The sequence below is a fragment of the Streptomyces sp. NPDC104106 genome (genome assembly GCF_055584345.1).
This window is the reverse complement of record NZ_JBVJMF010000004.1, coordinates 487058-544728: the sequence shown is the minus strand read 5'-3', so window position 1 is coordinate 544728 and position 57671 is coordinate 487058. Positions and strand designations below refer to the sequence as shown.

The following is a 57671-nucleotide window of genomic DNA, read 5'->3' as shown; positions in this document are numbered from 1 at the left end:
TGGCGTCGTTCGGCTCTCTCGTCATGAACCCGAAGTCTGCCAGGGCGCGTTGGTCAGCCGGCGAACGGCACCTGGGCCGCGGGGGCGCAGGCCCGCCCGTCGGGGTGGGTCCACAGTCCCTGGTCGGCGAGCCGCGGCAGGACGCCCTCGCCGAACCAGTACGCCTCCTCCAGGTGCGGGTAGCCGGACAGGACGAACTCGTCGATGCCGAGCGCGTGGTACTCCTTGATCCGCTCCGCGACCTCGTCGTGGCTGCCGACCAGGGCGGTGCCGGCGCCGCCGCGCACCAGGCCGATGCCGGCCCACAGGTTGGGGTGGATCTCCAGGCTCTCCCGGCTGCCGCCGTGCAGGGCGAGCATGCGCTGCTGCCCCTCGGACTCGCTGCGCGCGAGCCCCGCCTGTACGGCCGCGACGGTCTCCGGGTCGAAGCCGGCGAGCAGCCGGTCCGCCTCCGCCCATGCCTCGGCGGAGGTGTCCCGGGTGATGACGTGCAGCCGGATGCCGAAGCGCAGGGTGCGGCCGTGTCCGGCGGCCAGCCCGCGGATCCAGGCGATCTTCTCGGCGACCTGCGCGGGCGGCTCGCCCCAGGTGAGATACACGTCCGCGTACCGGGCCGCGACCTCGCCGGCGGCGGGCGAGGAGCCGCCGAAGTACACCTCGGGCACCGGGTCGGGCACCCGGCTGAGCCTCGCGTCCTCCACCCGCAGGTGCTCGCCCCGCAGGTCGACACTCTTGCCGTCCCACAACTGCCGCACGATGTGCAGGAATTCGCCGGTACGGCGGTAGCGGGCGTCCTTGTCGAGGAAGTCGCCGTAGGCCCGCTGCTCGTGGCTCTCGCCCCCGGTGACGACGTTGAGCAGCAGCCGGCCGCCGCTCTGCCGCTGGAAGGTGGACGCCATCTGCGCGGCGAGCGTCGGCGAGACGGCACCGGGGCGGAAGGCGACCAGGAACTTCAGCCGCTCGGAGTTCTGGCTGACCATGGCGGTGGTCAGCCACGCGTCCTCGCACCAGGCACCGGTCGGGGTGAGCGCGGCGGCGAAGCCGAGCTGCTCGGCGGCCCGGGCGATCTGGCTCAGGTAGGCGACCGTGGGCGGCCGGTCCCGGCCGGAGGCGGTCGCCGGGGTGCCGTGGCCGCCGCCGACGACATGACGGCTGTCGCCGTTGGTGGGCAGGAACCAGTGGAAGGTGAGGGACACGGGGTCTCCGTTCTCGAGTGTCCGTCGAAGCCGGGCCGGGGCCCGTCAGAGCAGGCCGTGCCGGGGCGGCCGGGTCCCGGTCAGCGCGTGGCGGCCGAGATGCTGGATCTTCCAGCGGGGCGGGTCGTGCAGGGTGTGGGTCCGGGCGTCGCGCCAGTACCGGTGCAGGTTGAGGGAGTTGAGCGCCGAGCGGGTGCCGGCGACCTCGAACAGGGCGCCCGCGACCCCGACGGCGGCCTCGCCCGCGCGCACCTTGGCGGCGGCGACCGCGAGGGACGCCTCGGCCGCTGAGTCGTCGGTGAGCCGGGCGCGTGCCGCGTCGACCGCGCGGGCGGCCTCCTTCAGCAGGGCCTCGGCCGTGCGGACCTGGAGGGCGAGTTCACCGAACCGCTGGACGAGGAGCGGGTCCTCGGCCGCCGTCTCCGCTCCGCTCTCGAACCAGGGCCGGCTCGTGGTGCGGACGAACTCCGCCGCCTCGGCGAGCGCGCCGCCCGCGATGCCGGTGTCGATGGCGGCGTGCAGCAACTGGGCTGTGGCTCCGTGGAGTTGGGGCCCTTGGAAGGTGAGGTGGTGGGGCAGTACCCGGTCGGCGGGCACGGGTACGGCGGTCAGGCGGACGGTGCCGCTGGCCGTCGTCCGCTGGCCCATGCCGTCCCAGTCGTCGAGCACCGTCAGGCCGGGGGCGTCCCGGGGGACGTAGGCGACGTGCAGCGTGTCGTCCTCGGCACGGGCGAGCACCGGGATCCAGTCGGCGAACAGCGCGCCGGTGGAGTAGTGCTTGACCCCGGTCAGCAGGTACGAGCCGTCGGGCCGCGGCCGCAGGCGGGTGCGGATGTCCTGCACGTGCCGGGTGCCGGCCTCCGACTGCGCGTTGCCGAACCGGCGGCCGGCCAGCAGCTCGGCGAAGAAGAACTTCCGCTGCTCCTCGGTTCCCTGACGGTGGATCACATTCACGTAGACGAAGTGGCTCTGCGGGATCTGGGCGAGGCTCGCGTCGGCGGAGCCGAGCAGCCGGAAGATCTCCGCGAGGGTGGCCGTGGTGACGTCGGCGCCGCCGTGGTCGGCGGGCACGGTGACGGCGAGCAGCCCGGAGCGGGACAGCCGGTCCAGCTCGGCGCGCGGCAGGCGCCGTTCGGCGTCCCGCTCGGCGGCCCCGGCGCGGAACTCGGCGGCCAGGGCCGCCGCGACGGCGAGTGCCTCGGTGTCGTCGGCGATGACGTGTGCGGTCATGGGACGCTCAGCCCGCCGCCAGGAGCGGGACGCGCCCGAGGGCGGCCGAGAACTGGTCCACGACCTGCCCGAGCACCTCCTCGGCGGCCGGGGCGATGCTCAGCGTGCCGTCCTCGCCCACGGTGATGTCCTGGTCGAGGGTGAACCAGCCCTGGACGATGTGGGCAGCGCCCATGGAGTTCAGCACCGGGCGCAGCGCGTAGTCGATGGCGAGGACATGGGCGGTGGAACCGCCGGTGGCGAGCGGCAGCACGGTCTTGCCGGTGAGCGCGTACTGCGGGAGCAGGTCGAGCAGCGCCTTTAGCACACCGGAGTACGACGCCTTGTAGATGGGGGTGCCGATCAGGACGCCGTCGGCGCGGGCGAACAGCTCGGCGGCGCGGGCGACGGCCGGGTGCCGTACGTCGGCGCCGAGCAGGGCCTCGGCCGGCAGCGTGCGGACGTCGAGCGGGATCACCTCGTGCCCGTGGGCGGTCAGCCGCTGGTCCAGGTGGCGCAGCAGGCGGCCGGTGCGGGAGGTGGCGGAGGGGCTGCCGGAGACGGACAGGACGGTGGCCATGGGTGCCTCGTTTCTGGGGGTGCGCCGAGCGCCGGGGGCGGGCCGGTGCGGCGCGGAGGGCCGGGGGGAGGGTCAGGCGTGGGCAGGGGCGGGCGGGGAGGTGGAGTCGGGCTGGTCGTCGGGGAGTCGGGCCTCCAGCTCCCGGACGAGGGGAAGCACCCGCGTGCCGAAGTACTCGACCTCCTCGTGGTAGTGCAGGAAGCCCAGCAGGAGGAGGTCGACACCGAGTTTCCGGTAGGCGACGATGCGTTCCGCCACCTGTTCGGGGGTGCCGATCAGGCCCGTGCGGAAGCCGTCGTTGTACTGGACCAGGTCCTCGAAGGTGGAGTCCTGCCACATGCCCTTGCCGTCGGCCGTGGACCGTCCGGCCTGCGTCACGGCGGCGCCGAAGCCCTCGACGGCCTCGGTGTCGGCCTTGGCGACGATCTCGCGCAGGGTCGCGCGGGCCTCGGCCTCGGTGTCACGGGCGATGAGGAAGCCGTTGAGGCCGAACCGGGGTGCCCTTCGGCCGGCTTCGGCGGCGGCGGCGCGGACGTCGGCGAGCTGCTCGACGACGCCGTCGTAGTCCTTGCCGTTGGAGAAGTACCAGTCGGAGACCCGGCCGGCCATGCGCCGGGCGGCGGTGGAGTTGCCGCCCTGGAAGATCTCCGGGTGGGCGCGGCCGGGGATGTCCAGTGGCTTGGGTTTCAGCGTGAAGTCCCGCAGCCGGTAGAAGTCGCCGGCGAGTTCGGCGTGGTCCTCGGTCCAGATCCTGCGCAGGGCGGTGATGAACTCCTCGGCGCGGCGGTAGCGTTCGTCGTGTTCCAGCCAGGGCTCGCCGAGCGCGGTGAACTCGCCCTTGAACCAGCCGGACACGACGTTCACGGCGAACCGCCCGCCGGACAGGTGGTCGGCGGTGGTGCCGAGCTTGGCGAGGACACCGGGGTGCCACAGGCCGGGGTGGACGGCGGCGATGACCTTCAGGCGCTCGGTGGCCAGCAGCAGGGCGAGGCTGAAGCTCGTCGACTCGTGCTGGTACTCGGCGCCGTAGCTGGCCATGTACCGGACCTGGCTGAGGGCGTAGTCGAAGCCGTTGTTCTCGGCGAGGACGGCGAGCCGGCGGTTGTACTCGTACCCCCAGTCCGTGCGCTGCTCGATGGTGCTGGTGACGAGTCCCCCGCTGACGTTGGGGACCCAGTAGGCGAATTGGAGGGGTGCTGCGGGCATGCGGAACTCCTGGTGCGGAATTGCTTTCGGACACGCCGAATTCCCAGGTGTGCGCGGTCACTTCACGGGACCCGGGAGCAGGGCGCGACTTGGTGTGGGCGCGATGAATTCAGGCGGGAAAAGGAGAAGGTGAAAAGGCGCGGCGGATCGCGGGGCGGGGGCTGATCAGGCCGCGGCGCAACAGGAGGCGCTGGCGACGCGCGCGAGGTCGACATGGCGTCGCCGCGTGAGGTCCAGTCGCATCGTCATGCCGTCGATCCTGGCAGCCGCCGAGGAGAGCAGTCAAGGAAAACCCGACCGGTTTCGTATCGCGGACCATTGAATTTCACGAAGGTGTGACAGGCAAACCCTTGAACCGAGGGCGGCGGCCTGTGCATTCTGCGGCGGTGCGGACCGAACAGCTGGAATACATCGCGGCCGTGACCCGGCTCGGCTCCCTGCGCCGGGCGGCCGAGGAACTGCGCCTTTCACAGCCCGCGTTGAGCGAGACGGTGCGGAATCTGGAGCGGGAGCTGGGCGTCGACCTGCTGGAGCGGAAACGGTCGGGGGCGACGATGAGCGCGGCGGGCCGGGAGTTGCTGCCGCACATCGTGAGCGTCCTGGAGGCGGTGGACCGGCTGCGGGCGGCGGCCGGTGAGCAGCACCGCATCAGCCGTATGGTGCGCGTCGGCACGGTCAACGCGGCGACGGTGCCGCTGCTGATCCCCGTGCTGCGGTCGTTCCGGGCCGCGCATCCGGTCACCCAGGTGGAGGTGGTGGGCGCACAGCAGACGGACATCCAACGCGGCCTGGCGGAGGGCGGGTTCGACCTCGGGCTGGTGAACCATCTGGACGGTGACGACATGCCCGCGGGCATGGAGTGCACCCCGTTGCTGCGCGGCCGGCCGGTGGTGTGCGTGCGTCCGGACAGCCCGCTCGCCGCGCTGGCGGTGGTCGGCGTCGAGGACCTGCTCGGCGTGCCGCTGATCGCGATGCGCGCCGGGTATGTGATGCACCGGTACGTCCACCGGCTGCTGTCCGGGCGGACCCCGGCGTTCTCGTACTCGACCGACGGCGCCGAGATGGGCAAGCTCATGGTCGCCGAAGGGCTCGGCGCGACGGTGCTTCCGGACTTCAGCGTCGCCGGGGATCCGCTGGAGCGCTCCGGCGCCCTCACGTACCGGCCGCTGGCCGACGACACCACCGCGGTGGTGCTGACACTCCAGCGCCGGCGCGCGGAGTCGGTCCCGCGGGCGGCCCGGGACCTGCACGCGGCCTTCGTCCAGCGGGCCCGTGAGCTGGCGGCGTCCTGACCTGCGCGGCACCGCCCGCGCCGCCGTGTCCGGAAGCGGGACCGGCGGCGACCGCACCGCGTACCCGACGGGGCCCGCCCGGAGCGAGGCCTACACATAAAGAGGAAATAAGGGCAAAATGGTGTGATGCGGTGCGTATCCCGCACCGCACCAGACGCGGTCTGGTCTGCGAAGCCAAAGGAGACGAGACATGGCCAACCTGCACAGGGGCGATCTGTCGACTCACCCTGATGTCTCCGAAATGCGGGAACGCTACGCCCGTATGCTCGGCGGTCGTGATGTCGCGCTCGTGGACGGTCCGGTGTTCCTGCTCGGCCTGTACTGCGCGGCGTCCCCCTGGATCGTGCACTACACGACGAGCCAGCCCGCGCTCATGACGCACAACCTGATCATGGGGATAGCGATCGGCCTGCTGGCTCTCGGCTTCACCAGGGCCCCCGAGCGGATGTACGGCCTGAGCTGGGCCATGTGCGCCCTGGGCGTCTGGCTGATCATCGCCCCGTGGATCGTGGGCACCGGACCCGACGCGGGCGTGATCATCAACAACGTCGTCATCGGCGCGCTGGCACTCGTCCTCGGACTGGTCTGCGCCGGTACGGCGGCGAGGAGCGCACCCAGGCCGTAGCCGCGGGCGCGAGCGGGAGGCGACACGCCAGAGCGACGGCACAGAGAACGACGACACGGAAGGGAGGAAGAGACGGGACAAGGAAGAACCGGCGACCGTGCGGGGCCGGTCCGCTCGGCGGACCGGCCTCTTCCGCGCCTGTTCGGCCGCCGGGCACCAGCCAGGGCTCCCACGCGTCCAGCGGCGACGCGAGGCCGGACGGCACGGCAGGCCCCCCTCCCTGGTCTCCGGGCCGGGCGCGTCCAGGTGCTGACCGGCCGGACGGGCGGACCGCCCTGCGGGAGCCGGGCTCTGCCGTCGGACTCGTCGCGGTGACCTCGGCAGCCGGTGGTCGGACCGGCGCCGGTGAGCGCCTCCCGGGCCCGGTGCGGTCAGCCGGTCACGGTGAACGAGATCCACACGTCCAAGGGCGCCTCCGGCCGGCCCGGCACCGGCCGCGGCTCGCGCTTCCAGGCGTCCCCGGCGAGGTCCCGGGCGACCTGCGGCCAGAACCGCAGTGCGGCGGGGTTGTTGTCCTGGTAGGCGATCTCCCAGTCGCCGGGATGCCGGCGCAGCACCTCCCGCACGGCCCGGGAGCCGATCCCGAGCCGCCGCGCCCCGCGCACCACGAAGAAGCTGTTCAGCACCCGCACCGGCGCGTCCAGCGCCCGCACGAAGGAGAAGCCGACCGGGTGCCCGTCGTGGACGAACAGGTACGGCGCCCATTCCGGCCGGGTGAAGGCGTACTCGACGCGCTCGGCCCGGAAGGCGCCGTCGGGGCCGGGCAGGGTGCCCCGGAACTCGGACAGGTCGTGGAAGAACATCAGCCACAGCCGTTCGACGGCGGGCCGGTCGTCGGGGGTCGCGGGGCGGACTGTCACGTCCGCCGGAAGTGTCTCGGTCATGAACGGCAGCATCCCCGACGGACGCGGTGTCCGATCGGGGATGCTCACGAAGACCCCGTAACTCTAGCTCTCCTCAAGGGCGTTGGGCTCCTCGGTGACCTCCTTGGCGCCGAACGGCCACGCCTTCTCCCGCCGGGCCCAGACCAGGAAGGCCGCGCAGCCTAGGGCCAGCCAGGCCAGGGACCATTCGATGGGGTGGCGGCCCGGGGAGTTCTCGTCGGCGTAGCCGTAGATCACGCACCAGCCCACGAACGCGAGGATGCCCGGCAGCGGGTAGAGCCACATCCGGTACGGGCGGGCCAGCCCCGGCTGCCGTCTGCGCAGCACGGTCAGCGCGATGATCTGGGCGAGCGCCTGGACGATCACCATGACCGTAGTGAGCAACTGGATCAGCGTGGCGAGGTCGGTGTGCCGGCCGAGCAGGAAGCCGGCCGCGGTGATCACCCCCATCGTCGCCAGTCCCAGCACGGGAAAGCGGTGCCGGGGGTGCAGCTTCCCGTACGGCCGGAAGAAGACGCGGTCGCGGGCCGCGTCGTACGGCACCCGGGAGCCGCCGAGCAGGCCGGTGAAGACGGAGGCGAACGCGGTGACGAGGATCAGTACGGTCACCACGTCGGCGGCACCCCTGCCCCAGGTCCGCTCCAGCACCGCCGAGGCCACCGAGGTGGAGGCGATGTCGTGCGGGTCGGTCATCCGGCGCCAGTCGATCACGCCGAGGGTGCCGACCTGGAGCAGCAGATAGATCGCCATGATGCCGAGGATGGAGAGGACGACCGAGCGCGGGAGGTTCCGGCCCGGGTCCTTGATCTCGGCGCCCATGTAGGCCGTCGTGTTGTAGCCGAGGTAGTCGTAGATGCCGATGGTCAGGCCCGCGGCGAAGCCGAGCCAGAAGTGGTTGTCCGTCAGGTCGAAGGCGCCCGCCGGGTAGGTGAAGGCCCGGTGCGGGCTGAAGTCGGTGGCCGCGGCGGCGATGACCAGCACCACCGAGGCGATCATCACGGTCCACATCACGGCGGTGATCCGGGCGATGTGCTCGATGCCGCGCCAGAGCAGGAGCACGACGAGCGCGATGACGCCGAGGCCGATCAGATCGCCCGCCGTCGGTCCGAGGCCGGGGGCGAGATAGCCCAGGTACTGCACGAAGCCGACCACACCGGTGGACATGATCAGCGGGATGAAGAGCATCGCCGTCCACACGAACAGGAACGGCATCAGCCGGCCGGTGCGGTACTGGAAGGCCTGGCGCAGATAGACGTAGCTGCCGCCGGAGCCGGGCATGGCGGCGCCCAGTTCGGCCCAGACCAGTCCGTCGGCGAGCGCGAGGACGGCGCCCGCGACGAAGCCGACGACCGCCTGCGGGCCGCCGAACGCGGCGACCATGAGCGGGATCGTCACGAACGGGCCGATGCCGCACATCTGGCTCATGTTGATGGCCGTGGCCTGGAACAGGCCGACACGGCGGACGAAACCACCCGTGGGCGGCGGGCTACCGGACATGGGGACTCCTGACGCGACGGGCGCGCGGCCCGCGTGATCACGCGACGACTCGCCCGGGCCGGACTGACTGGGCGATAAAGTTAAGGAGCCTTACTAGCTGCGTCAAGTAGGCGTCAGGAATGCGGGAGAATGGTGCGATGGCCGCGAGCGACGTCATAGAGCAGCAGGAACAGCCCTGGAACCGGCAGCGGCTGCGCAGCACCAACGAGCGGCTGCTGCTGGACCGGCTGCGCACCCGGGGCCCGGCCTCGCGCGCCCAACTCGCCCGCGAGACGGGCCTGTCGAAGCCGACGGTCTCCAGCGCGCTGGCCTCGCTCGCCGGGGCCGGCCTGGTGCGCGAGGTCGGCACCCACGCCCCGGAGCGCGGCCGCACCGCCGTGCTCTACGCGCCCGACCCCACCGCGGGGCACGCCCTCGGCGTCGACATCGGCCGGGGCTGGCTGCGCGTGGCCGTGTCCGACCTCGACGGCACGCTCGTCGCCCGCAGCGACGTGCGCAACCGGGCCCGCACCTCGGCCGCGCTGACGGACCTGGTCGTGGGCACCGCCCGCCAGGTGATCGCGGGCTCCGGGGTGGACCCGGCCGACGTGGTGCACGGGGTGATCGGCACGCCGGGCGTCTACGACGAGGAGCGGCGGCGGGTGCGGTACGCGATGCATCTGCCGGGCTGGGGGCGGGCGGGGCTGGTCGACCGGATGCGCGAGGAGCTGGGCGTGCCCCTGGAGGTGCACAACGACGCCAACCTGGCCGCGCTCGGCGAGTACACGTACGGCGTCGGCAGCGGCAGCCGGCTGTTCGCGTACATTCTCATCGGCACCGGCCTCGGCATGGGCGTGGTCAGCGAGGGGCGGCTGTTCACGGGGGCGCGCGGGCTGGCCGGCGAGATCGGGTTCCTGCCCTGGCCGGGGCTGCGCGAGCCGCGGCGACTGGAGGACGCGGTCTCCGGGGTGGCCGTGGTGGAGGCCGCCCGGCGGTTCGGCATGCGCGGGCAGCTCACGGCGAAGGCCGTCTTCGACGCGGCCCGGCAGGGGCGTGCGGCCGCCGTCAAGGCGGTGGAGCTGGAGGCCGAGCGGATCGCGCACACCGTGGCGGCGGCCGCCGCCGTCCTCGACCCGGACCTCGTGGTGCTCGGCGGCGGCGTCGGCCACAGTGTCGACCTCCTGCTGCGGCCGGTCCGGGAGCAGGTGCGGGCCCTCACCCCGCTGCGCCCGCGCATCGCCCCGAGCGGGCTCGGCGAGGACGCGGTGCTGCTGGGCGCGGTGGCCACGGCACTGGACACGGCCCGGGAGCTGGTGTTCGCACGCCGTGCGGGTGGCGCCCGCGAGGCGTCCGGACCGCCGAAATCCCGTGTCGGCCGGGGTCGTTGACATGCCCCGCGCGGCGCCCTAGCGTGTCCCAAATTAGTAAAGTTTCCTAACTTTACGAGGCTGGAGCCCGCCGTGTTCCCTCGCCCCGCCCCCGTGGCGCGCCGGTACGCCCTCACCGCGCTGGTCCTCGGCCTGCTCGGCTGCTCGCTGACGAACGGCGCCTGGGCCGGTGCCCGGCAGCGGCCGGCGCCGGTCCCGGTCACGCGCGTCGCCTCCGCGGCCGGCACCGCCACCCCGCTCGCCGGCTACGCCATCCAGTCCTCGGCGAAGGTGACCGACTCCGCCGCCGCCGTCTCCTCCCCCGGCTACCCGGCGCGGGGCTGGTATCCGGCGGGCCCGCGCTCCACGGTGCTGGCCGCGCTGCTCGCCGACGGCGTCTACCCCGACCCGTTCTTCTCCGTCAACCAGCGCAAGATCCCGCGGGCCGCCTTCCAGGTCCCCTGGTGGTACCGCTCCGACTTCACCGTCCAGGACACCGCCCGGCGCACCTTCCTCGACGTCAGCGGGGTCGTCCCGGCGGCCGACGTGTATGTCGACGGCCACCGGGTCGCGACCGCCGAGGACGTCTCCGGCGTCTACACGCGCCATGAACTGGACATCACCTCGCTGGTGCGGCCCGGCACCAACAGCGTCGCCTTCCGGGTGCGGCCCAACGACCCGGACAAGGACCTGAGCGTGGGCTGGCTCGACTGGCTCCAGCCGCCGCCCGACCGGAACACGGGAATCGTCCGGGACGTCCTGGTGCGCCGCGGCGGCCCGGTCGCGCTGCGCGACGCGCACGTGGTCACCCGGCTGGCCGTGCCGTCGCTCGCCACCGCCGAGCTGACGGTGCGGGCGCGGGCCCGCAACGACACCGGCGCGCCGGTCACGGCCGAGATCACCGGCCGCCTCGGCGCGGCGCGCTTCACCCGGCGGATCCCGCTCGCCGCGCACGAGACGAGGACCGTCGCCTTCTCCTCCGCCGACGCCCCCGGCCTGCGCCTGCACGCGCCGAGGGTGTGGTGGCCGGCCGGGATGGGCGGACAGCCGCTGTACGACCTCCGCCTGACCGCGTCCGTCGCCGGTACGGTGTCGGACACCGCGCACGAGCGCTTCGGCGTGCGCGACGTCCGGGCGCCGCTGAACGCCGACGGCGCCCGCCGGTACCGGATCAACGGCCGCCCGCTGCCGATCAGGGGCGGCGGCTGGTCGCCCGACGAGTTCCTGCGCTGGGACGACCGCTACGTCGCGGACCGGCTGGCGTACGCCGTCGACCTCGGCCTGAACACGATCCGCCTCGAAGGGCACCTGGAGCCGGACGAGTTCTTCGACCTGGCCGACCGCTACGGTGTGCTGACCCTGCCTGGCTGGGAGTGCTGTGACAAGTGGGAGGGCAACGTCCACGGCTCGGGCGAGCCCGGCCGGCCGTGGACCGCCGCCGACTACCCGGTGGCGAAGGCGTCCATGGCCGCCGAGGCCGCCCGGCTGCGCGACCACCCCAGCGTGATCTCCTTCCTGATCGGCAGCGACTTCGCCCCCGACGCGAAGATCGAGAAGACCTATCTGGACGCGCTGAAGGCCGCCGACTGGAGCGTCCCGGTGATCTCCGCCGCCTCGGACAGATCCTCGCCGCTGCTGGGCCGTTCGGGCATGAAGATGACCGGGCCGTACGACTGGGTGCCGCCGGGCTACTGGTACGCCAAACGCGAGGGCGGGGCTACCGGCTTCAACTCCGAGACGAGCGCGGGCCCGAGCATCCCCACCCTCGACACCCTGCGCCGCATGCTCACTCCGGCCGAACTCGACACCCTGTGGAAGAACCCGGGCGCCACGCAGTACCACCGCTCGCCCTCCCCGGTCTTCGGCACGCTGAAGATCTACGACACCGCGCTCGCCGCCCGCTACGGCGCCCCGAAGAGCCTCGCCGACTACGTCCGCAAGGCCCAGCTGGCCCAGTACGAGGACGTCCGCGCCCAGTTCGAGGCGTACGGCCGCAACGCGACCGACGCCACGCGGCCCGCCACCGGGGTGATCCACTGGATGTTCGACAGCGGCTGGACGTCCCTGCACTGGCAGCTGACCGACCGCTACCTCGACCAGGGCGGCTCGTACTTCGGCGCGAGGAAGGCGAACGAGCCGCTGCACATCCAGTACGGGTACGACCGTCGCGACGTCGCCGTCGTGAACCGCCGGCACGAGGCGGCACGCGGACTCACCGCACGGGCCGCCCTCTTCGCGCCCGACGGCACCCGGGTGTACGACCGGAGGGTGCGCGGGATCTCGGTGGACGGCGACGGCGCGCACGCCACCCCGCTCACCCTGCCCGCCTCGGTGGGCGGACTGCCGCGGACGTATCTGCTCCGGCTGGACCTGACGGACGCGACCGGCAGGGAGGTCAGCCGGAACGTGTACTGGCTCTCCACCCGGCCCGACACCCTCGACTGGTCCGGCACCACCTGGTATTACACCCCGACGACCGGATACGCCGACCTCGCCGGGCTCGCCTCGATGGCCCCGGCGCCCGTGTCGGCGACGGCGGCCACGCGGGCGGCGGACGGAACGGCGCGTACGACGGTCACGCTGCGCAACGACGGGGGCGGCAGGACCCCGGCCCTGCTGACGGACGTGCATCTCGTGGACGCGCACGGCACGCCGGTGCTTCCGGTGCGCTGGTCGGACAACGAGGTGAGCCTGTGGCCGGGCGAGTCGGTGACGCTGACGGCCACCTACCGGGCGGCCGATCTGCACGGCTCGGCGCCGGGGGTGCGGGTCTCGGGCTGGAACACGCCGGAGCGGACCGTCCCGGCGGCGTGACGGGGACGAGGGTGCGGGGGCGGACCCGGCCGGGCCCGCCCCCGCTTCGGTGTGCCGCTCAGGCGACGCTCAGCGCGGTGTCGTCCACGACGAACGACGTCTGGTACTTGGAGCCCTCGGTGCCGGTGAACTTCACCGTGACGGTCTGGCCGGCGTAGGCGCTGAGGTCGAAGCTGCGCTGGGTGTAGCCGGAGGCCGCGTTGAGGTTCGAGTACGTGGCCAGGGTGCCCAGGACCGTGCCGGAGCTGCCCAGGACCTGGACCTTGAGGGTGTCGTAGGCCGTGCTGGTCGTGGTCTCGGCCGTGTCGATGTGCAGGTAGAAGCTGAGCTTGGCCGTGCAGCCGGACGGGATGGTCACCGACTGGGAGAGGGTGTCGGTGGTGGCGTAGCCGTTGCCGTCGAGCCAGGCGTAGTACGAGCCCGAACGGGCGCTCTCGCCGGTGGAGTTGGTGATGACGCCGCTCGTGGCGCTCCAGGCGGAGTTGCCGGACTCGAAGCCGGGGTCGGTGAGGAGCTGGGCGGCGGTGCAGGTGCCGGTGCCGCCGCCCGTGCCGCCGCCCGTGCCGCCGCCACTGGTGCCGCTCGCGCCGGAGAGCCATTCGGTGGCGTTGAGGGCGAGGGCCGCGTTGGTGGCGCCCGAGTCGTTCCAGCCGTCGTACAGGGTGTTGCCGGGCTGGCCGGTGCCGTCGTCGATCGGGGAGCTGTCGCCCCAGAAGGCGACCCGACCGCTGCCGAAGGTGCTGGTCAGGAAGAACGCGCCGGTGTTGCCCGAGTAACCGGTGCGGTACAGCAGGCCCTTGGCCGCGGAGTTGTCCGCCGGTTTGAGGGTGGCCGTGGTGCCGTTGGCGATGAGGCTCTTGGTGACCGTGCCGAAGGAGCCGTGCAGCACCGGGTCGGTGCTGTCGCTGATGGCGGCCGGGTGGTCGGAGGCGATGTTCAGCGCGTCGATCGAGAAGCCGAACGGGTCACTGGAGTCGACGCTGTTGTTGGTCATCAGGTCGTTGAGGATCTGGACCGCGTCGTAGCCGTCGTTGTTGCGGTCGGCCCCGCTGTGGTCGGAGATCATGAACAGCCCGCCGCCGTTCTTCACGAAGTTCATGATCGCCGTCTTCTCGGCGCTGGTGAACAGCGTGTTGGGCTCCGGCAGCACCAGCGTGTCGAAGTTCGACAGGTCCAGCGAGGAGGAGCCGCCGTAGCTGAGGCTGGAGCCCGACGGCAGCGTCTTCAGGCTGTAGTTGCCCGTCTTCTGCAGGTCGACGCCCCAGGAGGACAGTGCGCCGGTCCAGTCGGTCTCGACGGACGGGGACGCGTTCTCGCCGAGCGGGTCGGGCTGGCTGGTGGAGATGATCCAGTCGGCGTTGCCGGCCGTCTCGGCGTGCGCGTTGTCGAACAGGACGCGATGCGTCGTCGCCGCGTGGGCGGGGGTACCGGTGCCGACCTGGACGGCGGCTCCGGTGAGGAGCAGCCCGAGTCCGGCCAGGGCGCTGGTGAGTGTGCGGCGGGATCTCCTGGATCCAAGCATCCGGCGAACCTCCTTGAGGGGTGGGGAGTGGCGGTGGGGGACGCCAAATCTGCGCGCGTAGAGCCGGGTTGAGGGTTCTACACGCGTGGACTGGTTGAAAGGTACATGGCATGAAGGTGCGGTGAACAGAAGGTCCCGGCAATGAAGGGCCGGATCCCAGCCCCGGTGGTGGCGCTCAACTCCCGTACAGGTACGGCGTGGTGGTGCTCAGGGCGTGGAAGCCGAGGCGCTGGAGGATCGGGCGGCTCATGGGTGAGGCGTCGACCTGGAGGTAGCGGTAGCCGCGAGCGGCCGCCACCCGGGCACGATGGGCGACCAGGGCGCGGTAGACGCCCCGGCCGCGCCAGGCCTCGACGGTGCCGCCGCCCCACAGTCCGGCGAACGCCGTGCCGGGCACCAGTTCCATCCGGGCGGCGCTGACCGGCTCGTCCCCCGCGAGCGCGACCACCGCGACGACCGTGCCGGGGTCGGCGGCGAGCCGGGCGAGCAGCCGGTGGCGCAGCCGGGTGCCGTCGGTACCGAAGGCCTTCTCGTGCACGCCCACGACGAGTTCCACCCCGGCCTCGTCGGCCGCCTCCACGAGCCGGACCCCCTCGGGCGGTGCGGCGTCCAGGGCGAGCCGGCCGGTCTCGCCGACGAGCAGGGCCTCCTCGGGCTCGGCCCGGAACCCGGCCGCGGTGAGCCGGGCCCCGAGGTCGTCCGGCCGGTCGTGGCCGTAGAGCTTCCACTCGAAGTCCCGGCCGAGCGAGGTGAAACGGTCGATCTGCTCGCGGATCGCCCGGTCGGCGCCGGCCGCGTCGAGGCCGCTCCAGAGCACGCCGTTCCAGCCCTGGGCGTCGGCGACCTGGCGCACCACCGCGCCGGCCCGTTCGACCCGGGCTCCGGGGCCGTCCGGGTGTGCCCGCTCGCGCACGTCCCGGTCGTAGAGGGCGAGTACCGCTGTGTGATCCATGCCCCCAGCCGACCAGGTCGGCCCCCGCCGGGCAACGGGATTACCGCGCGTCGGGGCCGGGGCCGGCCGGCCGTACCACGGCGAGGTAGGCGGCGAGCCGGTCGCGGTTGCGGGCCAGGCAGTCGATGCGGGCCTGGATGCGGTCGAGGTGCCCCTGGAGCAGTGCGGCCGTCCGCGCGCTCACGCACGCGGCGGGCGGGTGCAGTTCGCCGGGTGCGGAGAGGTACGGCAGGATCACGCGGATCATCTCCGTGGTGAGCCCGGAGTCCAGCAGGCCCCGGATCTGCTGGACGTCGGCCACGGCGGACTCGGGGTACGTGCGGTAGCCGTTGCCGGCGCGCTCGGGGTGCAGCAGGTCCTGCTCCTCGTAGTAGCGCAGCAGCCGGGTGGCGACACCGGTGCGGCGCGACAGTTCACCGATGCGCATGGGCGGGCCCCCGGTCCGAGTCGGCCGTGCTTGACCTTCACACTGATGTGAGGCTCCGACCATGGTCGCATGCCTGAGTCTTTTGCGTCTTCCCAGGTCAGCGGCGGCCGGTTGCCGTGGTCGGGGCTCCTCGCCCTGTCCTGCGCCGCGTTCACTGCCGTCGTGACGGAACTCCTCCCGGCCGGCCTGCTGCCCGCGATGGCCCCGCCGCTCGGGGTCGCGGAGTCCCGGATCGGCTTCCTCGTCACCGCCTACGCGGCCGTGTCGTTCGCTGCGGCGGTCCCGTTCACCGCGGCCCTGCGCGGGCTGCCGCGGCGGGTGGTGCTGTGCGGGGCCCTGCTGGGATTCGCCGTGAGCAACGCGGTCGTGGCGCTGTCCTCGTCGTATCCGCTGACCGTGGCGGCCCGGCTGGCGGCCGGCGCGATGGGCGGCACGCTGTGGGCGATGCTGGTCGGCTACGCGGCCCGGATGGTGCCGGCCGCGCGGCGCGGGCGGGCCATCGCGATCGTGCTCGCCGGGATCACCCTGGCCCTGTCGCTCGGGGTGCCGGCCGGCACGGCGCTGGCCGGTGCGGTGGGCTGGCGGGCGGCCTTCGGCGCGCTGGCCGTGCTCGCCCTGCTGCTCGTGGTCTGGATACGGCAGTGCGTGCCCGGCTTCCCCGGTGAGCCGTCGCACGCGCGCGTGCCGCTCGTCCGGGTCGCCCGGCGCCCCGGGATCCGCCCCGTGCTGGCCGTGACGCTGTTCCTGCTGCTGGGCCACCAGGTGATGTACACGTACGTCGCCCCGTTCGCCGCGCACGCCGGATACGGCCGTACGGGCCTGCTGCTCTCGGTGTTCGGGACGGCCACGGTGGCGGGGATCTGGCTCACGGGCGTAGTGATCGACCGCCGGCCGCGCCGCGCGCTGCTGGGGGCGCTCGCCCTGTTCGCGGGCGTGCTGCCGGTGCTGGGCCTGGCCGCGGGGGTGCACGGGGTGCTAGTGGGGGCGGTCGCCGTGTGGGGCGCGGCCTTCGGCGGGGCGCCGACACTGATCCAGACCGCGCTGGTCGACGCCTCGGGTCCGGCGGACGCCGACGTGGCGACCTCGTTGCAGACGACGGTGTACAACGCGGGCATCGCCGCGGGTTCCCTCACCGGCGGTCTGGCGCTGGACACACTGGGCGCCGGCGCCCTGCCGTGGACCGCGCTCGCCCCGGCCGTGACGGCGCTCGCGGTGGTCGTGGCGGGGCGCCGCCACGCCTTCCCGGCCGTACGGCGCGCCCTTGCCCCGGAGGCGAACCGGTCGGCCGCGCCCGCCCCGGTGACCGTGCCGTGCACCGCCAAAGAGCACGAGGTACAGGGGCCGGCGGGCGACGGCGAGGCACGGTGAGCCGCGCCGGCCGCGCCGTTGTGCGGGGCCGGCGCCGTTCGGCTCGCCGCGCGACCGGGTGGGGCGCGGCCGCATCGCCTGCACGTCGCCTCCCCGGCTCAGCCGACCGACGCGCTCGCCGGGTTCGGGGTACCGCGAGGCGCCGGTGCCGCCGCCCGGCCGGGAGGCCGTGACGGCGGTGCGGCTCAGCCCAGTTCGAGCGTGGTGACGCCGAACACCCGGTGCTGGGCGTGGGCGCGGACCGGCCCGGTGTACATCCGGGCGGTCTCGAAGGAGGCGGTCAGCCCGGCCTCTTCGGCGAGCGTGACGCCGGCCGCGTTCGGCTCGGGCACGTCGACGGCCACCTCGCGTCCGGCGGCTTCGGCGGTAAGGGCGGCGAACAGGTCCCGGGCGTCCTCGGCGGTGTCGGCGAGCAGGGGGCCGATGCGCAGGCTGTCGTGGCCGGGGCGGAGCACACCGTAGCCGGTGAGGCGCTCGCCGTCGTGGCGGACGAAGGCCCGGTGGCCGGGGCCGGTGAGCCACTTCGCGAGGAAGCGGGGGCGGTCGGCCGGGTGGCAGACGCTGTCGTAGGCGGTGATCGCCGCGAGGTCGCCGGGGCCGGCCGGGCGGACCCCCGCGGGCACCTCGGCCTCGGGGGCGGTCCCGGCGAACCGGACGGTGCGGTAGGCGAGCCGGAATCCGGACTGGCGGTAGTTGTCCTGCTGGGCGACGACTCCGTCCAGGCCGACGGTGCGGTCCCCGGCGTGGGCGAGCGCCGTCTTCCAGGTCGTCAGGCCGTGGCCGCGGCCGCGCAGGTCGGGGCGGACCAGGTAGCAGCCCAGAAAGGCGTACTGCGAGCCGTAGGTGACGACCGATATGGCGGACACCGGGGCGCCGTCGATGCGGCCGAGGAAGAATCCCCCGGGGTCCTGGGCGAAGAAGGCGGGCCCGTCGGACACCCCGGGGTTCCAGCCCTCCGCCGCCGCCCACCCGGCGATCACCGGCCAGTCGTCGAGGGTGGCCTGGGTGACGACGAGGTCGTGGGGGGCCGCAGGGCTCATCGATGCGCTCCGTTTCCGTCGGGGTCGGACTTCCGTTCCGCATCCTTCCGGATCAAGAGGGGCCGCGCCACGGGGAGTTCGGCCTTCGCGGCGTCCAGCGCCAGCCGCCGCAGCGCGGGCGCCGTCGCGACGACGAACAGCCCGAACAGGGTGATCGGCGTCAGGCCCACGGGGCGCAGCAACTCCCCTGGCAGCCATGGCCAGTTGACGTACCAGTTGAGGAGGACGTCCACTGTCATCACGGTGGCCGCCAGCCGGAAACCCCAGGGCCGCAGCCACAGGGTCGCGGCGGCGGCGAGCGGGTCGAGGACGACGAGGGCGACGAAGAACACCTGCACCGGCGGCGGGCCGAACGACGCGTAGGCGTGTACTCCGCCGCGCACCAGGTACAGGGCGTGGTCGCCGGTCCCCTCCAGGAACCCGGCCGCGTAGAGCGCGAGTTGTGCCCGCGCCCGGCGCGGCAGTGCCCGCCGTCGCCCTCGTATGCCGTCCGTCACCGGCACACCGTAGCGCGCATCCGATCAGGCCCCACCGGGCCGGCGTCCGGTGGGGCCTCAGCCGAGGAAGTCAGCGGCTGCGGTGCGGGCGGAAGCGGCGGTAGAGGACGGTGCCGGCGGCCAGGAGCACGGCGCTGCCGGCGGCTGCGGGGAGGGTCGCGTCGGTTCCGGTGCGGGCCAGCGCGGACACCGGGGGCTCTGGTGCGGGCGCGGGCGGAAGCGTGTGGTGCCTGGCCGGCGCGGGGGGCGTGGCGGCCGGCGGTCGCGGGTGCCGGGGGGTGCCGTGGTCGACGGGGTCGTTCACCGACGTGTTGCCCTCGGCCGGATTGCCGACGCCGACCACGTTGACGCTGTTGCCGCTGACGTTGACCGGCAGGTCCACGGGGAGCTGGACGCCGTTGCCGGAGACCACCCCGGGCGAGCCGAGGGCGGCGCCGTGGGCGGCGGCGCCGCCGGAATGGGCCGAGCCGACCGTGCCGTGGCCCCCGGTGTTCGCGCAGCGGTTGCCCACCGCGGGGTTGAGCAGCCCCACCACGTCCACGGTGTTGCCGCACACGTTCACCGGTACGTCCACCGGGAGCTGGATGCCGTTGCCGGAGATCAGCCCGGGCGAGCCGGCCTCGGTCCCGTCGGCGGCGGCACCGTCGGCCGCGAAGGCGGCGGACACCGGCAGCGCCACGGCCATCGCGCCGGAGGCGGCGACGAGGGCGATCACACCGTTTCGGGTAGCCCGTCTCATAGTTCCCTGCCTTCCAGACATCGTCGCGGGCACTCACCCGCACCCCGTAAAACGCGAGCGAACCATCCGAGTTATGGCTTATCGGGCTTTCACCCCGTCGAGCGACAGTGATATCGAACCGTGCGTAAAGCCACTCAGTGATCAACAACAGGGTGTACAAGCGGCACATCATATGTCTCCGGGCGCCGTCCCGCTCGTGCGGAGGCGGGCGCCGCGGGGCCCGCTTATGGTGATCCGAGGGCGCCGTCCCCCTGGTCCGCGACAGGCGTCCCGGGAGGCGATCGATGCTGACCAGGCTGTCCACACGGCCCGCCGTGCGGCGCTGCGCGGGGGCCGGATTCCTCACCCTGGCGCTGCTCGGCACCGGGCTGCCGGCGGCCGCCGCGCGCCCGCAGTCCGACCGCCCGCAGCCCGACCTGACCCGTTTCTACCGGCAGAGACCGGCATGGTCGCCCTGCAAGGGCCCGGACATGCCGAAGGCCCTCCAGTGTGCCGAGGTCACCGTCCCGCTCGACTACGCCCGCCCGCGCGCGGGCACCCTCGGCATCGCCCTGGCCCGCTACCGGGCGACCGGGCCGTCCCAGGGCTCGGTCCTGCTGAACTTCGGCGGTCCGGGCGGCCCCGGCGTCAGCGAACTCGCCGCCGACGGGCGCGGGTTCATGGACCTGACCAACGGCTACGACGTGGTCACCTTCGATCCGCGCGGCGTCGGCCGCTCCTCACCCGTCAGCTGCGGCGAGGGCGCCGAGGAGGGCACGGACACGACGGGCGGCGCCCCCGACCTCGGCCATCCCCAGGAGCTGCTGCGGCAGTTGAAGCGGGCGGCCGACGCGTGCGCCCGGTACTCCGGCCCGCTCCTCGCCCATATCGGCACCGTGAACGCGGCCCGCGACCTGGATGTCATCCGCCAGGCCCTCGGCGACAAGAAGCTCAACTACCTGGGGTTCTCCTACGGGACGCGGCTCGGCGCGGTGTATTCGGCCGAGTTCCCGCACAGGGTGGGCCGCTTCGCCCTCGACGGCGTGGACACCCTGACCGAGCCGCTGTCCGAGCAGGGCGTGGCCGGCGCCCAGGGACAGCAGACCGCGCTGGACGATTTCCTGGACTGGTGTACGACGGACATCGCCTGTCCGTTCGGACGCGACCGGCGCGCGGCCGGGGACCAGGTCGTTCGGCTGGTGCGCTCGCTCGACGGGCACCCGGTGCCGACGGACTTCGGCGGCAGGTTCTCCGGGCAGGACCTGGTGGGCGCCCTGGGGCAGGGCCTGTACAGCAAGCAGCTGTGGCCCTCGCTGGAGCGGGCGGTGGCCTCGCTCGTCCAGGACGGCGACACCCGCGGTGTGCTGGCCTTCTCCACCGGTGGCGCCGGGCTGCCCGTGCGGCCGGGCACGGCGGCGCGGGCACCGGTGTCGGCCGGCGGGGTCGTCGGTCCGCAGGACATACCGGCGGACAACCTCCAGGCCGCGCTGATGGCGATCAACTGCGCGGACGACCCCGACCGGCCCGACGCGACGCGGCTCGCCAGGGATCTGAAGGACCTGCTGGTCCGCTACGAGCAGGCCTCCCCGGTCTTCGGCCGCTACCGGCTCACCCAGCTGCTCATGTGCTACGGCCGGCCCAGGGGCACCGACTTCATCCGCGACCGGGTCCGGAACGTGGACACCGCGAAGATGCTCCTCGTGGGCACGCGCGGTGATCCGGCGACGCCGTACCGGTGGACGGTGGAGACCGCCGCGCGGCTCGGCTCGTCGGCGGTGGTGCTCGACAACAAGGGCGACGGCCACACCGGGTACGCCTCCTCCCGTTGCGTGCACGAGACGGTCGACGACTTCCTGCTGTACGGCGCGCTGCCCCCGAGCGGCAGCTCCTGCCCGGCCGACGGCAAGGACTGGAGCGCCACCCTGGAACCCGGCGACTGACGACCGCCTTCCGCCGTTCCGGGGCGTCACCCGGGGCAGGCGGCGCTCCGGCCGCCGTGAACGGCCGCACGTGACCGCGACAGGGCCCCTGCACGACCGAGCCGCTCGCGCCGTACCCGCCGCCTCGGCCCTGCTGCCGGCCGCGAGTCCGGGCCAGGCCGCCACGAGCACCGGGGCCGGCTCCGGGCACGCGGGCCGTCCGCTGCGCGGAGGCGTCGCCGGCGCTCGGAGCGCGGGCCGTGCCCGGTGAACCGGCCGTGGGGCAGATGAGGGGCACCGACCGGGGCATCCGCGCGTGCGTCGTCGACCGCGTGCCGACGGTGACGTCCGGGGGCTGGACCGGGCGGCGCTCCCGGTGCCGGCGGGCGGCACCGCGGGCTGCCGGCCGACGGCGGGCGCCACCGCACGCGCGGACGTGCGGGTCCGCCGGTGACCCGGCGGACCCGCGGGCTCGCCCGGCGGACGGCCTCACCGTGGCCGCGCCGGCCGCGCACGGGGGCCGCGCCTTCACCGCCGGCCGGCCCGGCACCGGCACGCCGGCGCTGGTGTGGGAGCCGGTGACGACGTGGTGGCCGGGTCCACGCCGGCGGCGGCCGCCCGGCCGCCGGTCTCAGCCGAGCTGCAGCTCCGGCGTGTAGAGGTCCAGCCAGTGCGCGAGGTCCAGGGTGCGCTCCAGGCCGCGTCGCTGTGCCTGGCTGCTGACCTGCGTGTCGCGCTCGGCGACCGCCCGGACCCGCTCCCGGTCGAGCAGGTCGAAGACGGGGTGCGAGGGGCGGGAGAGCACCTCCTTGACCTGTTCGCGCAGGGCGACGGCGTACAGCGGGTCCTGGGTGGAGGGGTACGGGCTCTTCACCCGGTCGTACACCGAGCGCGGCAGGACGTCCGCGGCCGCTTCGCGCAGCAGGCTCTTCTCCCGGCCGTCGAAGGACTTCAGCGCCCAGGGAGCGTTGTAGACGTACTCGACCAGCCGGTGGTCGCAGAAGGGCACCCGCACCTCCAGGCCCACGGCCATGCTCATGCGGTCCTTGCGGTCGAGCAGGATGCGCACGAAGCGGGTCAGGTGCAGATGGCTGATCTGCCGCATCCGGTACTCGAAGTCGCTCTCGCCGTCCAGCCGGTCGATCCCGGCGACGGCCGTACGGTAGCCGTCGGCGATGTAGCTCTCCAGGTCGAGGGACTTGGTCAGGTCGGTGCGCAGTACGTCGGAGTCGTCGCCGAAGTCCCGCCCGAAGCGCACCAGCCAGGGGAAGGTGTCGGCGCGGCGCGCCTCTTCGTCGAAGAACTGCAGGTAGCCGCCGAAGACCTCGTCGGCGGACTCGCCGGACAGCGCGACGGTGGACTTCTCGCGGATGGCGCGGAAGAGCAGCAGCAGTGAGGAGTCCATGTCGCCGAGGCCGGAGGGCAGGTCGCGGGCGCGGATGACCTGCTCGCGCACGGCGGGGTCGGCGAGGGACTGGGCGTCGAGGACGATGTCCTGGTGCTCGGTCCCCGCCAGCTCGGCCACGTCGTGCACGAAGGGCGTGTCGGGGGTACCGCGCAGTTCGTCGGCGATGAAGTTGTCGGTCTGGCCCACGAAGTCGACGGCGAAGCTGCGGACCCGCTCGCCCTGTTCGGCCAGTTGCCGGGCGGCGATCGCGGTCATCGCGGAGGAGTCGAGGCCGCCGGAGAGCAGGGTGCAGCGCGGCACGTCGGCGACGAGCTGGCGGCGCACGATGTCGTCGAGCAGGGAGCGGACGGTGGCGATGGAGGCGGCGCGGTCGTCGGGGTGCGCGGCGGTGCGCAGCTGCCAGTAGACGCGGGTGCGCATGCCGGAGCGGTCGACGGTGACGACGGTGCCGGGCTCCACCTCGCGCATGCCGTCCCAGATCGCGTGCCCGGGCGTCTTGATCATGACGAACAGCTCGCGCAGGCCGTCCAGGGTGACCCGGCGGCGGGCCAGCGGATTGGCGAGGATGGCCTTGGGCTCGGAGCCGAACAGGACGCCGTCGGCGGTGGGGTAGTAGTAGAACGGCTTGATGCCCATGCGGTCGCGGATCATCACGAGCTTGTCGTGGCGCCCGTCCCAGACGGCGAACGCGTACATGCCGTTGAGGCGTTCGGCGACCTGGTCGCCCCATTCGAGGTAGCCGTGCAGCACGACCTCGGTGTCGGAATCGGTGGTGAACCGGTGCCCGCGGTCTATGAGTTCGCGGCGCAGTTCGGTGAAGTTGTACGCCTCGCCGGAGTAGACCATGGCGATGGTCCCGCCGGGGGTCTGCAGAGACATCGGCTGGCGGCCGCCGGGCAGATCGATGATCGCCAGACGGCGGTGCCCCAGGGCGGCCGGGCCCTCGGTCCAGGTGCCGCGGTCGTCCGGGCCCCGGCATGCCATCGTCTCGGTCATCGTATGCAATGTGGTGGGCTCGGCGGTCAGATCACGGTCGAAGGAGACCCATCCGGTGATGCCGCACATGCGCTACCTCCTGCTTCCGGTTCACGGCCGATACCCCTTTCACCTGCGCTTTCAAGCGAGGAGTGGGGTTCCGGCCGGACAACCAGTTGTATCGAGCACCTATATGACGAGCGTCCGTCAGTTGCCCGAGGCAGTCAACGCGGACGTAACACCGGCGGCTGGGGTTTCCCCCTGGTTTCGGCCGCTTTTTGCTCGCGCGAAATCCAGCAAAGCCCGTAGTACCGGGCCGTGGGCGTCATGAACCGGCCACGGGCAAAATCTTCCCCATGCTTCGGCGCCACGGCGCCTCGGCGGCTCCGCCGTACGGGCGGGCGCGGGGCCACGCCGTCCGACCTGATCCGCCGGCGCCGACCACCGCGCGCAGGCCGGCGCCACGGCTGCGCCGTCGGTCAACTCCGATACGTGTTCCCGGCGTTCGCCGGCCTGGGCACGCCGGACCCCCAGGCCGGCGGCGGTCGGGCGAGGTGGCGGGCGCCGCGACGCCGGACAGCGCGGGCCCGGCGCGTGAACGCGCCGGCGCCGGCTGATGCCGGGCCGACCGAGCACCGCGTACGACACGCCGAGCCGCCCGTGCTGATCCCGGCGGCGACCGGCAGCCGGCGGTCCGCGTGGCAGAGCGCGGCCCGCCCTGCCCACCCTTCGCGCCAAAGCGGCCGCCCGGAAGGTTCTGGCCGTGTCACCGTTCAGCGCGCCGCTCGGCGCCCTTCGGCGAAAGCGCGGCCACACGCCGACTCGACATCCGCGACCCCGCTCCGCGACGGCCCCGGTGAGACAGTGAGACCCGCCGCCCACAGCACCCCGACCCGCGCCCACCCGGAAAGCCCCGGCCCACAACTGGTCAACACCCCGCCCGGCACCACCTCACCGCCTTCGGCGACACCGAAGCCGCAACCCGACTCGGCATCCGCGAGGAGCCACTTCCCGCACGACGGCGGCCTCGGCTGCCCGGCGGACAGCACGCCGGCCTCCGTCAGGGACAGCGCGCCCGGCACCCAGCTCCCCCTCGGCAACGCGGAAGCCGAACGCAGAGGCGGCATCCACCAGGACCCACTTCCCGCACGACGGCAGCCTCGGCTGCCCGGCGGACAGCACGCCGGCCTCCGTCAGGGACAGCGCGCCCGGGGCCCGGCTGGTCGACGCCGGGCACGGCGTCGACCAGCCCCCGCCCGTCCGGGACGAGCGCCTGGGTGCCCACGGCGTCGCGGCCTCGCCACGACCGGCGGCGACGGTGCGGAGGCTCTGTGTGCCGTGACACAGGGCGCGGCCGTCGTGGACACACCCGCGGCGAGGGCCGGAGGCGGCACCGCGTCCGGGCGCCCGGCGGTGCCCGGTCACCCGTTGTGCCTGGCCGGCTTGCCGCGAATGCCCCATCCGTGAATCGGTCCTATCGTGCTGTCATGGAGCACGCACTGAGTCCCGCGACCCTGGCCGAACTGCGGCGCCCGCGTCCCTACCCCGCGGTGTCCGTGCTGACCCCGACACACCGCCGCGAACCGGAGAACGGGCAGGATCCCGTCCGACTGCGCAACGTCGTCACCGAGGCGCGCAAACGCCTGGAGTCCGATCCCGCCGTCACCCGTGAACGGCGCAACGACGTCGTGGCCCAGCTCGACCGCGCACTGGCCGAAGTGGACCTCGCGCACGCCGAGGACGGGTTGGTGATCTTCGCCGCCCCGGGCGAGCACCAGGTGTGGTCCCTGGCCCGCAGCGTCCCCGAGCGCGTGGTGCTCTCGGACACCTTCCTCACCCGCAACCTGGTGGCCGCGCACGCCGCCGAGCGTCCCTTCTGGGTGCTGTCGGTCTCCGCGGACCGCGTCACGCTGTGGAGCGGCGGCGAGAACCGGGTGGTGGCGGACGCGACCGGCGGTTTCCCACGGGAGCGGCGGCAGCAGAACTTCGACGCCGAGCGGCAGATGCGCAGCGGTGACCGGCCGAGCATCTTCACCGACGAGGGCACCCGCCAGTTCCTGCGGGAGGCGGACTCCGCCATGGCCGCGGTCCTGCGCGAGGAGCCCCGGCCGCTGTACATCACCGGGGAGCAGGCGGCGCTGTCCCTGCTGGAGGAGATCGGCGGTGTGGCCAAGGAATCCGTCCAGGTCCCGCACGGCGGTCTCACGCACGCCGGCCCCGACGCCGTGTGGCAGGCGCTGCGCCCGGTGCTGGAGGCCGAGGCCCGCAAGGACACCACGTCCGTGATGAGCGAGCTGACCACGGCACGCGGCCACCGTACCTACGCGGCCGGGCTGGACGAGCTGTGGCGCAGCGCCCGCGAGGGCCGGGTCCGGCTGCTCGCCGTCGAGGAGAACTTCCGTGCGACGGTCAGCGACCTCGGCGGCCATCTCGTACCGGCCGAAACCGGCGACCTGGACGCCCGCGAGGACATCGTGGACGAGATCGTCGAGCAGTGCCTGGAGACCGGCGCCGAGGTCCGCTTCGTGCCCGACGGCGCCCTGGGCGACGCCGACGGGATCGCGGGCATCCTGCGCTACTGAGCCGGAGACCGGGGCCCCGGCGGCGCTCCCTGCGCGGCGTACGCTACGGCGTGATCGTCGGTGTAAGGGAGCGCGCGCATGGGTGACCTGCTGGGTGTGGCGGTACTGGGTGCGGGCCACATGGGGGCCGATCACATACGACGGCTCGACCAGGTGGTGAGCGGAGCCAGGGTCGCCGCTGTGGCCGACCCGGACGCTGAGCGGGCGAAGGCCGCGGTGTCCGGCCTGGCCGGGGTGAGCGTGCACACCGACCCGGTCGCCGCGCTCGACGCGCCCGGTGTCGAGGCCGTACTGATCGCCTCCCCCGGCCCGGCCCACGAGGAGGCGCTGCTGGCCGCGTTCGCCCGGGGCCTGCCGGTGCTGTGCGAGAAGCCCATGGTGCCGGACTCCACCGGTGCGCTGCGGATCGTGGAGGCCGAGGCACGGCTGGGCCGCCGGCTGGCGCAGATCGGCTTCATGCGCCGCTACGACGCCGAGTACCGGCGGCTCAAGGCCCTGCTGGAGGGGGGCGGCCTGGGCCGGCCGCTGATGCTGCACTGCACCCACCGCAATGTCTCCTCGCCGCCGGACTTCACCAGCGCGATGCTGGTCAACAGCTCGGTCTCGCACGAGATCGACGCGGCCCGCTGGCTGCTCGGGCAGGAGCTGACGGCGGTGACGGTGCTGCGGCCCACGCCCTCCTCGGGCGCCCCGGCCGGCCTGCTCGACCCGCAGTTCGTGCTCTTCGAGACCGACCGGGGCGCCCTGGTGGACGTCGAGGTCTTCGTGAACTGCGGCTTCGGCTACCAGGTGCGCTGCGAGGCCGTGTGCGAGCGGGGCAGCGCCCGGATCGGCGACGAGCACACGATGGTGGTCACCTCCGCCGGCGCCGCCCGCGAGGAGGTGGCCCGGGACTACCTCGTCCGCTTCGCCGCCGCCTACGACCGCGAGGTGCAGGCCTGGGTCGACGCCACCCGGCGCGGCCGGGTCACCGGCGCGAGCGTCTGGGACGGGTACGCGGCCTCGGTCGTCGCCGAGGCGGGGGTCCGGGCGTTGGAGGGCGGCGGCCGGGTGGCCGTCGGGCTCGCCCCGCGCCCGGACCTGTACGGCCCCGGCGCCGGAGTCAGCCGCTGACGCTCGCCGCGCCCGTCTCCAGGTGCCCGGTGAACCGGCGCGACCAGGTCGCGTCGGAGTCGGCGGTCACCGTGAAGTCGTACCAGCCGTTCTGGTAGGCGACGGCGTTGAAGAAGTCCTCGGCCGAGCCGCCCGCGGCGACGGTGTAGGTCCAGGGGCCGTCACCGCGGTAGTGGTTCGAGGTGATGGTGAACGTCACCGCCGAGGTACCGGAGTTGGTCATCGCGAAGTAGACCGCGAGCTTGCCGGTGCCGGGCTCGACCGCGTAACGCGTGTGCACCTCCGCCGAGTTGCCCGCCTTGGTGGCGTCGCCCTGGAAGCGGCGCAGGAAGCGGTTGGGGCCGGCCATGGTCAGGTCGTACCTGCCGTCGCCGAAGCCCGTGCCGATGTTGAAGAAGTCGGAGGTGGTGCCGCCCGCGTCGACCGTGTACTGGTACGGCGTGGTGTCCCGGTGGGCGTTCGGGTGGATCGAGAAGTGGGCCGCGCGGGAGGCCGGGGCGCCCTGGTTGGTCATGCTGAACCAGGCGAGGATCTTGCCGGCCGCGTCGAACTCCAGGTGGTCCAGGTAGCCGTTCGGCTGGTACGGCAGCGCGCGGGCGGGCCGCGTGCCGGGTTCCTGCGCGGGCAGGGCGTTGTCCGTCGGCACCGGATTGGGCAGCGGGCCGCAGGTGCTGATGCCGATGACGCCGGTCGCGGGCAGCGCCACCGCGTCGTGGACGGGGTGGGCGAAGTCGAAGACGCCGGTGAGGTCGCCGCTGACCCTGCGCCGCCAGTCGCTGATGCCGGCGCACTTCGCGGGGGTGCCGAGGGCGGCCGTCCAGGTCTCCAGGAAGCGCAGTACCGAGGTGTGTTCGAAGACCTCCGAGGAGACCCAGCCGCCACGGGTCCACGGCGAGACGACGATCATCGGGACGCGGAATCCGAAGCCGTACGGCACCCCGCCCAGGAACTCCCCGGCCGTCCCGGCGGGCGGGGACGGCGGGGGCACGTGGTCGAAGTAGCCGTCGTTCTCGTCGTAGTTGAGGAACAGGACGGTGGAGTCGAAGACGTCCGGGTCGGCGGCCAGGGCGTGGTAGACGAGGTTCACGAAGTGGGCGCCGTCGCCGGGCGGGGCGTAGGGGTGCTCGGAGAAGGCCTGGTGGGGCACGACCCAGGAGACCTGTGGGAGGGTGCCCGCGAGGACGTCGGCCTTGATCGCGGCGGCGATGTCGTCGGGGGTCGAGCCGGTCACCTTCGGCACCGAGGACATGCCCCGGTCGTACAGCGGGTCGCCCGCCTTGGCGTTCGTGAAGTTCCTGAAGTAGGCGCAGCCGTTGTCGCCGTAGTTGTCGGCCGCGTTCTGGTAGACCTTCCAGGACACCCCGGCGTCCTGGAGCGCCTCGGCGTAGGTCTGCCAGGCCAGGCCGGACTCGTCGCCGCCGTCGTAGCTGGAGGAGTCGACCTTGCCGCTCCACAGATAGGTGCGGTTGGGGCCGGTGGCGCTGAGCGTGGAGCAGAAGTAGGCGTCACAGACGGTGTAGTTGTCGGCGAGCGCGTAGTGGAACGGGATGTCGGAGCGGTCCAGGTAGCCGAGCGAGCGGACGTTGCCGACGCCCGCGACCCAGTTGTCCATGCGGCCCTTGTTCCAGGCGGAGTGCTGCGAGGACCAGGAGTGGGGCAGGTCGCCGTTGCACTGGGCCAGGGTCTCGCCGTCCTCGCCGCCGGCGGACGGGGTCGCGCTGAGCTTCCACGGGTACTGCCGGCCCAGCCCGTTCGGCTGGTCGAAGACCGGGTAGCCGCCGCCGAGGGTGATGCCGCTGCGGTCGTCGAAGCCGCGCACGCCCTTCAGCCGGCCGAAGTAGTGGTCGAAGCTGCGGTTCTCCTGCATCAGGATCACCACGTGCCGGACGTCCTTGATCGTGCCGGTCGCCGTGGTCGTCGCGGCGGCCGCGGTACGGGGGGTGCCGGCGTCCAGCGCCACCCCCGCCGCGACGGACGCGCCCAGTCCCACGAAGCCTCTTGGCTGATCGGTGTCATTCGCCCCGCCCTCGTCACCGGTGCGCCCCTGCGGCACACGCGCGACAGGGTGCACAGCGCGAAACGTCGGGGTCCATACCCGTGCGGTGAGGCAGAGGTGAACAGAGGTCAAAGCACTTCGGCGCGGCTCACACCCCGCCGAACAGCGCGCTCAGCCCCCGCTCCACCACCCCGGCCACGTCCTCCTGTCCGGGCGCGATCACCGCGTAGGTGCGCAGCAGGAAGCGGCGCAGGGCCAGGGCGTGGAACTGCAGCAGCGCCAGCCCGTGGGGCGAGTGGAACTCCATCACCGTACGGGTCCGGCCGTACGGCCAGATCTGCACGTCCCCGCGGCCGGCCGGGGCGCGCAGCCCCTCGTCGAGCAAGGAGCGCGCGAAGGTCCAGGTGACGTCCTCGCCCTCCAGGGCGGCCTCGGCGGGGAAGTCGACGAAGACGGCGAGTGGATCGTCCGCGGTGTAGCGCAGGGTGGCGGACACGGGGACCTCCTGGTCCTCCGCCGTGATGAGCCGGGCGAGCACGGGCTGTTCGACAGTGGTGTCCATGCTTATATGGAGTACGCGCGGGCACTTCGCATGCCGCCAAATCCGGTCAGAGTTCGATGGGTACCGGCCGGTCGCCACCCAGGCGAACAGGGGCACGTCGAACATGTGCGTGAGCGCGACTCCGAGAGCGCAGGTGCGGGTCAATTGCCGTACTGTTCCTACGACTTGAGGCGGCCGACGCGTACGTCATCCGGGTGCGCGACTCACTCCGGGAAGACTCTGGCATATGCCGGAAGCACCACCGTATCGTGTGTTGCCAAATCCCTTACAGGCCGTCGCGGGCTGTGCGACAGTCGTAACGGTCCCCCGTTCCGCCCTGGCCGTATCGTCCCCCAACGGAGTGCGTCATGCCGTCCCCAGTCTCCGCGGACCGCCCAGCCGCCCAGCCGCCCGGGCGCGGCTCGGTCGAGGCGCTGATCACGCAGACGCGGCGGCTCAAGGGCGACGTGGACGCCGTACGGCGTGACAACCGGAGCGACGGCGCGGACCCCGAGGAACGCTGGCAGCGCGCCCTGTACGACCTCGCCCTGCACCAACTGGACGACCTGGACGCTCACTTGGCCCAGCTGCGGGACGGGCCGGACCCCGCCCCGCCCGAGTCCGCGCCGGAGCCCGGCGCGGCCCCGGGCGTCCCTGGGGCGCCGGCCACGGACGCGCACGGCTCGCTGCTCAGCCGGGTCGGCAGCGCGGAGTGGAACCTGCTGACGGACGAGGCCACCTGGTCCGGTGAGCTGTACCAGATCCTCGGCCGGGACCCGGCCGACCCCGCCCTCACCCTGGACGAACTGCCCTCGCTGGTGCGGGAGGAGGACCGGCCCACACTGACCGCGATGGTGACGGGCTGCCTGGTCGACGGCCGGCCGATCGACGGCGAGTTCCGCATCGTCCGGCCCGACGGCTCCGAGCGCACGCTGCACATGATGGGCGAGCCCGTGCTCGGCGCCGACGGCGGCACCTCCTCGATGTGGGCCGTGCTGCGCGACGTCAGCGAACTGCGCCGCAGCCAGCGGGTGGTGCGCGAGACCCGTGACTCGTTGCACCACCGGCGGCGGCAGGAGCGGACCGAACAGCGCGTCGCCGCCGAGGTACAGCAAGCCGTGCTCCCGCCCTGGCTCGGCTCCCTGCGGCTCCCGCACCAGGGGCCGCGCACCCTGGACCTCGCCGCCCAGCGCCTCCCCGCGGCGGCGAGCACTCTCATCGGCGGCGACTGGTACGACGCGCTGGACCTGCCCGACGGCGAGACGCTGCTCAGCGTCGGCGACCTCACCGGCCACGGGGTCGCCGTCGCCTCGGGCATGGCGATGCTGCTCGGCGCCGTCCGCGGCATGGCGGTGTCCGGTACCCGCCCCGGTGAACTCCTGGGCCTGCTCAACCAGTTACTGGACGCCACCGTCCAGCCCGCCCTCGGCAGCGCCGTCTGCTGCCGCTACCGGCCCGAGACCCGCACCCTCGTCTGGGCGCAGGCCGGACACCCCGCCCCGCTGCTGTACCGCGACGGGACGGGGCGGATGCTGACCGCGCCGGACGGCGTGCTGCTCGGCGCGACCTCGGGTGCCGTCTACGGGCAGGCCGAGGAGACCCTCCAACCGGGCGACGTCCTGCTCCTGCACACCGACGGGCTGGTGCCGGGGCACGTCGCGACGGCGGCCGTGGACCACCTGCTCGGCCTCGCCCCACGGTTCGGCACGGCGCGCACCGCGCAGGACTGCGTCCGGACGCTGATCGAGGAGTTCGGCGGAGCCGGACGTGAGGACGACGCGTGCGTGCTGGTCGCCAGGGTCACCGCGTGACCGTACGCGTGCGACAGCTCAGGCGCGTCTGACGGAACGGACTGTATGACAAGAGGTGAGCGTGCGGCCCCCTGTGCCCCTGCGCTCACGCCTGGGCGCTGCCGCCGCCCTTGCTCCTCGGCTGCGGCAGGGCGCTGCGGATCTCCTCCCGGAGTTCGTGGATCTTCGGGTACTCGGCGTACTGGGCGGTGAGCTGGTACATCTGGCGCAGCCGGTCCCAGGTGCGGCGGGAGGAGTTCGTGCCCATCGACATCAGGGCCAGCCGGGCGAAGCGGTCGGCCTGTTCCGGGTCGTCGGCGATGAAGCAGGCGGACGCCATGGACAGATGGTCGAAGATCTTCGACCGCTCCCGCCCGTCCACGCGCAGGGCGAGCGCCTTCTCCGCGTAGTACTGGGCGTGCACGGCCGCGCTCGGGTCGAACTCCGCCAGCGTGCGGTACGCGAGGGCCTGCATGCCGTACAGGTCCTCGTCCTTGAAGGTCTGCATCCAGTCAGGCGTCGCCTCCTGCTGCCGGTCGGAGACGAAGAGGTCCTCCGCCTGGCCGAGGGTGCGGCGCATCGCCTGGCCCTTGCCCATCGACGCCTGCGCCCAGGCCTCGATGGTGTGGAACATGGCCTTCGTACGCGGAAGGAGGCGGTCGCCGGCACCGGACTGGGCGAGCTTCATCAGGTCCAGGGCCTCGTCGGGCCGGCCGAGGTGCACCATCTGCCGGGCCGCCCGGGACAGGGCCTCGCCCGCGCGGGGGCGGTCGCCGCCCTCGCGGGCGGCATGGGCGGCGATGACGAAGTACTTCTGCGCCGTGGGCTCCAGGCCGACGTCGTGCGACATCCAGCCGGCGAGGACGGCGAGGTTGGCGGCGACACCCCACAGGCGCCGCTGCAGGTGGGGGGGATGGTGGTAGGCGAGCATGCCGCCCACCTCGTTGAGCTGGCCCACGACCGCCTTGCGCTGGAGCCCGCCGCCGCGGGCCGCGTCCCAGGCACGGAACACCTCGACCGAGCGCTCCAGCTCCTCCACCTCCTGGGATCCGACGGGGGCGGCCTCATAGCGGTCGAACCCAGCGGGGTCGGCGTGCAGGGGGTCGTCGAGGACGGGGGCGTCGGCCTTCAGGGCCGGGTCGGTGTGCAGCCAGTCGTGCATGGCGCTGCTGAGTGTGGATCCCGCGGCGAGCACGGCACCCGCGCCCACCAAGCCGCGTCGGTTGAGCATGAGGTCCATTCCCGTGAATTCGGTGAGGACCGCGGCGGTGCGCTCGGGCGCCCACGGCACGCCGTCGGGATGCTCATCGCCCCCGTCGCCCTGCCGTTTCCCGCTACGCCCGTGCCGCACCAGACCGAGGTCCTCGATGGTCACGACACGGCCGAGACGCTCGGTGAACAGGGCCGCCAGCACCCGCGGCACCGGATCGCGCGGGATCTCTCCCATGTCGATCCACCGCCGCACCCGGGAGGTGTCGGTCGACAACTGGGGGTGGCCCATGGCCACCGCCTGCTTGTTGACCAGCCTCGCGAGTTCGCCCTTCGACCAGCCGGCCAGGCCGAACAGGTCCGCAAGGCGGGTGTTGGGTTGTCCGCTCACATCAAGCCCCCAGGTTCTCGGCTGAGTTGACAGTAGCCCCGTGGAGGTTGCCGGGCGACTATTCGCCACCGTTCGCCAGGGTGCGCCAGATGGTGTGCCACGGCCCATCGGGTGTCGAGTAGGAACGCGCCACCCCGACCCGGTCCCCCGAGTCGATATGAGAGTCGGTACGGCTGTCGATATGACAGGGGCATTCCCCAGGGTGTCCCGGAGACCGGGCCGGGTTGCGCGCAAGCACTTTCTGGCAGGCACCGCAGGCACACGAAGGGATCTGTATCTCCCATGTACGCAGCATCGTCCTCCGTGTCCGCCCCGCCCCGGCCGCTGCGCTCCCGCCCGGCGGGCGGCGGGCCGTACCTCGACCCGGTGGCGCGTCCGGGCGGACCCGTCCCGGTGCCGGTCGCGGGCCGGCTCCGGCGCGTACCGGGCCAGCCCGGTACGCCACCGCTGAGCGGGAGAATCGACTTGTCCGGTCCCCAGGGGACCCAGCTGCGCTCGGCGATCGCCTCGGTGCAGCGGATCTGTCCGGAGTTCGCTCCGGTGCAGGTGCTGCGGCGCAGCGGGCGGTCCGTCCTCATCGTCGGGACGGCCGGGCGCGGCACGGCCGTGGCCAAGTGTCTGCTGGACCACTCGCCCGCCTGGGCGGAGCGGATCCGCCATGAAATAGCCGCATACCGCTCGTTCGTCCGGCACCGGCCCCCGGTCCGTGTGCCGCGGCTGATCGCTGCGGACCCGGACAAGTGCACGCTGGTGATCGAGCGGATGCCGGGCCGCGTGGCGGCGCTGCAGCGGCATCCGGTGGAGGCGCCCCCCCGGCCGGACATCCGGGCCGCGCTGGGCGCGGTCTGCCGGGTGAACGCCTGGCGGCCGCCGGCGGGCACGTTCGACGTGCCGCTGGACTACGGCGCCCGGATCTCCCGGTTCCACGAGCTGGGCCTGCTCACCGACCGGGACCTGGGCGACCTGCAGAAGCTGCTGCACGGCATCGCCCACGAGGTGGGCCGGCACGGCATGCTCCAGTTCAACCACGGCGACGCCCTGCTGTCGAACATCCTGCTGTCACCGGCCGGTCCAGTGCTGGTGGACTGGGAGCACGCGGGCTGGTATCTGCCGGGGTACGACCTGGCGACGCTGTGGCTGGTCCTCGGGGACGCGCCGGTGGCCCGGCGGCAGATCAGCCAGATCGCCCAGTCGGCGGGCCCGGCCTCCCGGGACGCCTTCCTGGTGAACCTGATGCTGCTGCTGACCCGGGAGATCCGGACGTACGAGTCGGCGGTGCAGCGGTCGATGCAGGAGGTGGTCCCGGCGGCCCCGGCCCATCCGGGTACCGCGCCGTCCGGCGAGGAACAGCGGCTGCTGCTGCGACGGCTCCACGACGACTGCCAGATGGCCCGCAAGGCCGTCCGGGCGGCGGTCGGCACTCGCTGACGGGGACGACGGGTCCGCGGTGCGCCAGAGCGGCGGCGCACCGCGGACCTTCGTGCGTCCGGGCCCGCCACACGTCTGCCGCCCGGGCCGGTGGCACGGCCACTGGTGTAGGCCGATGACGCCCCGCAGGCCCGTGCACCGCCATGGCGAAACTCGCCGAAACCCCTTCGTGACATGGGAAATCGACGGCCCGAATGCATCATTGACGGATCGTCGGCCAGCCGGTACCACTGACCCAGCCCGGCGCCGCACGACCCTGCACGCCCGCCTGTCACAGGAGGCCGCATTGCGAGGTTCCGCCACCGCCACGTCCATCCCCGGCCACAGACATCTGCGGCGGGCCGCCGTCCCGCTCGCCTCCGCGGCCCTGCTGCTGCCGCTGCTCGGCGCGGCCCCCGCGCGGAGCAGCACCGCCGGCTCCGCCTCGGACCGGCTCCAGAACGCCTTCGCCACCGCCGCGGCCGAGTACCACGTGCCGCAGAACGTCCTGCTGGCCGTCTCCTACCTCCAGTCCCGCTGGGACTGGCACGGTGGCGCGCCGAGCGTGACCGGCGGCTACGGCCCCATGCACCTGACCGACGCGCGGACCGCGATCGCCACGACGGAGCACTACGCCGAGGGCACCGAGGACGGCCGCGGCGACGGCGCCCGCCCGGCCGTGCGTCCCGAGATCAAGATCCCGGCCGAGTCACAGCTCCCGGCCCGGCTGACGACCCTGCCGCGGGCGGCACGGCTGACGGGGCTGCCCGCCGGGAAGCTGCGCACCGACCCGGCGGCGAACGTGGCCGGCGGGGCCGCCCTGCTCGCGGCCGAGCAGAAGCGGCTGGGCGAGCCGCTGAGCACCGACCCGGCCGACTGGTACGGCGCGGTGGCCCGATTCTCCGGCGCGGACGACACGGCCACCGCGGCGTCCTACGCCGACGACGTGTACGACGTGCTGCGCACGGGCGAGGAGCGCACCACGGACGACGGCCAGCTGGTCACACTGGCCGCGCGGCCGGGGCTCGGCGCCGACACCGCCCAGCTGAGGCGGGCGGGCCTGCGCACGCTGCCCAGGGACGGCGTCGAGTGCCCGAAGTCGGTGTCCTGCGAGGCGGTCTGGGCGCCGTACGCCCAGTTCGGCAACAACGGCTACGGCAACCACGACCTCGGCGACCGGCCGGCCTCGCAGCGCATCCGGTACATCGTCATCCATGACACCGAGGGTGCCTGGGACGGGGTGCTGCATCTGATCCAGGACCCGACCTACGTGTCCTGGAACTACACGGTCCGCTCCACGGACGGTCTGATCGCCCAGCATGTGAAGGCGAAGGACGTGGCGTGGCACGCGGGCAACTGGTACGTCAACGCCGCGTCGATCGGCATCGAGCATGAAGGTTTCCTCGCCAATCCGGACGCCTGGTACACGGAGGCGATGTACCGCTCCTCGGCCCGGCTGGTGAAGTACCTGAGCCGCACGTACGACATCCCGCTGGACCGCCAGCACATCCTGGGCCACGAGAACGTGCCGGGCCCGACCACGTCCACCATCCCCGGGATGCATACGGACCCGGGTCCGTACTGGGACTGGCGGCACTACTTCCAGCTGCTGGGCCACCCGTTCAAGCGCACCGCCGGCGAGAAGTCGGACGTGGTGACGATCCTGCCGGACTACGCGGCGAACCGGCCGGAGTACACGGGCTGCACGGCGAGCGGCACCGCCTGCGCCGCGCACGGCTCCGGTGAGGTGCGGGTGTACGCGGACCATGACACCGGCGCCCCGCTGATCAAGGACATCGGCCTGGGCAAGGACCCGACGATCGACGTCAACGACGTGTCCTCGCGGGTCTCCACCGGCCAGCAGTACGCGGTCGCGGGCCGATGGGGCGACTGGACGGCGATCTGGTACCTAGGTCAGAGGGCCTGGTTCCGCAACCCGCCGAAGGCCCCCACGGCCGTCCCGGCGAAGGGCCTGCTCCTGACGCCGAGGGCGGGCCTCGCGAGCATCCCGGTGTACGGCCGCGCCTACCCGGAGAAGGACGCCTACCCCGCGGGGGTCCCCGCGCAGTCGGTCGTGCCGCTGCCGTACACGATTCCGGCCGGGCAGGCATACGTGGCCGGTGGCGAGGTGCCGGGCGAGTACTACTACTCGGTCACCTTCACCACGGACTCGCACCGGGTGGTCGCCGGCAAGGACCTGTACTACGAGATCCAGTACGGCCACCGGGTCGCGTTCGTCCGCGCGGCCGACGTCACGCCGCGGGGCTCGGCCGGCTAGCCGGGGGCGAGCTGCCTCAGCCCTGCTGGAAGAGCTCCGCCGGGAGCGGCTTCAGCAGGGCGTACAGGTCGTCGGTGATGGGACGGTCCCAGGCGGCGATCGTGACGAGGACGCCGTCGCTGCGATCGAACTGGACGCAGGAGATCCGGCTCTCGGAGAGCTTCAGCCGCCGGACGATGAGGAGGTTGTCGCCCTGGAGGACGGGGGTGTCCTCGGTGCCGACGACAGTGACCTCCTCGTCGTTCTCCAGCGCGAGCAGCAGCTGGCCCACCTCGAAGGGAATCTCGCCCTCGGCGACCTCGCGGGCCGGGGAGCCCTCGGGGAGGTTGCCGATGATCATCGCGGGGCCGCGGCCGCCGAAGAGGTCGTAGCGCAGGAAGACACCCTGGCAGGTGCCGTCGGGGGCGGGCAGCAGACCCGCACCGAGGTTGCCCGGCCAGTCGCCCGGGTCCATGGCCAGCACGTCGAAGTCGGGTCCGGCGGGAGTGGCGCTGCGGCGGCGGAGGAACGACATGCGGCCATGGTACGTGCCCGCGCCCCGGGGGGTGACCTGGGCACCGGGCGGGGCCGCTCCTCGGGTGGCTCCCGGCAGGCGGTGCCCCTCACTCGCCCGGTGGGGCCGGCGGGATGACCGCGATCGGGCTCGCGGCGTGGAGCAGGACGGCCTGGGTGACCGAGCCCATCATGCGGGCGGGGGCGAGCAGGCGGCGGCGGTGGCGGCCGACGACGACCAGCTCGGCGTCCCGGGAGGCGGCGACGAGGTGCCCGGCCGCGTCGCCGGGCAGGGCCGCGGTGTCGGCGCGGACCTCCGGGTGCCGCTTGCGGTGCGGGGCGAGGAAGCCCTCGGCGAGCGTGCGGGTCTCGCTCTCGACGGCGTCCTGGTCGATCGCGGGCGGCACCGGCTGTCCGGGCGCGGACCAGGTCTGCACCGGCCAGGGGTAGGCGGCGATCACCTCCACCCGGGCCGCGCGCAGGGCGGCCTCGGCGAAGGCGAACTCCAGGGTGACGTCGTCGGGGCTGTCGACGTGCAGGCCCACGACCACGCGCGGCCCGGGTTCGGCGGGGCCGTCGCCGTGGATCTCCCGGCCGGGCCGGGGTACGACGACCACGGGGCACTCGCAGTCGCGGGCGGCGGCGAGGCCGTTGGAGCCGAGCAGCAGGCTGGCGAAGCCGCCGCGACCCCGTGAGCCGAGGACCAACAGCTGGGCGTCCACGCCGAGTTCGGGCAGTACGGCGCCCGGTACGCCTTCCAGGGCGACGTACTCCGCGGCGGGTTCCCCGGTGCGGCCCGCGAGCCGGGCGCGGACCTCGTCCAGGACCGGATCGCCCTCCGCCTCGGGCGGGCCCGCGACGAGGACGTCGGCCTGGCCCCAGGCGGCGTACTGCCGGACGTGCACCACGCGCAGCGGTGCGGCGCGGCGCCGGGCCGCGTCCGTGGCCCAGTCCAGTGCGCGCAGGCTGTCGTCGGAACCGTCGACCGCGGCGATGACCGGCGCAGTGCTCATCGTTGTCTCCTCCGGAACGCGACCTTCCCCTTGCTGGGGCCAGCCTGGCGCAGGCGTCGGTCCCAGCGGGGCGCTGCTGGTCGCGTGTCCGGAAATCCGCCCGGAACACCCCCGGTTCGGCTCCCGGCCGGTGCTCGTCGCCGGCCGGTGGCGCCGCCGGTGCGGCTCAGGTCAGGTCGAACTCCCCCTCGCGCGCGCCGGAGACGAAGGCGCCCCATTCGGCGGGCGTGAAGATCAGGGAAGGGCTCTCCGGGCGTCCGCTGTTGCGCATCGCGATGAAGCCCTCGACAAACGCGATCTGGACATCGCCCAGTCCGCGGCTGCTGGACTGCCATTCGGCGCTGCTGAGGTCCAGGTCCGGCTTGTCCCAGCCCGCGAGCGGCTGCTGCTGGATGGTGCTCTCGGCCACGTCCGTGCTCCTCCCGGTTCGTCGTCCGCGGCTCAGCCTAGCGACCGGTCCCGACGGCCGACAGGCCACGTGGGCAGGACTTTGGCCGGTCGCCCGGCGGTCGGGTCAGGCGTCGGGCGGTTCGGATCCCACCAGCCACACGGAGAAGAACTGCGAGCCGCCGCCGTAGGCGTGCCCGAGGACCTTGCGGGCGCCGTCCACCTGATGCTCTCCGGCCAGGCCGCGCACCTGGAGCGCGGCCTCGGCGAAGCGGATCATGCCGGAGGCGCCGATGGGGTTGGCGGACAGCACTCCGCCCGACATGTTGACGGGCAGGTCCCCGTCGAGGGCGGTCGCGCCGGACTCGGTGAGCTTCCAGCCCTCGCCCTCCGCGGCGAAGCCCAGGTTCTCCAGCCACATGGGCTCGTACCAGGAGAACGGGACGTACATCTCGACGGCGTCGATGTCGCGGCGGGGGTCGGTGATGCCGGCCTGCCGGTAGACGTCGGCGGCGCAGTCCTGGCCGGCCCGTGGGGAGACGAAGTCCTTCCCGGCGAACAGGGTCGGTTCGCTGCGCATGGCGCCGCCGAGCAGCCAGGCGGGCGGCCGGGGGGCGCGGGCGGCTCCGGCGCGGTCGGTGAGGACCATGGCGCAGGCGCCGTCGGAGGAGGGGCAGGTCTCGGAGTAGCGAATGGGGTCCCACAACATGGGTGAGGCCAACACCTTCTCCAGCGTGATGTCGTGTTCGTGGAGGTGGGCGTAGGGGTTCTTCAGGGCGTTGCGCCGGTCCTTGTAGGCGACGAGGGCACCGATGGTGTCGGGGGCCCCGCTGCGGCGCATGTAGGCGCGCACGTGCGGGGCGAAGAAGCCGCCCGCGCCGGCGAGCAGCGGCTGCTGGAAGGGGATGGGCAGGGACAGGCCCCACATGGCGTTCGACTCGGACTGCTTTTCGAAGGCGAGGGTGAGGACCGTGCCGTGGACGCGGGCGGCGACCAGGTTGGCGGCGACGAGCGCCGTCGACCCGCCCACCGAACCGGCCGTGTGCACGCGCAGCATCGGCTTGCCCACCGCGCCGAGCGCGTCGGCGAGGTACAGCTCCGGCATCATGACGCCCTCGAAGAAGTCGGGGGCCTTGCCGATGACGACGGCGTCGATGTCGGCCCAGGCCAACTGGGCGTCGTCCAGGGCGCGTCGGCCGGCCTCGCGGACGAGTCCGGCGATCGAGACGTCCCGGCGGGCGGCCACGTGCTTGGTCTGGCCGACGCCTGTGACGGCCACGGGCTCCTTGCTCATCGTGGATCCCCTTCGAGTACGGCGACCAGGTTCTGCTGCAGGCAGGGGCCGGAGGTGGCATGGGCGAGGGCGCGGTCGGACGCGCCGCGGTGGATGCGGGCGGCGGCCTCGCCGATGCGGATGAGGCCGGCGGCCATCACGGGGTTGGCGGCGAGCGCTCCGCCGGAGGGGTTGACCCGCACGTCGTCGCCGAGGCGCAGCGCCCTGCGCAGCACGACCTCCTGCGCGCTGAACGGGGCGTGCAGCTCGGCGGTGTCGACGGGTCGTTCGAAGGCGCCGGCCCGCTCTGCGGCGAGCCGGGCCGAGGGTGAGTCGGTGAGGTCGCGGACGCCGAGGGAGTGGGCCTCGATGCGGTGGTCGACGCCCCGGATCCAGGCGGGCCGCGGGCACAGTTCGCGGGCCCGCTCCCCCGCCGCGAGGATCACGGCGGCGGCGCCGTCGCCGACGGGCGGGCAGTCGCCGGTGCGCAGCGGCCGTACGACGTAATCTCCTTGTGGCACAGGGCCCTTGAGCTGGGCGTGCTCGTTGGCCCCCGCGTCGGTCCGGCTGCGGGCGGCGACGGCGGCGAGCGCGGGCTCGTCCGTGTGGCCGGCGTCGATGAGGGCCTGTGCCTGGAGGGCGGCCAGGGCGATGGAGTCGGGCCACAGGGGGGCGACGTAGTAGGGGTCGAGCTGCCGGGTCAGTACGTCGCGCACGGAGCCGGCCGAGGACTTGCCGTAGGAGTAGACGAGCGCGGTGTCGGCGTCGCCGGCGAGCAGTTTGGTCCAGGCTTCGTACAGGGCCCAGGCGCCGTCCATCTCGACGTGCGACTCGGAGATCGGCGGCCAGGCGCCGACGCCGTCGAGGGCGAGGGTGAAGGAGAAGGCGCGGCCGGCGAGGTAGTCGCTGGAGCCGGAGCAGGTGAAGCCGATGTCTGCGGTTCTCAGGCCGGTCTGCGCCAGCACCTCGTGGAGGACGGGCATGAGCATCTCGACCTCGGAGGACTCCTCGGTGGAGCGCCTGTGGTCGCTCTGGGCGAAGGCGACGACGGCGATGTCCCGGCCACTGCGGGCTTCTTCGCTGGTCACAGCAGCTCCCTGTACGTCTCGTAGGCGGCGTCGGGCTCGCCGGTGGGCCGGTAGTGGTCGGGGTAGCGGGCGCCCTCGGTCCACACCGGCTCGACGCGCAGGCCCATGCGCACCTGGTCGTAGGGGATGCCGCCGATCCGGGCGTGCAGGGCGAGGTCGGCGCCGTCGAGCGCGATGTGCGCGTAGACGTAGGGGACCTCGATGTCGAGGTTCTTCGCCTTGATGTTGACGATGCAGAAGGTGGTCACTGTGCCGCGCGGCCCTACTTCGACCTGTTCCACTGTGGCCACGCCACATGTGGGGCACGCACCCCTGGGTGGGACGTAGACCTTGCGGCAGGTGGGGCAGCGCTCGCCGACGGTCCGCCGGTCGGAGAGGGCGTGGATGTAGGCGGTCTGGGCGCGGCCGGGCGCGTAGGTGTAGTCGAGGCGGGCGGGGGCGACGATGCCGGTGAGGGGGTCCGTGAACTCGCCCCTGTGGCCGGCCGGTGGTACGGCTCCTCCGTCGCGCTCCGCGTCGTACGGCTCGAAGCAGGCGATGTCGGTGATGGCGCCGGTGCGCTGCACGGCCCAGCGGATGCGCACGCGCATGCCGGTGCGGACGGCGTCCGGGCCGGGCGCGTCGAGGGCGTGCAGGAGGGCGGTGGCGGCGCCGTCGAGCCGGACCAGGACCCAGGCGAAGGGGGTGCCGAGGGGCTGGCCGCGGCGCGGGGCGGGGTTCCAGGCCCAGGTGGTGACGGTGCCGGTGGGGGCGACCTCGACCAGGTCGCGGATCTCCTCTGCGGTGGCGGGGTCGTACTCGACGGGCGGGACGAGGACGCGTGCGTCGGTGGTCCGGACGCCGAGGACGACGCGTTCGCGCAGGCCGGTGAGGAAGGCGCTCTGGACGGGGCCGAGGGAGCGGGTGAAGGGGAACTCGACGACGAGGGGGGCGGTGAGGACTTCGGGCATGGGGGCTCCTCGGGTCAGGCGCGCTTGTAGAGGGGGGGCCGTTTCTCGGCGAAGGCGCGGGCGCCCTCCTTGGCGTCGGCGGTGTCGAAGACCGGCCAGCCGCGGGCGAGTTCCGCCGCGAGGCCGTCGCTCTCCGTCATCTCGGCGGTCTCGTACACCGACGCCTTGACGGCCTCGACGGCGAGCGGGCCGCAGGCGTTGATCCGCTCGGCGATCCCCAGGGCCGCGCCGAGCGCGGTGCCGTCGGGGACGACATGGCCGATCAGTCCGATGTCCGCGGCCTCCCGGGCGGTGTACGGCCGCCCGGTGAGCAGCATCTCCAGGGCGTGGGTGCGCGGTATCTGGCGCTGGAGGCGGACGGTGGAGCCGCCGATCGGGAACAGGCCGCGCCGGACTTCGAACAGCCCGAAGGTCGCGGACTCGCCCGCGACGCGGATGTCGGTGCCCTGGAGGATCTCGGTGCCGCCGGCGACGCAGGGCCCCTCGACGGCGGCGATCACCGGTTTGCGGGGGCGGTGGTGGCGCAGCATCGCCTTCCAGTGCAGGTCGGGATCGGCCTTGAGGCGGTCGCGGAGGTGCTCGCCCCGCATGCCGTTGCCGGCGAGCGCCTTGAGGTCCATGCCGGCGCAGAAGGAGCCGCCGGCCCCGGTGAGCACGATCGAGCGGACCTCGTCGTCGGCGTCGGCCTCCAGCCAGCCGTCGTAGAGGCCGACGAGCATCGGAAGCGAGAGCGCGTTGCGGGTCTCGGGCCGGTTGAGCGTGAGCACCAGTGTGGCGCCCTCGCGCCGCACGGTGAGGTGTTCCGTCCCGCCCATGGGCTTTCTCCCCTCGGTGAGAACGAGAACAGGTTGCAGGAGAGTGGGGAGGCCTTCAAGGGTTTTCTGACAGACAGTCAGATTTCTTGGCGCGGACCCTTCACACGTGCGCCGCCCTTTGCTCTGATGACCGGCGAAGCGACGGTTCTCACCTTTCTGCGTCGTGCTCCGTCGGGGCTGCCGGGGTCAGGAGGAGCGGTGGAGTACAACCTTGCCGATCTGTTCGAGTCGGTCGTCGACGTGGCCGCGGACCGCGAGGCGCTCGTCTACCTCGACCATCCCGGCACCGGTGCGGAGCGCCGGCTGACCTACGCGGAGCTGGACGCGGCCGCCAACCGCGTCGCGCATCACCTGATCGACAGCGGGATCCGGCCCGGGGAGCACCTGGGCCTGCATCTGTACAACGGCGTCGAGTACCTCCAGACGGTGCTCGCCTGCCTGAAGGCGCGCGTCGTCCCGGTCAACGTCAACTACCGCTATGTCGAAGACGAGTTGGTGTACCTGTACCGGGACGCCGATCTCGTCGCACTGGTCTTCGACGCGGAGTTCGCGGACCGGGTGGCGGGGGCCCTGCCGCGGGTGCCGGGACTGCGGCATCTGCTGTGCGTGGGCCCGGACCCGGCCGGGGTGCCGGACGCTGTCCCGTTCGCCGAGGCGGAGGCCGCCGGGTCGCCCGGCCGCGGCTTTCCGGCGCGCTCCGGGGACGACCAGTTCATCATCTACACCGGCGGTACGACGGGCATGCCCAAGGGCGTGATGTGGCGTCAGGAGGACTTGTTCTTCGCGGGCCTGGGTGGCGGTGCGCCGACCGGGGAGCCGGTCGAGGCGCCGGAGGAACTGGCCGGGCGGGTGGCGGCCGGCGGCAGCGGGATCACCTTCTTCCCCGCTCCCCCACTGATGCACGGCACCTCGACGCTGACCGCGTTCATCGGCTTCAACTTCGGCCAACGCGTCGTGCTGCACCGCAAGTTCGTGCCCGAGGAGGTGCTGCGGACGATCGAGCGGGAGAAGGTCACGAGCGTGTCACTGGTCGGGGACGCGATGCTCCGGCCGCTGGTCGACGCACTCGCCGGGCCGCTGAAGGGCACCGACTGCTCCAGCCTGTTCAGCGTCTCCTCCTCCGGCGCGGTGCTGTCGGAGACGGTGCGCCGGCAGTTCCGGGAGCTGGTTCCGCACGCGATGCTGCTGAACAACTTCGGCTCCTCCGAGTCCGGTTTCAACGGTACGGCGACCGAGGACTCCGGGCCCGGGCGCGGCTTCCGCATCCGGGTCAACTCCCGTACGCAGGTGGTGGATCCGGCGACGCACGAGCCGGTCGGGGTGGGCGAGGCCGGCCGGGTCGCCCAGTGCGGCCATGTGCCGCTCGGCTACTACAACGACCCGGAGAAGACGGCCGAGACGTTCTTCGTGAAGGACGGACGGCGCTGGGTGCTGCTCGGCGACATGGCGACGGTCGGCGAGGACGGCGTGGTCACCGTCCTCGGCCGGGGCTCGCAGTGCATCAACACCGGGGGCGAGAAGGTCTATCCGGAGGAAGTCGAGCAGGCGCTCAAGGCCCACCCCGACGTGTACGACGCGCTCGTCGCCGGGGTGCCGGACGCCACGTGGGGCAGCCGCGTGGCGGCCGTGGTCCAACTGCGCGCGGGGGCGGCGCGCCCCTGCCTGGCCGACATCCAGACCCACTGCCGTACCCGGCTGGCCGGCTACAAGATCCCCCGCCAGCTGGTGATCACGGAGTCCATCCAGCGCTCCCCGAGCGGCAAGGCGGACTACCGCTGGGCGCGGGAGGTGGCGGCGGCGGCGGACCGGACGTAGCTCCGGGGTGTCCCGCCGCCCCAGCGACACCTGGCGATTACGCTGTGTGCCCGACCGGCATCGTTCGATGACTTTCAGTGGTTGTCGGTCATGCGAGTTCCGCGCACGGAAGGAACCTCAAGGTGCCGCTCCCGAGACCTCGTCGATGGTGCGCGTGGTGCCGTGCGCACCCCCGGATCGGGCGGGGGATGACCGTCGGCACGACCGTCCTGGCCGTCGTCCTGCTGGTGGGCGCGCTGCTGCTGCCGGACCAGCCCGACCGTCTCGGCCCTGCCGCGTTCCTGCGCCTGCCGGCCGAGGCCGTGGTGCTCGCCGCCCTGCTGCTCATGGTGCCCGACCGGGCGCGGCGGGCCGGCGCGGTGGCCGTCGGCGTGCTGATCGGGCTGCTCGCCCTGCTCAAGTGCCTCGACATCGGCTTCTACTCGGTGCTGTTCCGACCGTTCGACCTGGTGCTGGACTGGGGTCTGCTGGGCAACGCGGCGGACTACCTGCGCGCGACGTCCGGTCGGGCCGGCGAGCTGACGGCCATCGCCGGTGCCGGGCTCCTGGCGATCTCGCTCCTCGTGCTGACCACGGGCGCCGCGCTGCGGCTGGCGACCCTGATGGCCCGGCGCCGCTCCCGGTCCGTGCGGGGCACGCTGGCGCTGGCCACGGCGTGGGTCACCTGCGTCCTGTTCGGCCTGCACAGCGCCGGTCAGCCGGTCGCCGCCGCGCTCGACGCCGGTCTGCTCGGCGCCCGCGCCCGGCAGGTCCGCGCCTCGCTCGCCGACGCCCGGGTCTTCCGGCGCGCGGCCGCCGCCGACGCCTTCGCCCACACGCCGCCCGACCGGCTGCTCACCGGGCTGCGCGGCAAGGACGTGCTGTTCACGTTCGTGGAGAGCTACGGCCGCTCGGCGATCGAGAGCCCGGCGACGGCGCCGCGGATCGACGCGGTGCTCAAGGAGAGCACGGCCGCCTTGCGGGCGGCCGGGTTCCGGGCGCGCAGCGGCTGGCTGCGCTCCCCGGTGACGGGCGGCGGCAGCTGGCTCGCGCACTCGACGTTCCTGTCCGGCCTGTGGGTCAGCAACCAGCAGCGCTTCCGCACCCTCACCTCCAGCGACCGCGCCACCCTCACCGGCGCCTTCCGCAGGGCCGGTGCCTGGCACACGGTCGGTGTCGTGCCGGGCGTGCTGACGGCCTGGCCGGAGGGCCGGTTCTTCGGCCTGGACCACGTCTACGACGGCCGCCATCTCGGGTATCGCGGCCCGGACTTCGGCTGGTCGCAGGTGCCCGACCAGTTCGCCCTGGAGGCCTTCCGGCGTGGGGAGTTCGCCCGGCGCGGCCGGGGCCCGCTGATGGCCGAGATCATCCTCACCTCCAGCCACTACCCCTGGGCGCCCCTGCCGCGCGCGGTCGACTGGAACGCCCTCGGCGACGGCTCGGTCTTCCGGCGGATCAGGAGCGCGGGCATGGACGAGAAGGAGGTCTGGAAGACACCGGAGAGCGTGCGCGCCGCCTACGGCGCCTCCGTCGAGTACGCGCTGCGCAGCCTCGTCGGGTTCGTGCGGCGCTACGGCGACGCGCGCACGGTCCTGGTCTTCCTGGGCGACCATCAGCCCGTGCCGACGGTCACCGGGAACAGCCCCCGCGCGGACGTGCCGGTCACCCTCGTCGCCCGCGACCCCGGGGTGCTGGACCGGATCTCCGGCTGGCACTGGACGGAGGGCCTGGAGCCCGCCGCGGACGCCCCTGTCTGGCCGATGGACGCGTTCCGCGACCGCTTCCTGACGGCGTACGGGCCGCGACCGGGCCGGTGAGGGGCGGGTCGGGCCGGTGCGGGCCGGTGCGGGGCCGAGGGGGTACGACGAGGCCCGGATCTCCCGCCCGGCCGGTGCTCAGCGGCCGAGGAAGTCCCGCACCACGGCCAGGAACTCCTCGGGCCGGCCGGCGTGGACCAGGTGTCCGGCGTCGAGGGTCACGAGCGTGGCGTGCGGGATCAGTCCGGTGAGCTGGGCCAGCTGCTCCTGGGGGATGGGGCTGGTGGGACCGCCCCCGATGACCAGTGTGGGCATGGTGATCCGGTCCATGTGGGCCCACCACAGCGGATCGGGCGCGTTGCGCTGCTCGTCGGTGGCTCGCACCATCGCCCAGTCGAACGGCAGCTCCCCCTCGGGCCGCACGGCCGGCGGCCGGGGCGGGTCGAGCGGCACCGGTGCGCAGACGTCCTCCAGCACCAGGCGTCGTACGGCTCGGGGATGGCGCTGTGCCAGCAGGCAGGCGACCAGACCGCCCAGCGAGTGGCCCACCACGTCGGCGCTGTCGACGCCGAGGGCGGCCAGCAGGGCGCGCAGGTCGTCGCACATCGCCTCCAGCGCGTACTGGCCCGGCCAGTCGCTGTGCCCGTGGCCGCGCAGGTCGGGGGCGTACACCCGGCGCGCGGTCGGTGGGGCCGCGAGCCGTTCGGCGACGGTCGTCCAGTCGGCGCCGTCCGCGCCCCGGCAGTGCAGCAGCAGGACGGGCGGGGCGTCGGGCGGGCCCCAGGCCCGCAGGGCCAGGGTGATCCCGTTCGCCTCGACGGTGCGCTTCTCGACGGTGTCCACGCCGGCACGGTAGCCGGGCGGTCCGGTGGCGGGGCGGCTACTCTGCCGCGGGCAGAGCGGAGTCGACGGGTGCGTCGAGGAACGCGCGCAGACGTGTCACGAACTCGCGCGGGTCGTCCAGCCAGGGGAAGTGACCGGCCCCCGGCTGGACGCCGAACTCGGCCCTCGGGAACGCCTCGGCGGTGCGGCGGGCGAGGCCGGGTCGGGGGCCGCCGTCGAGTTCGCCGGCGTGTACGAGGACCGGTGCCCGCAGGCGGCCGAGCGCGGCCCGGGTCGTGCCGGGGGTGAAGGCGCCCTCGCCGAAGTACCGCTCGGCCGCCTCCTCGTTGACCTGCTCCGGTTCGGCGGCCGCGTGGGCCCGCGCCGCGTCGTCCCAGCGGCCGTAGAAGAACGGCAGGAACACGTCGTCGAAGTCGGACTCGCCCGCGAGCCAGGCCCGGAAGGCGGGGAAGGCCCGCGCGAACCACGTCTCCCGCGCGCGCAGCCGGGCCGCGGCCAGCCGGTCCTGGGGCGTCGTCCGCATGCCCAGGGCGGACGGGTTGGGAGTGATCAGCAGCAGTCGCCGGATCCGCCGCGGGTGGCGGGCGGCGTAGAGCATGGCGAGGGCCGCGCCGGCCGAGTGGGCGAGCAGATCCATGTGTTCCAGGCCCATGTGGGCACGCCATGCCTCTATGTCCTCGACCATGTGGTCGCAGCGGTACGTCGCCGGGTCCCCCGGCCGCGCGGAGTCGCCGGTGCCGCGCAGGTCGAGCAGGGCCAGCCGGCGGTGCGCGGCGAGCCCGCCGAGGTCACCGAGGTAGCCGGAGGCGCGCATGGGGCCGCCGGGCAGGACGGCGAGGGGCTCGCCGTCGCCCCGCACGTGGTAGGCGAGCCGGGTTCCGTCGGTCGCGGTGAAGGTCGGCATGGGCGTGATCATGTCGGCCCGCTCCGCGTGACGCAACGTGTTTGCGCGCGGAGGGGGTCCCCGGCCTGCGGTGCGGAAATTCCGCGCATCCCTCTTGCCTGATCACGCCTGGCCTGAATTACTGGCTCCGAAAGAATCGACCGAATGATCGGTCGTCCGGAATGGGCGGTCGGCAAGGGAGACGTCTCGATGGCGGATGCGAGGGATCTGCTCGACGCGGGCGAACGGCTCGGGCCCGATGAGCTGCGGGCGCTGCAGCTGGAACGGCTGCGCGCGTCGCTGCGGCACGCCTATGACCACGTGCCGTTCTACCGGGAGTCCTTCGACAAGGCCGGCGTGCGCCCCGAGGAATGCCGCTCGCTCGCGGACCTCGCCCGCTTCCCCTTCACGACCAAGGCGGACCTCAGGGAGCACTACCCGTACGGCATGTTCGCCGTGCCCAGGGAGCGGATCCGGCGGCTGCACGCCTCCAGCGGCACCACGGGAGCGCCCACAGTGGTCGGCTACACCGACAACGACCTGTCCATGTGGGCCGACATGGTGGCCCGCTCCCTGCGGGCGGCGGGCGCGCGGCCCGGTGACATCGTGCATGTGGCGTACGGCTACGGGCTGTTCACCGGTGGCCTCGGTGCCCACTACGGGGCCGAGCGCCTGGGCTGTACGGTCGTTCCGGCCTCCGGCGGGATGACCGCCCGACAGGTGCAGCTGATCCGGGATCTGCGGCCGGCCGTGATCATGGTGACGCCCTCCTACATGCTGACGCTGCTGGACGAGTTCGAACGGCAGGGCGTGGACCCGCGCACCACTTCGCTGCGGGTCGGCGTGTTCGGGGCGGAGCCCTGGACCGAGCAGATGCGGCGCGAGATCGAGGAACGGTTCGCCATCGACGCGGTCGACATCTACGGGCTGTCGGAGGTGATCGGTCCCGGCGTGGCACAGGAGTGCGTGGCGACCAAGGACGGTCTGACCGTGTGGGAGGACCACTTCTACCCGGAGGTGGTCGACCCGATCACGGGCGAGGTGCTGCCGGACGGCGAGCGCGGCGAGCTGGTGTTCACGTCGCTGACCAAGGAGGCCATGCCGATCGTCCGCTACCGCACCCGGGACCTGACCCGGCTGCTGCCCGGCACCGCCCGGGTGTTCCGGCGGATGGAGAAGGTCACCGGACGCAGCGACGACATGGTGATCCTGCGCGGGGTGAATCTGTTCCCGACCCAGATCGAGGAGATCGTGCTCCGGACGCCCGGGGTGGCGCCCCACTTCCAGCTCCGGCTGACCCGGGAGGGCCGCCTGGACCGGCTGACCGTCCGCGCCGAGGCCCGCCCGGACGCGCCGGCCGGGACGCGGGAGGCGGCGGCCCGGTCCATCGTCGCCGCCGTGAAGGACGGCATCGGGGTCTCCGTCGACGTGGAGATCGTGGCCCCGGAGTCGCTGGAGCGGTCGGTGGGCAAGATCCGCCGGATCGTGGATCTGCGGCCACGCGCCGCAGGGTAGCGCGGGACGGAACGCCGCCGCGGGCCGGTGCCCGGCGATCACCGCCGGGCACCAGGAGCCCGCCGATCGGCACGCCCCCTGGCTGGTGGAACCCCGCCGCCAGGGACGCACCCCGGCACCAAGGGCCGCCCCGTCACGATGGGCCGCCCGGAGCGCCGAACCTGCCCGGTCACAGGAAAACCGACCCGGCCGCGGCAGCCTGCCCTCCTGACAAGAGCCCCGCCCCAGCCACCGCCGACCCGACCCGACCGCCAGAAGCCCCTCCCCGCACCCGGACCCGCTCCGGCCACCACGGGCCCACCCCGATACGGAGGGCCGTCGGCGGCGGCGACCGCTTCACCGCAGTAGCGCCGGAAACGCCGGCCGGCGTGCCGCTTGCCTCGTCGGCCGGGGCCGCCTGCTCCTGTGCCAGTGCCCGGGCAGGCAGCGTTCGCCCCGTCGCGACGCCCGGCACGCTCCCCCGCTGCGCGGGAGGTGCCCCCACTCGCCGCACCGGCCGAAAGCCCAGGTACGCCCAGTACGCGGACTTCCGGCCGGCACGCCGACAGCACGCACCGGACGCCGCTCCGTGACGGGCGAACGTCGCCTGCCGGGGCACTAGCCGCCGAAGCGGTCCCTGAGTTCGCGTTTGAGGATCTTGCCGCTGGCGTTGCGGGGCAACTCGTCGGTGAACAGGACGCGTTTGGGGGCCTTGAAGGGGGTGAGCCGCTCCTTCACGTGCGCGATGAGCTGGTCCTCCGTCACGTCACCGCGCGGGACGACGACGGCGGTGACGGCCTCGATCCAGCGGTCGTCGGGCAGGCCGATCACGGCGGCCTCGGCGACCGCGTCATGGGTGTAGAGGGCGTCCTCGACCTGGCGGGAGGCGACCAGGACCCCGCCGGAGTTGATGACGTCCTTCACGCGGTCCAAGACCGTGAAGTAGCCGTCGGCGTCGCGGACCGCGAGGTCTCCGGAGCGGAACCAGCCGTCACGGAAGGCCTCGGCGGTCTCCTCGGGCTTGCCCCAGTAGCCCTCGCACAACTGCGGTGAGCGGTAGACGATTTCGCCGGGTGTGCCGTCCGGGACCTCCTCGCCCTTGTCGTCGACGACCCGCGCGTCCACGAAGAGCACGGTACGGCCGCAGGAGTCCAGGCGGCCCTCGTGCTCGTCGGGGGCGAGCACCGTGGCCAGCGGGCCGATCTCGCTCTGTCCGAAGCAGTTGTAGAAGGCGAGCCGCGGCAGGCGTTCACGCAGGCGCTCCAGGACGGGCACGGGCATGACCGAGGCGCCGTAGTAGGCCTTGCGCAGGCCGTCGAGGTCGCGGGTGGCGAAGTCGGGCCGGCCCGCGAGGGCGATCCACACGGTGGGCGGCGCGAACAGGCTGTCCACGAGCCCGGCTTCGATCAGGTCGAACAGCCGGTCCGGGTCGGGGGAGTCCAGGATGACGTTGCTCGCGCCGACCGCGAGGTACGGCAGCAGGAACACATGCGTCTGGGCCGAGTGGTACAGGGGCAGCGCGTGCGCAGGGCGGTCGCCCGCGCTCAGATCGAGTGCGGTGATGGCGCTCAGGTACTCGTGCACCAGCGCCCGGTGGGTCATCATCGCGCCCTTGGGCAGGGCCGTGGTGCCGGAGGTGTACAGCAGTTGCACCAGGTCCTCGGTGCGGGGCTCCGGGCCCTCGTACGGCGCCGCGTCGCGCTGGCGGGCCAGCAGGGAGTCCTCGGTGTCCCGGAGCGGCAACGACCGTATGCCCTCCGGGAGTCGGTCGGCCAGGCCCGGGTCGGCGAGGACGAGGGCGCTGCCGGACTGGGTGAGGAGGTAAGCGAGGTCCTCGCCGGTCAGGTTCTGGTTGACCGGCACATGGACCAGTCCGGCGCGGGCGCAGGCGAGGAAGGCGATCAGATAGGCGTCGGAGTTGTGGCCGTAGGCGGCGACCCGGTCTCCGGGGGCGAGCCCCTGCGCGTGCAGCACCGCGGCCGCGCGGGAGACGGCGTCGTCGAGTTCCTCGTACGTCCACCGTCGTTCGCGGTACTCCACCGCGAGGCGCGCCGGGGTGCGCCGGGCGCTGCGCCGCAGCACCCCGTCGACCGTGCTGCCGTGTCCCTGCATCATGACAGCCGATCCTCGGGCCGCCGGACCGGCCGGTCAAGCACCCGGCCGGCGCTCCGGTCACACCGGACGGGTGCGGCCCTCCCAGTACGGGTCCCGCAGCCGCCGCTTGTAGAGCTTGCCGTTGGGGTCGCGGGGCATATCCGCGACGAAGTCGACGCTCTTGGGCCGTTTGTAGCCGGCGAGACGCTCGGCGCAGTGGTCCAGGAGGTCGGCGGCGAGCGCCGGGCCGGGCTCGTGGCCCACGGCCGGTTCGACCACGGCCTTGACCTCCTCGCCCCAGTCGTCGTGCGGGATGCCGAAGGCGGCCGCGTCGGCGACGGCGGGGTGGGAGAGGAGTACGGACTCGATCTCGGCCGGGTAGATGTTGACACCGCCGGAGATGATCATGTCGATCTTGCGGTCGCGGAGGAACAGGTAGCCGTCCTCGTCGAGGACGCCGAGATCGCCCACCGTGAAGAAGTCGCCGATGCGGTTCTTACGGGTCTTGTCCTCGTCCTTGTGGTACGAGAAGCCGCCGGTGCTCATCCTCATGTAGACGGTGCCGAGCCGGCCGGGGGGCAGCCGGTTGCCGTCGTCGTCGAAGACCGCCAGCTCGCTGATGGGCCAGGCCTTGCCGACCGTGCCGGGCTTCTTCAGCCAGTCCTCGGCGGTGGCGAAGGCACCGCCGCCCTCACTGGCCGCGTAGTACTCCTCCACACAGCGCCCCCACCAGTCGATCATGGCTCGTTTGACGTGTTCGGGGCAGGGGGCGGCGCCGTGGATGGCGTGCCGCATGGACGAGACGTCGTAGCGGGCCCTCACCTCGTCCGGGAGGGCCAGCAGCCGGTGGAACTGGGTCGGGACCATGTGGGTGTGCGTGCACCGGTGGGTGTCGATGAGGCGCAGCATCTCCTGCGGGGTCCACTTGTCCATCAGGACCAGCCGGTGGCCGATGTGCAGGGAGGCGCCGGCGAACTGCAGGACGGCCGTGTGGTAGAGCGGCGAGCAGACCAGGTGGACGTTGCCGTCGAACGGCCTGATGCCGAAGATGCCGAGGAAGCCGCCCAGGTACGCCTCCTCGGGGAGCTTGCCGGGCAGCGGGCGGCGGATGCCGCGGGGACGTCCGGTGGTACCGGAGGTGTAGTTCATGACCCAGCCCAGTTCGCGGTCGGCGGGGGCCGATCCGGGCTGTCCGTCGAGGAGGCGGCGGTACGGCCGGAAGCCCTCGGCCCCGCCGACGGCGTACCGGTGGGTGGCGGGCAGGCCCGCCTCGTCGGCGGCGGCGCGGGCCGCGGCGCCGAACCGCTCGTGCGCGATGAGCACCTTGGCGCCGGAGTCGGCGACGATCCAGGCGATCTCGGGGCCGACGAGGTGGTGGTTGACCGGGACGAGGTAGAGCCCGGCCTGGGTGGCGGCGAGGTGGGCGGTGAGGAACTCGACGCCGTTGGGCAGGACGACGGCGAACGCGTCGCCGCGTTCGAGGCCGGCCGCGCGCAGGCCGTGGACGAGGCGGTTGGCGGCGGCGTGCAGCCGTCCGGCGGTCCATTCCTCGCCGTCGGGTGCGATCAGCACCGTGCGGTCGGGGTCGTGGGTGGCCTGGGCCCAGAATCCGGCGGGGGGCGTGCTGGTCACTGGCCGCTCCTTCCGGCGATGCGGTTGACGCGGTCCACGGCCCGTTCGAAGCCGCGGGTGAGGTCGTCGAAGACGGCCTGGACGCTGCGTTCTTCGGTCATCCGGCCGACGATCTGGCCGACGGGGGTGCCGAGCAGCGGTTCGACCTCGTACTTCTGGATGCGGGAGAGGGCTTCGGCCACCAGCAGTCCCTGGAGTGGCATGGGCAGGGTGCCGGGTCCGGCCGGGTCGTCCCAGGCGTCGGTCCACGCGGTGCGCAGCTGGCGCGCGGGCTTGCCCGTCAGGGCGCGGGAGCGGACGGTGTCCCCGGACCCGGCCGCGAGCAGCTTGCGGGTCAGGGCGGGCGCGTGCAGATCGGCCTCTGTGGTGGTCAGCCATATGGAGCCCAGCCACACACCCTGGGCGCCGAGAGTGAGTGCGGCGGCCACCTGCTGTCCGCTGCCGATGCCGCCGGCGGCCAGCACGGGCAGCGGGGCGACGGCCTCCACGACCTCGGGGGTGAGCACCATGGTGGCGATCTCCCCGGTGTGGCCGCCGGCCTCGTAGCCCTGGGCGACGACGATGTCGATGCCCGCCGCCTGGTGCTTGCGGGCGTGCCGGGCGCTGCCCGCGAGCGCGGCGACCAGGACGTCCCGGTCGTGGGCGCGGGCGACGACGTCGGCGGGCGGCGAGCCGAGGGCGTTGGCGAGCAGCTTGATCGGGTGGTCGAAGGCGACGTCGAGCTGGGTGCGGGCGACCTGTTCCATCCAGCCGGTGATGCGCCAGCCGGAGGCCTCGCCCTCCGCCAGCTCCGGCACGGCGTGCCGGGCGAGGGTGTCCCGCACGAACGCCCGGTGCCCGTCGGGGATCATCGCCTCGACGTCCGCCTCGGTCACGCCCTCGACCTTCTTGGCGGGCATCACCACGTCCAGCCCGTAGGGCCGGTCGCCGAGGTGCGCGTCCATCCAGTCGAGGTCGCGTTTGAGGTCGTCGGGGGCGGTGTAGCGGACCGCGCCGAGCACGCCGAAGCCGCCGGCCCGGCTGATGGCCGCGGCGACGGCAGGGAACGGCGTGAAGCCGAAGACGGCGTGCTCGACTCCCAGTTTCTTGCTCAGCTCCGTCTGCATGGGCGCAGGATGCCGCAGCGGGGCGGACGACGGAAGAGCTTTTCTGACGTCCCGTCAGATTCTTCGGTTTCTCCGGTGCGTCATGCGGTGGCCTCCAGTACCGCCATCGCCGCGTTGTGCCCCGGCACCCCGCTCACCCCTCCCCCGCGCACCGCGCCGGCGCCGCACAGCAGGACGTTCGCGTGCCGGGTCGCCACGCCCCAACGGCCCGCGCCCTCCTGGGCATAGGGCCAGGACAGGGCCCGGTGGAAGATGTTGCCGCCGGGCAGGCCGAGGTCCCGTTCGAGGTCGAGGGGGGTCTTCGCCTCGATGCAGGGGCGGCCGTCGGCGTCGGTGGCCAGGCAGTCGGCGAGGGGTTCGGCGAGGTGGGCGTCGAGCTGGGCGAGGGTGGACGTCAGCAGTTCCTCGCGTACGGCGTCGTTGTCGCGGTCGAAGAGCCGGGCGGGGGTGTGCAGGCCGAACAGGGTGAGCGTCTGGTAGCCGCGCTGGGCCAGATCGGGGCCGAGGACGGAGGGGTCGGTGAGCGAGTGGCAGTAGATCTCCGAGGGCGGCGCGGCGGGGAGTTCGCCGGCGGCGGCCTGGGCGTGGGCGGTGGCGAGCTGCCGGTAGCCCTCGGCGATGTGGAAGGTGCCGGCGAAGGCCTCGCGCGGGTCCACGTGTGGGTCGCGCAGCCTGGGCAGTCGGGTGAGCAGCATGTTGACCTTGAGCTGGGCTCCCTCGGCGGGCTCGGGCGCCATGTCGCCGGTGAGGACCGCCAGTTCGTGCGGGGAGGCGTTCACCAGGACGTGCCGGGCGGCGGCGACGCCCTCGCCGTCGGCCGTGCGGTAGGTGACCTCGGCGTGCTGCTCTGCGTCGGTGGCGATCCGGACCGCCTCGTGGCCGGTGCGTACGTCGGCGCCCGCCGAGCGGGCCGCGGCGAGCAGCGCGTCGGTGAGGGCGCCCATGCCGCCGACGGGCACGTCCCAGGCTCCGGTGCCCCCGCCGATGACGTGGTAGAGGAAGCAGCGGTTCTGCACCAGCGTGGGGTCGTGGGCGTCGGCGAAGGTGCCGATCAGGGCGTCGGTGAGGACCACGCCCCGCACCAGGTCGTCGGCGAAGTTCCGCTCGACGGCGACGCCTATCGGCTCCTCGAACAGGGCGCGCCAGGCGGTCTCGTCGTCGATCCGGCGGCGCAGCTCGTCCCGCGTGGGCAGGGGCTCGGTGAGCGTCGGGAACACCCGCTCGGCGACGCGGGCGGTCCTGCCGTAGAAGCGCTGCCAGGCCTCGTACTCGCGCTCGCCGCCGGTCAGCCGGGCGAAGGCGGCCCGGGTGCGCTGCTCGCCGCCGCCGACGAGGAGTCCGGTGGGCCGGCCGTCCCGTTCGGTGGGGGTGTACGAGGAGATGGTGCGGGCGCGGACCTGGAAGCCGAGGCCGAGGTCACGCACGATCTTCCGCGGCAGCAGGCTGACGAGGTAGGAGTAGCGCGACAGCCGGGCGTCGACGCCGGCGAAGGCACGGGCGGAGACGGCGGCGCCGCCGGTGTGGTCCAGCCGCTCCAGCACCAGCACGGAGCGGCCCGCCCGGGCCAGGTAGGCGGCGGCGACGAGGCCGTTGTGTCCGCCGCCGACGATGACGGCGTCGTAGGTGCGGGTTCCCTCGGTGGCAGGCATGGTCCTTCGTAACACGCGGTGATCCGTGGCGGCCAGAGGGGCGGGGCGGGAGCGGGCGGCGCGAGGGCAGGCGGCGGGGTGGTCCGGGTGGGGCCACGCGGCCCCTGCGGGGCTGGTGTTCGGGCGGCGGGGGCGTGCCTCCCTGGGCGGGGGGCACGGCTGTTGGACCCGGTGGCGGGTGTGCCGCGCCCCGTATGCGTCCCGCGGGCGGCGAAGCAGACAGCGCCTCGGCACGGTGGGCAGCGGTGTGCGCACGCTGTGCGGAGGTGGCGCGAGTGGTGGGGGGGCGGCGGGGGGGGGGGGCGGGGGGGGGCCCCCCCCCCCGCCGGGGGGGGGGGGGCCCCCCACCCCGGTCGGGGCGGGCACGGCGGGCCCGATGCGCTCGTGCGCCCGCTGGGACGGGCCCCGCGAGGGTGTGGCCCCGGCGCAGGCGGTGCCGTGGGGGGCGGGCGGGGTCATGCGCCGCCCGGTGCGAGTCGTTGGCGGAGCACGGCGACGCTGCGGTACAGCTCGCCGGCCTCGGTGCCGCGGCCGAGGCGTTCCAGGCAGTGGGCCTCGTCGTTGCGGCTGGCGAGGGTGTCGGGGTGGTCCGGGCCGAGGACGCGCTCGCGGGCGGCGGCGACCATGCGGTACGCGGCGAGCGCGTCGGCCCAGTGGCCCAGCCAGCCCAGGGCGACCGCGATCTCGCGGTGGCTGACCAGGGTGTCGGGGTGGGCCGGCCCGAGCGTGTGCTCCCGCAGCAGGCACACGTCGCGGGCCTCGGCCAGGGCCTCCTGCCAGCGGCCGAGCCGGCCGAGGTGGACGCCGAGGCCGTGCCGGGCGCGCAGGGTGTCGGGGTGGACGGGGCTCAGCACGCGGGTGCGGTCCTCGATCAGTTCGCGGTACACCCGCAGGGCGTCCTCGCTGCGGCCCAGGCGGCCGAGGCTGAGCGCGGTCTCATAGCGGGCGGCGAGGGTGTCGGGGTGGTCCGGGCCGAGGACCCGCGCCCTGGTCCCGGCGACCTCGCGGTACAGGCGCAACGCTTCCTCCCAACACCCCAACTGGCCCTGCACATAGGCGACTTCGCTGCGCGAGACCAGTGTGTCCGGATGGTCCGGGCCGAGCACCCGCGCCCGTGCCCCGGCCACGTCGAGGGCGGTGCGCAGCGCGTCGTCCAGGCGGCCGAGCCGACCGAGGGTGCAGGCCAGGTTGTGCCGGCAGCGCAGGGTGTCCGGGTGGTCGGGGCCCATGGCCCGCACCCGGGCGGCCAGGACGGCGCCGTACACCTGGTGGGCCTCGAAGTGGCGGCCCAGCCGGCCGAGCGCGTAGGCGCTCTCCTGGCGGGCGGCGAGCGTGTCGGGGTGGTCGGGGCCGAGCATCCCCGCCCTCGCCTCCGCGATCTCCGTGAAGGCCGCCAACGCCTCGGCGACACGACCGCCGCGCAGCAGGGCGACCGCGGCCTCATGACGGCCGGCCGGCGTGTACGGACGGTCCACTCCGAGCACCCCCGCCCCCACCTCGGCGATCTCCCCGGAGGCCGCCGCCGCCTCGGCGACACGACCGCCGCGCAGCAGGGCGACCGCGGCCTCATGACGGCCGGCCGGCGTGTACGGACGGTCCACTCCGAGCACCCCCGCCCC

The 57671-nt window shown here is 73.4% G+C and carries 46 protein-coding genes (1 of these 46 cut by a window edge); 14 read left to right on the top strand and 32 right to left on the bottom strand.

The features are described 5' to 3' along the window. The 6 genes from ACZ60X_RS13230 to ACZ60X_RS13205 form a co-directional block, all read right to left on the bottom strand. Positions 1–25, bottom strand: partial view of an HXXEE domain-containing protein gene (locus ACZ60X_RS13230; RefSeq protein WP_469597220.1) — the start only. Its footprint begins 512 nt before the window's first position; 25 of the gene's 537 nt are visible here — the first part of the coding sequence; its start codon is at positions 23–25; its stop codon lies off the left edge, out of view. Between the two features lie 28 nt (positions 26–53). After that, on the bottom strand, positions 54–1196 hold the full coding sequence (locus tag ACZ60X_RS13225) for an LLM class flavin-dependent oxidoreductase (RefSeq protein WP_469597218.1): 1143 nt from the start codon (positions 1194–1196) through the stop codon (positions 54–56). A gap of 45 nt (positions 1197–1241) precedes the next feature. Continuing rightward, positions 1242–2426: an SfnB family sulfur acquisition oxidoreductase gene (locus tag ACZ60X_RS13220; RefSeq protein ID WP_469597215.1), complete on the bottom strand. Its 1185-nt coding sequence runs from the start codon at positions 2424–2426 to the stop codon at positions 1242–1244. 7 nt (positions 2427–2433) lie between these two features. Further along, positions 2434–2985 carry an NADPH-dependent FMN reductase gene (ssuE, locus tag ACZ60X_RS13215; protein WP_469597213.1) on the bottom strand — a complete coding sequence of 184 codons (552 nt, stop codon included), beginning with the start codon at positions 2983–2985 and terminating at the stop codon, positions 2434–2436. Between the two features lie 72 nt (positions 2986–3057). After that, positions 3058–4191, bottom strand: a complete 1134-nt coding sequence (sfnG, locus tag ACZ60X_RS13210) for a dimethylsulfone monooxygenase SfnG (protein WP_469597211.1) — start codon at positions 4189–4191, stop codon at positions 3058–3060. Positions 4192–4356: 165 nt separating this feature from the next. Beyond that, a complete protein-coding gene (locus ACZ60X_RS13205) occupies positions 4357–4434 on the bottom strand; it encodes a putative leader peptide (RefSeq protein ID WP_373878043.1) in 78 nt (25 codons plus the stop codon). Positions 4435–4577: 143 nt separating this feature from the next. On the opposite strand from ACZ60X_RS13205, the gene ACZ60X_RS13200 reads away from it, so the two are divergent. Beyond that, positions 4578–5483: a LysR family transcriptional regulator gene (locus ACZ60X_RS13200; protein ID WP_469597208.1), complete on the top strand. Its 906-nt coding sequence runs from the start codon at positions 4578–4580 to the stop codon at positions 5481–5483. Positions 5484–5673: 190 nt separating this feature from the next. Further along, complete coding sequence (locus ACZ60X_RS13195; RefSeq protein WP_469597206.1) at positions 5674–6108, top strand: SPW repeat protein; 435 nt, start codon at positions 5674–5676, stop codon at positions 6106–6108. A gap of 371 nt (positions 6109–6479) precedes the next feature. On the opposite strand, the gene ACZ60X_RS13190 is transcribed toward ACZ60X_RS13195, so the two are convergent. Then, positions 6480–6992, bottom strand: a complete 513-nt coding sequence (locus ACZ60X_RS13190) for a GNAT family N-acetyltransferase (RefSeq protein WP_469597203.1) — start codon at positions 6990–6992, stop codon at positions 6480–6482. A gap of 63 nt (positions 6993–7055) precedes the next feature. Beyond that, positions 7056–8489 carry an APC family permease gene (locus ACZ60X_RS13185; protein ID WP_469597201.1) on the bottom strand — a complete coding sequence of 478 codons (1434 nt, stop codon included), beginning with the start codon at positions 8487–8489 and terminating at the stop codon, positions 7056–7058. Between the two features lie 137 nt (positions 8490–8626). On the opposite strand from ACZ60X_RS13185, the gene ACZ60X_RS13180 reads away from it, so the two are divergent. Together ACZ60X_RS13180 and ACZ60X_RS13175 are read left to right on the top strand one after the other, a co-directional pair. Then, entirely contained in the window at positions 8627–9856 is a 1230-nt protein-coding gene (locus ACZ60X_RS13180) for an ROK family transcriptional regulator (RefSeq protein WP_469597198.1), read from the top strand. Positions 9857–9928: 72 nt separating this feature from the next. Then, entirely contained in the window at positions 9929–12649 is a 2721-nt protein-coding gene (locus ACZ60X_RS13175; protein WP_469597195.1) for a glycoside hydrolase family 2 protein, read from the top strand. Positions 12650–12707: 58 nt separating this feature from the next. On the opposite strand, the gene ACZ60X_RS13170 is transcribed toward ACZ60X_RS13175, so the two are convergent. The 3 genes from ACZ60X_RS13170 to ACZ60X_RS13160 all read right to left on the bottom strand — a co-directional run bounded on the left by ACZ60X_RS13170 (position 12708) and on the right by ACZ60X_RS13160 (position 15550). Next, positions 12708–14171 carry a hydrolase gene (locus ACZ60X_RS13170; protein ID WP_469597192.1) on the bottom strand — a complete coding sequence of 488 codons (1464 nt, stop codon included), beginning with the start codon at positions 14169–14171 and terminating at the stop codon, positions 12708–12710. A gap of 175 nt (positions 14172–14346) precedes the next feature. Then, positions 14347–15123 carry a GNAT family N-acetyltransferase gene (locus ACZ60X_RS13165; RefSeq protein ID WP_469597190.1) on the bottom strand — a complete coding sequence of 259 codons (777 nt, stop codon included), beginning with the start codon at positions 15121–15123 and terminating at the stop codon, positions 14347–14349. Positions 15124–15163: 40 nt separating this feature from the next. Continuing rightward, entirely contained in the window at positions 15164–15550 is a 387-nt protein-coding gene (locus ACZ60X_RS13160) for a MerR family transcriptional regulator (RefSeq protein ID WP_469597186.1), read from the bottom strand. A gap of 69 nt (positions 15551–15619) precedes the next feature. Here ACZ60X_RS13160 and ACZ60X_RS13155 point away from each other — a divergent pair, with 69 nt between their 5' ends. Next, positions 15620–16918, top strand: coding sequence for an MFS transporter (locus ACZ60X_RS13155; RefSeq protein WP_469597184.1), 1299 nt, complete (start codon positions 15620–15622; stop codon positions 16916–16918). A gap of 185 nt (positions 16919–17103) precedes the next feature. Here the strand turns inward: ACZ60X_RS13155 and ACZ60X_RS13150 are convergent, their stop codons facing one another. The 3 genes from ACZ60X_RS13150 to ACZ60X_RS13140 form a co-directional block, all read right to left on the bottom strand. Continuing rightward, positions 17104–17958 carry a GNAT family N-acetyltransferase gene (locus tag ACZ60X_RS13150; protein ID WP_469597182.1) on the bottom strand — a complete coding sequence of 285 codons (855 nt, stop codon included), beginning with the start codon at positions 17956–17958 and terminating at the stop codon, positions 17104–17106. Beyond that, positions 17955–18455, bottom strand: coding sequence for a hypothetical protein (locus ACZ60X_RS13145; protein ID WP_469597178.1), 501 nt, complete (start codon positions 18453–18455; stop codon positions 17955–17957). Before ACZ60X_RS13145 ends, ACZ60X_RS13150 begins: the two co-directional genes overlap by 4 nt. Positions 18456–18525: 70 nt before the next feature. Next, on the bottom strand, positions 18526–19194 hold the full coding sequence (locus ACZ60X_RS13140) for a chaplin (RefSeq protein WP_469597176.1): 669 nt from the start codon (positions 19192–19194) through the stop codon (positions 18526–18528). A 284-nt stretch (positions 19195–19478) separates the two neighbouring features. Between ACZ60X_RS13140 and ACZ60X_RS13135 the strand changes: the two genes are divergently transcribed. Continuing rightward, complete coding sequence (locus ACZ60X_RS13135) at positions 19479–21113, top strand: alpha/beta hydrolase (protein WP_469597174.1); 1635 nt, start codon at positions 19479–19481, stop codon at positions 21111–21113. Between the two features lie 610 nt (positions 21114–21723). Here the strand turns inward: ACZ60X_RS13135 and asnB are convergent. After that, positions 21724–23565 (bottom strand): asparagine synthase (glutamine-hydrolyzing), encoded by a 1842-nt coding sequence (gene asnB, locus ACZ60X_RS13130; RefSeq protein ID WP_469597171.1) that lies wholly within the window; start codon positions 23563–23565, stop codon positions 21724–21726. A 1397-nt stretch (positions 23566–24962) separates the two neighbouring features. Here asnB and ACZ60X_RS13125 point away from each other — a divergent pair. Both ACZ60X_RS13125 and ACZ60X_RS13120 read left to right on the top strand, forming a co-directional pair. After that, positions 24963–26057 carry a baeRF3 domain-containing protein gene (locus ACZ60X_RS13125; protein WP_469597168.1) on the top strand — a complete coding sequence of 365 codons (1095 nt, stop codon included), beginning with the start codon at positions 24963–24965 and terminating at the stop codon, positions 26055–26057. 78 nt (positions 26058–26135) lie between these two features. Continuing rightward, positions 26136–27170, top strand: coding sequence for a Gfo/Idh/MocA family protein (locus tag ACZ60X_RS13120; protein ID WP_469597165.1), 1035 nt, complete (start codon positions 26136–26138; stop codon positions 27168–27170). Here the strand turns inward: ACZ60X_RS13120 and ACZ60X_RS13115 are convergent. Both ACZ60X_RS13115 and ACZ60X_RS13110 read right to left on the bottom strand, forming a co-directional pair. Further along, positions 27160–29160 (bottom strand): phosphocholine-specific phospholipase C, encoded by a 2001-nt coding sequence (locus tag ACZ60X_RS13115; protein ID WP_469597163.1) that lies wholly within the window; start codon positions 29158–29160, stop codon positions 27160–27162. The genes ACZ60X_RS13120 and ACZ60X_RS13115 overlap by 11 nt on opposite strands. A 154-nt stretch (positions 29161–29314) precedes the next feature. Beyond that, positions 29315–29728, bottom strand: a complete 414-nt coding sequence (locus ACZ60X_RS13110) for an SsgA family sporulation/cell division regulator (protein ID WP_469597160.1) — start codon at positions 29726–29728, stop codon at positions 29315–29317. Positions 29729–30075: 347 nt separating this feature from the next. On the opposite strand from ACZ60X_RS13110, the gene ACZ60X_RS13105 reads away from it, so the two are divergent. Further along, complete coding sequence (locus tag ACZ60X_RS13105) at positions 30076–31518, top strand: PP2C family protein-serine/threonine phosphatase (protein WP_469597157.1); 1443 nt, start codon at positions 30076–30078, stop codon at positions 31516–31518. Positions 31519–31603: 85 nt separating this feature from the next. Here ACZ60X_RS13105 and ACZ60X_RS13100 read toward each other — a convergent pair whose 3' ends face one another. Further along, entirely contained in the window at positions 31604–33097 is a 1494-nt protein-coding gene (locus tag ACZ60X_RS13100; protein WP_469597154.1) for a DNA-binding protein NsdB, read from the bottom strand. Between the two features lie 282 nt (positions 33098–33379). Here ACZ60X_RS13100 and ACZ60X_RS13095 point away from each other — a divergent pair, with 282 nt between their 5' ends. Together ACZ60X_RS13095 and ACZ60X_RS13090 are read left to right on the top strand one after the other, a co-directional pair. After that, positions 33380–34525 (top strand): aminoglycoside phosphotransferase family protein, encoded by a 1146-nt coding sequence (locus ACZ60X_RS13095; protein ID WP_469597151.1) that lies wholly within the window; start codon positions 33380–33382, stop codon positions 34523–34525. A gap of 286 nt (positions 34526–34811) precedes the next feature. Then, entirely contained in the window at positions 34812–36782 is a 1971-nt protein-coding gene (locus tag ACZ60X_RS13090) for an N-acetylmuramoyl-L-alanine amidase (RefSeq protein ID WP_469597148.1), read from the top strand. Positions 36783–36798: 16 nt separating this feature from the next. On the opposite strand, the gene ACZ60X_RS13085 is transcribed toward ACZ60X_RS13090, so the two are convergent. The 7 genes from ACZ60X_RS13085 to ACZ60X_RS13055 all read right to left on the bottom strand — a co-directional run bounded on the left by ACZ60X_RS13085 (position 36799) and on the right by ACZ60X_RS13055 (position 42800). Continuing rightward, positions 36799–37296 (bottom strand): glycosyltransferase family protein, encoded by a 498-nt coding sequence (locus ACZ60X_RS13085; RefSeq protein ID WP_070026621.1) that lies wholly within the window; start codon positions 37294–37296, stop codon positions 36799–36801. 88 nt (positions 37297–37384) lie between these two features. Beyond that, the gene (locus tag ACZ60X_RS13080; protein ID WP_469597145.1) at positions 37385–38287 is read right to left on the bottom strand and encodes a universal stress protein; all 903 of its coding nucleotides are present in this window, start codon (positions 38285–38287) and stop codon (positions 37385–37387) included. A 166-nt stretch (positions 38288–38453) separates the two neighbouring features. Next, positions 38454–38696: a DUF397 domain-containing protein gene (locus ACZ60X_RS13075; protein WP_469597143.1), complete on the bottom strand. Its 243-nt coding sequence runs from the start codon at positions 38694–38696 to the stop codon at positions 38454–38456. Positions 38697–38801: 105 nt separating this feature from the next. Then, on the bottom strand, positions 38802–39968 hold the full coding sequence (locus ACZ60X_RS13070; protein ID WP_469597140.1) for a thiolase domain-containing protein: 1167 nt from the start codon (positions 39966–39968) through the stop codon (positions 38802–38804). After that, a complete protein-coding gene (locus tag ACZ60X_RS13065; RefSeq protein ID WP_469597137.1) occupies positions 39965–41035 on the bottom strand; it encodes a thiolase domain-containing protein in 1071 nt (356 codons plus the stop codon). The genes ACZ60X_RS13070 and ACZ60X_RS13065 overlap by 4 nt, the downstream gene beginning before the upstream one ends. After that, on the bottom strand, positions 41032–41985 hold the full coding sequence (locus tag ACZ60X_RS13060) for a Zn-ribbon domain-containing OB-fold protein (protein ID WP_469597135.1): 954 nt from the start codon (positions 41983–41985) through the stop codon (positions 41032–41034). The genes ACZ60X_RS13065 and ACZ60X_RS13060 overlap by 4 nt, the downstream gene beginning before the upstream one ends. 14 nt (positions 41986–41999) lie before the next feature. Continuing rightward, positions 42000–42800 carry a crotonase/enoyl-CoA hydratase family protein gene (locus ACZ60X_RS13055; protein ID WP_469597133.1) on the bottom strand — a complete coding sequence of 267 codons (801 nt, stop codon included), beginning with the start codon at positions 42798–42800 and terminating at the stop codon, positions 42000–42002. Between the two features lie 198 nt (positions 42801–42998). On the opposite strand from ACZ60X_RS13055, the gene ACZ60X_RS13050 reads away from it, so the two are divergent. Together ACZ60X_RS13050 and ACZ60X_RS13045 are read left to right on the top strand one after the other, a co-directional pair. Continuing rightward, positions 42999–44615, top strand: a complete 1617-nt coding sequence (locus ACZ60X_RS13050) for an acyl-CoA synthetase (RefSeq protein ID WP_469597131.1) — start codon at positions 42999–43001, stop codon at positions 44613–44615. Between the two features lie 188 nt (positions 44616–44803). Beyond that, positions 44804–46411 (top strand): alkaline phosphatase family protein, encoded by a 1608-nt coding sequence (locus ACZ60X_RS13045; protein WP_469597128.1) that lies wholly within the window; start codon positions 44804–44806, stop codon positions 46409–46411. A gap of 78 nt (positions 46412–46489) precedes the next feature. On the opposite strand, the gene ACZ60X_RS13040 is transcribed toward ACZ60X_RS13045, so the two are convergent. Together ACZ60X_RS13040 and ACZ60X_RS13035 are read right to left on the bottom strand one after the other, a co-directional pair. Beyond that, positions 46490–47194, bottom strand: coding sequence for an alpha/beta fold hydrolase (locus ACZ60X_RS13040; RefSeq protein WP_469597126.1), 705 nt, complete (start codon positions 47192–47194; stop codon positions 46490–46492). Positions 47195–47231: 37 nt separating this feature from the next. Further along, positions 47232–48098 carry an alpha/beta fold hydrolase gene (locus ACZ60X_RS13035; RefSeq protein ID WP_469597123.1) on the bottom strand — a complete coding sequence of 289 codons (867 nt, stop codon included), beginning with the start codon at positions 48096–48098 and terminating at the stop codon, positions 47232–47234. A gap of 189 nt (positions 48099–48287) precedes the next feature. Between ACZ60X_RS13035 and paaK the strand changes: the two genes are divergently transcribed. Next, positions 48288–49592 (top strand): phenylacetate--CoA ligase PaaK, encoded by a 1305-nt coding sequence (gene paaK, locus ACZ60X_RS13030; protein WP_469597445.1) that lies wholly within the window; start codon positions 48288–48290, stop codon positions 49590–49592. Between the two features lie 597 nt (positions 49593–50189). Here the strand turns inward: paaK and ACZ60X_RS13025 are convergent. The 5 genes from ACZ60X_RS13025 to ACZ60X_RS13005 all read right to left on the bottom strand — a co-directional run. After that, a complete protein-coding gene (locus ACZ60X_RS13025) occupies positions 50190–51686 on the bottom strand; it encodes an acyl-CoA synthetase (RefSeq protein ID WP_469597120.1) in 1497 nt (498 codons plus the stop codon). A 57-nt stretch (positions 51687–51743) separates the two neighbouring features. Further along, positions 51744–53297: an acyl-CoA synthetase gene (locus tag ACZ60X_RS13020; RefSeq protein WP_469597117.1), complete on the bottom strand. Its 1554-nt coding sequence runs from the start codon at positions 53295–53297 to the stop codon at positions 51744–51746. Then, positions 53294–54403 (bottom strand): NAD(P)H-dependent flavin oxidoreductase, encoded by a 1110-nt coding sequence (locus tag ACZ60X_RS13015; RefSeq protein WP_469597115.1) that lies wholly within the window; start codon positions 54401–54403, stop codon positions 53294–53296. The genes ACZ60X_RS13020 and ACZ60X_RS13015 overlap by 4 nt, the downstream gene beginning before the upstream one ends. A gap of 80 nt (positions 54404–54483) precedes the next feature. Continuing rightward, positions 54484–56052: a phytoene desaturase family protein gene (locus tag ACZ60X_RS13010; protein WP_469597112.1), complete on the bottom strand. Its 1569-nt coding sequence runs from the start codon at positions 56050–56052 to the stop codon at positions 54484–54486. Positions 56053–56507: 455 nt separating this feature from the next. Continuing rightward, on the bottom strand, positions 56508–57671 hold a 1164-nt coding region (locus tag ACZ60X_RS13005; RefSeq protein WP_469597109.1), incomplete at its 5' end, for a tetratricopeptide repeat protein.

Excerpts from the sequence above, each read along its gene's own strand:
- ACZ60X_RS13195 (WP_469597206.1), top strand. The coding sequence starts at position 5,674 with ATGGCCAACCTGCACAGGGGCGATCTGTCGACTCACCCTGATGTCTCC.
- ACZ60X_RS13120 (WP_469597165.1), top strand. The coding sequence starts at position 26,136 with ATGGGTGACCTGCTGGGTGTGGCGGTACTGGGTGCGGGCCACATGGGG.
- ACZ60X_RS13105 (WP_469597157.1), top strand. The coding sequence starts at position 30,076 with ATGCCGTCCCCAGTCTCCGCGGACCGCCCAGCCGCCCAGCCGCCCGGG.
- ACZ60X_RS13155 (WP_469597184.1), top strand. The coding sequence starts at position 15,620 with ATGCCTGAGTCTTTTGCGTCTTCCCAGGTCAGCGGCGGCCGGTTGCCG.
- ACZ60X_RS13150 (WP_469597182.1), bottom strand. The coding sequence starts at position 17,958 with ATGAGCCCTGCGGCCCCCCACGACCTCGTCGTCACCCAGGCCACCCTC.
- ACZ60X_RS13045 (WP_469597128.1), top strand. The coding sequence starts at position 44,804 with ATGACCGTCGGCACGACCGTCCTGGCCGTCGTCCTGCTGGTGGGCGCG.
- ACZ60X_RS13080 (WP_469597145.1), bottom strand. The coding sequence starts at position 38,287 with ATGAGCACTGCGCCGGTCATCGCCGCGGTCGACGGTTCCGACGACAGC.
- ACZ60X_RS13095 (WP_469597151.1), top strand. The coding sequence starts at position 33,380 with ATGTACGCAGCATCGTCCTCCGTGTCCGCCCCGCCCCGGCCGCTGCGC.
- ACZ60X_RS13015 (WP_469597115.1), bottom strand. The coding sequence starts at position 54,403 with ATGCAGACGGAGCTGAGCAAGAAACTGGGAGTCGAGCACGCCGTCTTC.
- ACZ60X_RS13035 (WP_469597123.1), bottom strand. The coding sequence starts at position 48,098 with ATGCCGACCTTCACCGCGACCGACGGAACCCGGCTCGCCTACCACGTG.
- ACZ60X_RS13205 (WP_373878043.1), bottom strand. The coding sequence starts at position 4,434 with ATGCGACTGGACCTCACGCGGCGACGCCATGTCGACCTCGCGCGCGTC.
- ACZ60X_RS13190 (WP_469597203.1), bottom strand. The coding sequence starts at position 6,992 with ATGACCGAGACACTTCCGGCGGACGTGACAGTCCGCCCCGCGACCCCC.
- ACZ60X_RS13170 (WP_469597192.1), bottom strand. The coding sequence starts at position 14,171 with ATGCTTGGATCCAGGAGATCCCGCCGCACACTCACCAGCGCCCTGGCC.
- ACZ60X_RS13160 (WP_469597186.1), bottom strand. The coding sequence starts at position 15,550 with ATGCGCATCGGTGAACTGTCGCGCCGCACCGGTGTCGCCACCCGGCTG.
- ACZ60X_RS13185 (WP_469597201.1), bottom strand. The coding sequence starts at position 8,489 with ATGTCCGGTAGCCCGCCGCCCACGGGTGGTTTCGTCCGCCGTGTCGGC.
- ACZ60X_RS13110 (WP_469597160.1), bottom strand. The coding sequence starts at position 29,728 with ATGGACACCACTGTCGAACAGCCCGTGCTCGCCCGGCTCATCACGGCG.
- ssuE (WP_469597213.1), bottom strand. The coding sequence starts at position 2,985 with ATGGCCACCGTCCTGTCCGTCTCCGGCAGCCCCTCCGCCACCTCCCGC.
- ACZ60X_RS13220 (WP_469597215.1), bottom strand. The coding sequence starts at position 2,426 with ATGACCGCACACGTCATCGCCGACGACACCGAGGCACTCGCCGTCGCG.
- ACZ60X_RS13125 (WP_469597168.1), top strand. The coding sequence starts at position 24,963 with ATGGAGCACGCACTGAGTCCCGCGACCCTGGCCGAACTGCGGCGCCCG.
- ACZ60X_RS13180 (WP_469597198.1), top strand. The coding sequence starts at position 8,627 with ATGGCCGCGAGCGACGTCATAGAGCAGCAGGAACAGCCCTGGAACCGG.
- asnB (WP_469597171.1), bottom strand. The coding sequence starts at position 23,565 with ATGTGCGGCATCACCGGATGGGTCTCCTTCGACCGTGATCTGACCGCC.
- ACZ60X_RS13025 (WP_469597120.1), bottom strand. The coding sequence starts at position 51,686 with ATGATGCAGGGACACGGCAGCACGGTCGACGGGGTGCTGCGGCGCAGC.
- ACZ60X_RS13165 (WP_469597190.1), bottom strand. The coding sequence starts at position 15,123 with ATGGATCACACAGCGGTACTCGCCCTCTACGACCGGGACGTGCGCGAG.
- paaK (WP_469597445.1), top strand. The coding sequence starts at position 48,288 with ATGGCGGATGCGAGGGATCTGCTCGACGCGGGCGAACGGCTCGGGCCC.
- ACZ60X_RS13070 (WP_469597140.1), bottom strand. The coding sequence starts at position 39,968 with ATGAGCAAGGAGCCCGTGGCCGTCACAGGCGTCGGCCAGACCAAGCAC.
- ACZ60X_RS13140 (WP_469597176.1), bottom strand. The coding sequence starts at position 19,194 with ATGAGACGGGCTACCCGAAACGGTGTGATCGCCCTCGTCGCCGCCTCC.
- ACZ60X_RS13085 (WP_070026621.1), bottom strand. The coding sequence starts at position 37,296 with ATGTCGTTCCTCCGCCGCCGCAGCGCCACTCCCGCCGGACCCGACTTC.
- ACZ60X_RS13010 (WP_469597112.1), bottom strand. The coding sequence starts at position 56,052 with ATGCCTGCCACCGAGGGAACCCGCACCTACGACGCCGTCATCGTCGGC.
- ACZ60X_RS13060 (WP_469597135.1), bottom strand. The coding sequence starts at position 41,985 with ATGCCCGAAGTCCTCACCGCCCCCCTCGTCGTCGAGTTCCCCTTCACC.
- ACZ60X_RS13055 (WP_469597133.1), bottom strand. The coding sequence starts at position 42,800 with ATGGGCGGGACGGAACACCTCACCGTGCGGCGCGAGGGCGCCACACTG.
- sfnG (WP_469597211.1), bottom strand. The coding sequence starts at position 4,191 with ATGCCCGCAGCACCCCTCCAATTCGCCTACTGGGTCCCCAACGTCAGC.
- ACZ60X_RS13135 (WP_469597174.1), top strand. The coding sequence starts at position 19,479 with ATGCTGACCAGGCTGTCCACACGGCCCGCCGTGCGGCGCTGCGCGGGG.